This window comes from Xenorhabdus sp. KJ12.1 (assembly GCF_963876495.1).
Lineage (GTDB): Bacteria > Pseudomonadota > Gammaproteobacteria > Enterobacterales > Enterobacteriaceae > Xenorhabdus > Xenorhabdus stockiae.
The window spans coordinates 1-52837 of the sequence record NZ_CAWNQH010000073.1 but is presented as its reverse complement, the minus strand read 5'-3'; the positions used below and the strand labels follow the sequence as shown (position 1 = coordinate 52837).

Annotated in this window: 45 protein-coding genes, 1 tRNA gene and 1 pseudogene; 19 read left to right on the top strand and 28 right to left on the bottom strand. The window is 42.7% G+C overall.

What is annotated here, in order from left to right:
* Positions 1-150: 150 nt before the first annotated feature.
* Both AACS92_RS12885 and AACS92_RS12880 read right to left on the bottom strand, forming a co-directional pair.
* Entirely contained in the window at positions 151-3300 is a 3150-nt protein-coding gene (locus AACS92_RS12885) for an efflux RND transporter permease subunit (protein WP_099111371.1), read from the bottom strand.
* A gap of 15 nt (positions 3301-3315) precedes the next feature.
* The gene (locus AACS92_RS12880; protein ID WP_099111370.1) at positions 3316-4515 is read right to left on the bottom strand and encodes an efflux RND transporter periplasmic adaptor subunit; all 1200 of its coding nucleotides are present in this window, start codon (positions 4513-4515) and stop codon (positions 3316-3318) included.
* A 152-nt stretch (positions 4516-4667) separates the two neighbouring features.
* Here AACS92_RS12880 and acrR point away from each other — a divergent pair, with 152 nt between their 5' ends.
* Both acrR and mscK read left to right on the top strand, forming a co-directional pair.
* Positions 4668-5318 (top strand): multidrug efflux transporter transcriptional repressor AcrR, encoded by a 651-nt coding sequence (acrR, locus tag AACS92_RS12875; protein WP_099111369.1) that lies wholly within the window; start codon positions 4668-4670, stop codon positions 5316-5318.
* A 143-nt stretch (positions 5319-5461) separates the two neighbouring features.
* Positions 5462-8923 carry a mechanosensitive channel MscK gene (mscK, locus tag AACS92_RS12870; protein WP_099111368.1) on the top strand — a complete coding sequence of 1154 codons (3462 nt, stop codon included), beginning with the start codon at positions 5462-5464 and terminating at the stop codon, positions 8921-8923.
* Between the two features lie 178 nt (positions 8924-9101).
* Here mscK and rsmS read toward each other — a convergent pair whose 3' ends face one another.
* Positions 9102-9272 carry a pleiotropic regulatory protein RsmS gene (gene rsmS / locus AACS92_RS12865; protein WP_099111367.1) on the bottom strand — a complete coding sequence of 57 codons (171 nt, stop codon included), beginning with the start codon at positions 9270-9272 and terminating at the stop codon, positions 9102-9104.
* A gap of 24 nt (positions 9273-9296) precedes the next feature.
* Positions 9297-9839, bottom strand: coding sequence for a primosomal replication protein PriC (gene priC, locus AACS92_RS12860; protein ID WP_099111366.1), 543 nt, complete (start codon positions 9837-9839; stop codon positions 9297-9299).
* A 204-nt stretch (positions 9840-10043) separates the two neighbouring features.
* Between priC and apt the strand changes: the two genes are divergently transcribed.
* The 9 genes from apt to AACS92_RS12815 all read left to right on the top strand — a co-directional run bounded on the left by apt (position 10044) and on the right by AACS92_RS12815 (position 20745).
* Positions 10044-10595 (top strand): adenine phosphoribosyltransferase, encoded by a 552-nt coding sequence (gene apt, locus AACS92_RS12855; protein ID WP_099111365.1) that lies wholly within the window; start codon positions 10044-10046, stop codon positions 10593-10595.
* A gap of 118 nt (positions 10596-10713) precedes the next feature.
* Positions 10714-12717, top strand: a complete 2004-nt coding sequence (gene dnaX, locus AACS92_RS12850; protein ID WP_099111364.1) for a DNA polymerase III subunit gamma/tau — start codon at positions 10714-10716, stop codon at positions 12715-12717.
* 47 nt (positions 12718-12764) lie between these two features.
* Positions 12765-13094 carry a YbaB/EbfC family nucleoid-associated protein gene (locus tag AACS92_RS12845; RefSeq protein ID WP_099111363.1) on the top strand — a complete coding sequence of 110 codons (330 nt, stop codon included), beginning with the start codon at positions 12765-12767 and terminating at the stop codon, positions 13092-13094.
* On the top strand, positions 13094-13702 hold the full coding sequence (gene recR, locus AACS92_RS12840; protein ID WP_099111362.1) for a recombination mediator RecR: 609 nt from the start codon (positions 13094-13096) through the stop codon (positions 13700-13702). Before AACS92_RS12845 ends, recR begins: the two co-directional genes overlap by 1 nt.
* 222 nt (positions 13703-13924) lie before the next feature.
* Positions 13925-15814, top strand: a complete 1890-nt coding sequence (gene htpG, locus AACS92_RS12835; protein WP_169926580.1) for a molecular chaperone HtpG — start codon at positions 13925-13927, stop codon at positions 15812-15814.
* A 172-nt stretch (positions 15815-15986) separates the two neighbouring features.
* Positions 15987-16631, top strand: a complete 645-nt coding sequence (gene adk / locus AACS92_RS12830; protein WP_099111360.1) for an adenylate kinase — start codon at positions 15987-15989, stop codon at positions 16629-16631.
* A 337-nt stretch (positions 16632-16968) separates the two neighbouring features.
* Positions 16969-17934 carry a ferrochelatase gene (hemH, locus tag AACS92_RS12825; RefSeq protein ID WP_099111359.1) on the top strand — a complete coding sequence of 322 codons (966 nt, stop codon included), beginning with the start codon at positions 16969-16971 and terminating at the stop codon, positions 17932-17934.
* 214 nt (positions 17935-18148) lie between these two features.
* Entirely contained in the window at positions 18149-19261 is a 1113-nt protein-coding gene (wzz(fepE), locus tag AACS92_RS12820; RefSeq protein ID WP_099111358.1) for an LPS O-antigen length regulator Wzz(fepE), read from the top strand.
* 173 nt (positions 19262-19434) lie between these two features.
* Complete coding sequence (locus AACS92_RS12815; protein WP_099111357.1) at positions 19435-20745, top strand: inosine/guanosine kinase; 1311 nt, start codon at positions 19435-19437, stop codon at positions 20743-20745.
* A 60-nt stretch (positions 20746-20805) separates the two neighbouring features.
* Here AACS92_RS12815 and ybaL read toward each other — a convergent pair whose 3' ends face one another.
* Positions 20806-22518 carry a YbaL family putative K(+) efflux transporter gene (ybaL, locus tag AACS92_RS12810; RefSeq protein WP_099111356.1) on the bottom strand — a complete coding sequence of 571 codons (1713 nt, stop codon included), beginning with the start codon at positions 22516-22518 and terminating at the stop codon, positions 20806-20808.
* Positions 22519-22739: 221 nt separating this feature from the next.
* Positions 22740-23981, bottom strand: coding sequence for an MFS transporter (locus tag AACS92_RS12805; protein WP_099111355.1), 1242 nt, complete (start codon positions 23979-23981; stop codon positions 22740-22742).
* A 350-nt stretch (positions 23982-24331) separates the two neighbouring features.
* On the opposite strand from AACS92_RS12805, the gene ushA reads away from it, so the two are divergent.
* The gene (ushA, locus tag AACS92_RS12800; protein WP_099111354.1) at positions 24332-25990 is read left to right on the top strand and encodes a bifunctional UDP-sugar hydrolase/5'-nucleotidase UshA; all 1659 of its coding nucleotides are present in this window, start codon (positions 24332-24334) and stop codon (positions 25988-25990) included.
* 116 nt (positions 25991-26106) lie between these two features.
* Here the strand turns inward: ushA and AACS92_RS12795 are convergent, their stop codons facing one another.
* The 5 genes from AACS92_RS12795 to copA form a co-directional block, all read right to left on the bottom strand.
* Complete coding sequence (locus AACS92_RS12795; RefSeq protein WP_206602258.1) at positions 26107-26625, bottom strand: acetyltransferase; 519 nt, start codon at positions 26623-26625, stop codon at positions 26107-26109.
* 11 nt (positions 26626-26636) lie between these two features.
* On the bottom strand, positions 26637-26804 hold the full coding sequence (locus AACS92_RS12790; protein WP_193756981.1) for a hypothetical protein: 168 nt from the start codon (positions 26802-26804) through the stop codon (positions 26637-26639).
* Between the two features lie 159 nt (positions 26805-26963).
* Positions 26964-27440 (bottom strand): Cys-tRNA(Pro)/Cys-tRNA(Cys) deacylase YbaK, encoded by a 477-nt coding sequence (gene ybaK / locus AACS92_RS12785; protein ID WP_099111353.1) that lies wholly within the window; start codon positions 27438-27440, stop codon positions 26964-26966.
* A 42-nt stretch (positions 27441-27482) separates the two neighbouring features.
* On the bottom strand, positions 27483-28292 hold the full coding sequence (locus AACS92_RS12780) for a TraB/GumN family protein (RefSeq protein ID WP_099111352.1): 810 nt from the start codon (positions 28290-28292) through the stop codon (positions 27483-27485).
* A 145-nt stretch (positions 28293-28437) separates the two neighbouring features.
* Positions 28438-31197 carry a copper-exporting P-type ATPase CopA gene (gene copA / locus AACS92_RS12775; RefSeq protein ID WP_099111351.1) on the bottom strand — a complete coding sequence of 920 codons (2760 nt, stop codon included), beginning with the start codon at positions 31195-31197 and terminating at the stop codon, positions 28438-28440.
* A 140-nt stretch (positions 31198-31337) separates the two neighbouring features.
* Here copA and cueR point away from each other — a divergent pair, with 140 nt between their 5' ends.
* On the top strand, positions 31338-31742 hold the full coding sequence (gene cueR, locus AACS92_RS12770) for a Cu(I)-responsive transcriptional regulator (RefSeq protein ID WP_099111350.1): 405 nt from the start codon (positions 31338-31340) through the stop codon (positions 31740-31742).
* Positions 31743-31775: 33 nt separating this feature from the next.
* On the opposite strand, the gene AACS92_RS12765 is transcribed toward cueR, so the two are convergent.
* The 6 genes from AACS92_RS12765 to tesA form a co-directional block, all read right to left on the bottom strand.
* Positions 31776-33023: a patatin-like phospholipase family protein gene (locus AACS92_RS12765; protein ID WP_099111349.1), complete on the bottom strand. Its 1248-nt coding sequence runs from the start codon at positions 33021-33023 to the stop codon at positions 31776-31778.
* A gap of 472 nt (positions 33024-33495) precedes the next feature.
* Entirely contained in the window at positions 33496-33945 is a 450-nt protein-coding gene (locus tag AACS92_RS12760; RefSeq protein WP_099111348.1) for an NfeD family protein, read from the bottom strand.
* Between the two features lie 2 nt (positions 33946-33947).
* On the bottom strand, positions 33948-34877 hold the full coding sequence (locus tag AACS92_RS12755) for an SPFH domain-containing protein (RefSeq protein WP_099111347.1): 930 nt from the start codon (positions 34875-34877) through the stop codon (positions 33948-33950).
* Between the two features lie 46 nt (positions 34878-34923).
* Entirely contained in the window at positions 34924-35802 is an 879-nt protein-coding gene (locus tag AACS92_RS12750; protein WP_099111346.1) for a co-chaperone YbbN, read from the bottom strand.
* 73 nt (positions 35803-35875) lie between these two features.
* Complete coding sequence (locus AACS92_RS12745) at positions 35876-36649, bottom strand: SDR family oxidoreductase (RefSeq protein WP_099111345.1); 774 nt, start codon at positions 36647-36649, stop codon at positions 35876-35878.
* Positions 36650-36715: 66 nt separating this feature from the next.
* Positions 36716-37348: a multifunctional acyl-CoA thioesterase I/protease I/lysophospholipase L1 gene (tesA, locus tag AACS92_RS12740; RefSeq protein ID WP_193756980.1), complete on the bottom strand. Its 633-nt coding sequence runs from the start codon at positions 37346-37348 to the stop codon at positions 36716-36718.
* Here tesA and ybbA point away from each other — a divergent pair.
* Both ybbA and ybbP read left to right on the top strand, forming a co-directional pair.
* Positions 37319-38005 carry a putative ABC transporter ATP-binding protein YbbA gene (gene ybbA / locus AACS92_RS12735; protein ID WP_099111344.1) on the top strand — a complete coding sequence of 229 codons (687 nt, stop codon included), beginning with the start codon at positions 37319-37321 and terminating at the stop codon, positions 38003-38005. The two genes, tesA and ybbA, sit on opposite strands and share 30 nt — an antisense overlap.
* Positions 38002-40434 (top strand): putative ABC transporter permease subunit YbbP, encoded by a 2433-nt coding sequence (gene ybbP, locus AACS92_RS12730; protein WP_099111343.1) that lies wholly within the window; start codon positions 38002-38004, stop codon positions 40432-40434. Before ybbA ends, ybbP begins: the two co-directional genes overlap by 4 nt.
* A gap of 208 nt (positions 40435-40642) precedes the next feature.
* Here the strand turns inward: ybbP and AACS92_RS12725 are convergent, their stop codons facing one another.
* The gene (locus AACS92_RS12725; RefSeq protein ID WP_099111342.1) at positions 40643-41908 is read right to left on the bottom strand and encodes an MFS transporter; all 1266 of its coding nucleotides are present in this window, start codon (positions 41906-41908) and stop codon (positions 40643-40645) included.
* Between the two features lie 565 nt (positions 41909-42473).
* Positions 42474-42818: a hypothetical protein gene (locus AACS92_RS12720; protein WP_099111341.1), complete on the bottom strand. Its 345-nt coding sequence runs from the start codon at positions 42816-42818 to the stop codon at positions 42474-42476.
* A 536-nt stretch (positions 42819-43354) separates the two neighbouring features.
* Here AACS92_RS12720 and AACS92_RS12715 point away from each other — a divergent pair.
* Both AACS92_RS12715 and AACS92_RS12710 read left to right on the top strand, forming a co-directional pair.
* Positions 43355-44116: a trypsin-like serine protease gene (locus AACS92_RS12715; RefSeq protein WP_099111340.1), complete on the top strand. Its 762-nt coding sequence runs from the start codon at positions 43355-43357 to the stop codon at positions 44114-44116.
* A 383-nt stretch (positions 44117-44499) separates the two neighbouring features.
* Positions 44500-45111: a riboflavin synthase subunit alpha gene (locus AACS92_RS12710; RefSeq protein ID WP_099111339.1), complete on the top strand. Its 612-nt coding sequence runs from the start codon at positions 44500-44502 to the stop codon at positions 45109-45111.
* 179 nt (positions 45112-45290) lie between these two features.
* On the opposite strand, the gene AACS92_RS12705 is transcribed toward AACS92_RS12710, so the two are convergent.
* The 5 genes from AACS92_RS12705 to ppiB form a co-directional block, all read right to left on the bottom strand.
* Positions 45291-45776 carry a hypothetical protein gene (locus AACS92_RS12705; protein WP_099111338.1) on the bottom strand — a complete coding sequence of 162 codons (486 nt, stop codon included), beginning with the start codon at positions 45774-45776 and terminating at the stop codon, positions 45291-45293.
* 343 nt (positions 45777-46119) lie between these two features.
* Complete coding sequence (purK, locus tag AACS92_RS12700; RefSeq protein WP_099111337.1) at positions 46120-47187, bottom strand: 5-(carboxyamino)imidazole ribonucleotide synthase; 1068 nt, start codon at positions 47185-47187, stop codon at positions 46120-46122.
* Positions 47184-47738: a 5-(carboxyamino)imidazole ribonucleotide mutase gene (gene purE / locus AACS92_RS12695; protein WP_099111336.1), complete on the bottom strand. Its 555-nt coding sequence runs from the start codon at positions 47736-47738 to the stop codon at positions 47184-47186. The genes purK and purE overlap by 4 nt, the downstream gene beginning before the upstream one ends.
* Before the next feature lie 163 nt (positions 47739-47901).
* Positions 47902-48624, bottom strand: a complete 723-nt coding sequence (gene lpxH, locus AACS92_RS12690) for a UDP-2,3-diacylglucosamine diphosphatase (protein ID WP_099111335.1) — start codon at positions 48622-48624, stop codon at positions 47902-47904.
* A gap of 11 nt (positions 48625-48635) precedes the next feature.
* On the bottom strand, positions 48636-49130 hold the full coding sequence (gene ppiB, locus AACS92_RS12685; protein WP_099111334.1) for a peptidylprolyl isomerase B: 495 nt from the start codon (positions 49128-49130) through the stop codon (positions 48636-48638).
* A gap of 282 nt (positions 49131-49412) precedes the next feature.
* On the opposite strand from ppiB, the gene cysS reads away from it, so the two are divergent.
* Positions 49413-50795 (top strand): cysteine--tRNA ligase, encoded by a 1383-nt coding sequence (gene cysS / locus AACS92_RS12680; protein ID WP_099111333.1) that lies wholly within the window; start codon positions 49413-49415, stop codon positions 50793-50795.
* Between the two features lie 80 nt (positions 50796-50875).
* On the opposite strand, the gene sra is transcribed toward cysS, so the two are convergent.
* From sra to folD, 3 genes are all read right to left on the bottom strand, one after another.
* Positions 50876-51112 carry a stationary-phase-induced ribosome-associated protein gene (gene sra, locus AACS92_RS12675; RefSeq protein ID WP_099111332.1) on the bottom strand — a complete coding sequence of 79 codons (237 nt, stop codon included), beginning with the start codon at positions 51110-51112 and terminating at the stop codon, positions 50876-50878.
* Between the two features lie 220 nt (positions 51113-51332).
* The gene (gene ybcJ / locus AACS92_RS12670) at positions 51333-51545 is read right to left on the bottom strand and encodes a ribosome-associated protein YbcJ (RefSeq protein ID WP_099111331.1); all 213 of its coding nucleotides are present in this window, start codon (positions 51543-51545) and stop codon (positions 51333-51335) included.
* Entirely contained in the window at positions 51545-52420 is an 876-nt protein-coding gene (folD, locus tag AACS92_RS12665; protein WP_099111330.1) for a bifunctional methylenetetrahydrofolate dehydrogenase/methenyltetrahydrofolate cyclohydrolase FolD, read from the bottom strand. The genes ybcJ and folD overlap by 1 nt, the downstream gene beginning before the upstream one ends.
* A 193-nt stretch (positions 52421-52613) precedes the next feature.
* Here folD and AACS92_RS12660 point away from each other — a divergent pair.
* A tRNA-Arg gene (locus tag AACS92_RS12660) sits at positions 52614-52690 on the top strand.
* A 21-nt stretch (positions 52691-52711) separates the two neighbouring features.
* On the opposite strand, the pseudogene AACS92_RS12655 reads toward AACS92_RS12660, so the two are convergent.
* A pseudogene (locus AACS92_RS12655) lies at positions 52712-52837 on the bottom strand (integrase); the annotation flags it as partial.

Genomic DNA, 52837 nt, shown 5'->3' with positions numbered 1-52837 from the left:
TCGTAACGGAAAGGTGTTTTTCTTGGTATAACCTTTGAACTCCACCCGCAAAGCGGGTGGTTTTATGTTTAAGACGCTAACGCGACTTAAACTGGCTAAGGCCATAATATAAAAGGCCACCGGAGTGGCCTTTAAAGTTATTTATTGAATTTAATGAGGAGATGAAATGTGTTCAGGATCCTCATTTTTTTTACTAAAATGGCGTTTAATCACAACGAAGAAGACAGGGACGAAGTAAATTGCCAGAGATGTCGCTGCAATCATTCCTCCCAGTACGCCAGTTCCTACGGCATTTTGAGCACCAGAGCCTGCACCGTTGCTCAGTACCAGAGGCATGACACCTAACATGAAAGCGAGAGATGTCATCAGAATAGGGCGTAAGCGCATTCTGACTGCTTCCATTGTTGATTCAATAAGCCCCTTGCCGTCTTTTTCCATCAAGTCCTTGGCGAATTCAACGATAAGGATGGCATTTTTTGCAGACAGGCCGATTGTTGTCAGCAAACCAACTTTAAAGTAGACGTCATTATCCATACCTCGCATAAAGGTTGCCAGTAATGCACCAATAACACCTAGTGGAACAACCAACATTACAGAGAATGGTATGGACCAGCTTTCATACAGGGCTGCCAGACAGAGGAATACCACAAGCAGAGACAGGGCATATAGCGCCGGAGCCTGATTACCTGAAAGTCGTTCCTGATAAGACATTCCCGTCCAGTCATAGCCAATACCTGCCGGCAATTGTGACGCGAGTTTTTCCATCAAAGCTATTGCTTCACCAGTACTTTTTCCAAGTACAGCGTCACCAACAATTTCCATGGATGGTAATCCGTTATAACGTTCAAGGCGTGGAGGACCGTAGATCCACGGTTCTTTGGTCGTGTCCATGAATGTAGAAAATGGCACCATTTCACCGTAGAGGTTACGGACATATAATTTGGCAATATCTTTTGGCAGCATGCGGAAACGCGCATTAGCCTGAACGTAGACCTGCTTAATACGACCGCGATCAATAAAATCATTCACATAAGTACCCCCAAACATTGTACTGAGCGTGATATTAATGTCATTGATGGAGACACCCTGTGCTTCTGCTTTCTCCTGATCGATGTAGAAGCGGTATTGAGGAGTATCATTCTGACCAGTAGGGCGTACACCGGTCAGTATATCTGAATTCTGAGCCGCCATACCCAGTAATTGATTACGGGCACTTGTCAGTGCCTCATGTCCAAGGTTTCCTTTATCAATTAACTGGAAGTCAAAACCACTGGCAGAGCCTAATTCCACGATAGACGGAATGTTAAATGCTAATACCATCCCTTCTTTAATTTGTGAAAAACGAATATTAGCCCGGTTTACAATTGCCGGAACCTTATCTTTGTCTTTCTTGCGTTCATCCCAGTCTTTTAAGCTGATAAACGCCGATCCTACATTTTGTCCCTGACTGGAAAAATCAAAACCGTTTAAGGTAAATACAGACTGAACGACGTCATTTTCATTAGTCTGGAAGTAATCATTAATTTCATCCAGTATCTTCTGAGTCTGCTCCTGAGTTGAACCGGGAGGTAACTGAACTATTGCCAGCAGTACACCCTGATCTTCTTCTGGAAGGAAAGATGCAGGGATACGAATGAATAACAAAGCCGTTCCTGCGATGAGCACGATATAAATCAGCAGGTAACGCCCTGTACCGCGCAGCATGCGCCCGATACTGTCAGTATAATGGTGAGTGCTTTTTTCGAATAAACGGTTAAACCAGCCAAAGAAACCTGTCTGAATACCGTGGCTGCCTTTGGCAACCGGCTTAAGCATCGTTGCACAAAGCGCCGGCGTCAGGATCAGGGCAACAAATACAGACAAGATCATTGCCGAAACAATAGTGATGGAGAACTGGCGATAGATTGCCCCTGTTGCGCCACCAAAGAATGCCATCGGAACAAATACTGCGGAAAGAACCAGCGCGATACCGACCAGAGCACTTTGGATCTGACCCATTGATCTTTTTGTTGCTTCTTTTGGTGAAAGCCCTTCTTCCTGCATGACGCGCTCGACGTTTTCTACTACGACGATTGCGTCATCAACAAGCAGGCCGATTGCTAGTACCATAGCGAACATGGTTAATGTATTGATGGAATAACCAAATGCAGCCAGAACGGCAAATGTACCCAGCAATACGACCGGAACAGCAATGGTTGGGATCAGCGTTGCCCGGAAGTTTTGCAGAAACAGGTACATGACAACAAATACCAACAGGATTGCTTCTATCAGTGTTTTCACCACTTCGAAAATAGAAATCTTAACGAAAGGGGTGGTGTCATATGGATACACAACATTTAAGCCATGCGGGAAGTAAGGCTGCATCTCTGACAGTGCTTTCTTGACGGCTTTAGAAGTATCCAGCGCATTAGCACCTGTTGCTAATTTGATACCTATACCTGATGCTGGTTTACCATTAAATCGGGCAAGAAAACCATAGTGCTGGGCACCGAGTTCAACAGTGGCAACATCGCCCAGAGTGATTTTGGAACCATCAGGATTAACACGCAGCAGGATCCGACTAAACTCCTCAGGAGAGCTCAGGCGAGTCTGGGCAATGATAGAAACATTCAGGCGCTGACCGGGAACAGAAGGCGTTGCCCCTAATTGTCCGGCGGCAACCTGATTATTCTGTTCCTTGATGCTCTTCATGACATCCAGCGCGGTTATTTTATAGTTGAGCAGTTTATCGGGATCGAGCCAGATACGCATGGCATACTGTGTACCAAGCAGCATGGCTTCACCCACTCCACCCACGCGGCTCAGGGAATCTTTGACATTGGCTCCAATATAGTCGGAAATGTCCTCCTGAGACATGGTATTATTCTCAGAAATGAAACCCGCAACCATTAAAAATGAGCTGGTTGTCTTCTCAACGCTGACACCTTGCTGTTGAACTTCCTGAGGTAACAGAGGGAGTGCCTGCTGTAGTTTATTTTGTACCTGAACCTGAGCTGTATCAGCATTGGTTTCTGCTTCAAAAGTCAGAGTAATACTCGTACGGCCCGCAGAATCGCTACTGGAAGACATATACACAAGGTTATCGATGCCATTCATATTTTGCTCGATAACCTGAGTGACCGTATTCTGTAACGTTATTGCGTCAGCTCCCGGATAAGTAGCCGAAATAACAATCGATGGAGGAGCAATGGCAGGATATTGCTCCACAGGTAATTTCATTATCGCCAGCAGACCAGCGAGCATGGTGATAATTGCAATTACCCATGCAAAGATAGGTCGTTCTATAAAAAACTTAGGCATGAATCCCCAACTCCTTTATTGAGATTTTTTGGCTGATTCAGTTTTATTTGTTTCAGGTTTGGCATCCAGATCCACTTCTGTTGGCTGAACAGTAGCTCCCGGCGCGGCTTTAAACAAACCTGTGACAATCACTTTATCTCCGGCCTTCAACCCTTCAGTGACGAGCCACTTATTACCAATTGCCTGAGGAGCTTTGAGATAACGCAATTCTACTTTGTTATCTTTATCAACAATCAGTGCTGTTGCCTGCCCACGAGGCGTTCTGGAAATGGCTTGTTGTGGTACCAGAATCGCATTATGGCGAACACCTTCCTCCAGCTTGGTACGGACAAACATACCCGGAAGGAGTTCTTCATTCGGATTTGGGAAAACTGCGCGCATTGTGATGGTACCTGTTGTTTCTTCAACGGTAATATCAGAAAACTCAAGGTGGCCCGTCCGGCTGTATTCCATTCCTGTATCTGTGACTAAATGAATTTTGGGCTTGCCGTTTTCTCGCTGGATCGTACCTTTTGCGATTTCATTTTTAAGCCGCAGATAATCATCACTCGATTGGGTGATATCAACATAAATCGGATCCAATTGTTGAACACTCGCCAGTGCCGTTGTCTGGCCGGCAGAAACCAAAGCACCTTCGGAAACGGCTGATTTACCTATACGCCCGGAGATAGGCGCAGTGACTTTGGTATAGGCTAAATTGATACGGGCACTTTCCAGTGCTGCTTTAGCTGACTGAACATCTGCGACAGCCTGAGCGTAATCAGAGTTAGCTTTATCAAATTCCTGCTTACTGACATATTGTGTTCCCAGCAGTGGCTTATAGCGTTCAACAGTTAAATGGCCGACGTTTTCATTTGCTGTTGCTCTGGCTAAGTTTGCTTTGGCTTTATTGTAATCAGCCTGATAGCTTGCTGGATCAATTTGGTAGAGTGATTCTCCTGCGGTGATATCACTGCCTTCTTTGTAATTACGTTTCAGGATGATGCCACTGACTTGAGGACGGACCTCGGCAACTCGGTAAGCTGAAGTTCTGCCCGGCAATTCAGTGATGACTGTCAGAGGTTCAGCTTTGAGCGTCACGATACCGACTTCAGGAGCCTGCTCGCCAGCAGCCCTTTGCTGAGTATTTTGATTATCGTTACATCCTGAGAGAATGAAGCTGCCTGAAAGTACCAGTAATGTGGCCAGAGGCAAAACCCCTCTGTTTTTTAGCATAAGTAAACCTCAATTTTTCAATGTAAACTCTCGAGCTTTATGAGCGTTAACGAGTGAAATTATTACTTCATTAATGAGCGGTGCTATAGTACAAACATACATGAATGTATGTAAATCAGCCTTGAGTCAAAAACAAAGTTTATGGCATGAAAATGGCACGAAAAACTAAACAGCAAGCTAACGAAACCCGCCAACACATTATCGAAGCCGCGATAAAGGTCTTTTCTGAGCGTGGTGTGTCTGCAACATCATTGTCTGAAATCGCGGTTGCAGCGGGTGTAACGCGAGGTGCAATTTACTGGCACTTTAAAAATAAAACTGATTTGCTTTTTGCTGTGTGCAAAATGCCAGCAAACAAAATAGACGCGTTAGAGAAAGAGTATCAGGCAAAATATCCTAATAATCCACTCCTCGTATTGAGATATATATTAATTTTTCTACTAAAAGTCATGACGGCTGATTCTCAAAATCGTTTATTAATGGAAATATTTTTCCACAAATGTGAGTTTGTTGGAGAGATGTCTTCATTAGCTGAACAGATTAGAGAAGTCTGTATTTCTGATTATCAAAAAATAGAAGACATGTTGGTTATGTGTATTCAGTCAGGAGAGTTACCTTATAATCTTGATATAAGGCGTTCAGCCATCATGTTAAGGGCATTAATGACCGGGTTGCTTGAAAACTGGTTATTTGCACCAGAGAGTTTTAATATTCAGGCACAATCTGAGTCTCTGGTGGATGGCTTTATTGACACACTAAAATATAGTCGTCACTTGCGTCGCATTGAAGATGCATCGTACTGAGTAAGTGAAACCAATAAAAAGACAATTAAGCGGTAAAGGCTATGCATCTATACATTATGGTGATGGCTCTTTCTTAACGAGCAGAATTGCCGATACTTCAGTGCTATCATTCCATTATCTGTAAATGATGAGTAGATTAATTCATGGTTCTATTTAACCGCAGTTTGAGTGTCTTACTCAACAAAGCGGGTCTGTTATGCAATAAAAGGCCCGATATATTATATATTCGCCAGCTGGGCCTAATCAGCCTGCTTTTTTTTCTGCTGTTTTTTCTTCACCCGGCCTCGGCTGCATTCAGCAATGATGTACCAACACGTGATGATATCCAGAATCAGCTTAAGGTGTTAACGGACCGTAATGAGCATACTCTTGAAGAGAGAGCTTCGATCGCTGATTTGGAAAAAGCACTTTCTTTCTTTGATAAGATTGAGAAGATTCAGCAGGATTCTGAGCAGTTGGAAAAAAATTTACAGCAATTACCTCAGAAGTCACAACTACTCACCGCTGAGTTAGCGAGCCTGAAAAATAATTCTCAACAAAATGAGGATGAATATAAGAATAACCTGGCGACTCTATCGCTGAAACAACTTGAATCTAAACAGAGTGTTACACTTAACAGTTTACAAAAAGCGCAGGACAATCTCGCGAACTACAATAGTCAACTGATTGGGTTGCAAACACAGCCTGAACGGACACAAAATCTGCTGTTTAATAATGTCCAAAGATTACAGCAAATCCGTAATTTGCTTAATAATGCTGTTACGGAGCAATCGGACGTTCGCCATACTGAGATTGAATTATTACAGGTAGAGCAAGCTTTCCTGACGCAGCAAAAAGAATATCAAAAATCGGCTCTGCGCGCGAATACACAGCTGCAAACTCTTCTACAGCTACAGCGCGATTATACCTCCTTCCAGATTGAACAATTAGAACGGCATGTCCAGTTTATTCAGGATATGGTTAATGGAAAGCACTTAATTGATTCGGAGGAAACCGCGAAAGAAGCCCAGAATTCAAATGATACCAGTCCCCATATTCAATCTAATCCGCTGGTCAGAGAAGAAATTATGGTGAACCGTGAATTCAGTGAGCGTCTGGTAGCGGCAACACGGGATAATAATCAGCTGGTGAAGAAAAAAATTCAGGTGAAGAATTTTTTAGACAGAGCTATCCAGTCTGAACGTGATTTAAAAGAACAGGTTAAGGTGTTACGCGGTAGTTTATTGTTATCACGCATTTTGTTTCAGGAACAGCTACAGGTTCCTCAAACTGTCCTGACAAAGGATTTACCCACGAAGATTGCTGATTTACGGCTGGAGCAGTTTGAAATCTCACAACATCGTGATCAACTTTATTTAGTGGACGATTATATTAATCAACTGCTGAATCAACATGCCAATGATATAAAAAATGAATCTCAGGAAGCCGTTGGAGAAATCCGTAATGCGATAGGGCAATTGTTGGAAATTCGTCGAGAGCTGTTGAATCAATTGAATAACCAGTTGGGGCAGCAGATCACACAAGCGATTAATTTACAGATGGATCAACAGGAGTTGTTGAATGTGACACAATCGCTGGAACAGACGCTCGCCCAACAGATTTTCTGGGTTAACAGTAATAAGCCGATGAATTGGGTCTGGCTGAAATCATTGCCTATTTTAGCTCATGAAGAGCTGACTCACTTTAGTGTGCACTTTACTATCAGAGGGATTATTTCCGGGTTGCAGAACTCTGTCCATTTTGTCATTCCTCTATTACTGGTAGGTTTGTTTCTGCGTTGGCAGACAAAAAGTATTAACGCACACTTGAAGAAAATTTCAGCTGAAATAGGGCAGCTACGCAGGGATAGTCAGCTACATACTCCACTGGCTTTGGTTCTGACACTGATAAAAACGCTGCCACTGGCGTTTATTATTCTGGCTATAGGTTATTGGTATTCGAAGTCAGAGGATGAACTGGGAGGAATGATATGGGATTTCTCCAGTCATTTGGCTTTATTCTGGGTTGTCTATGGCTCCAGTTACCAAATTCTGGAAAGAGGCGGGATTGGAGAACAGCATTTTTCACTCGATAGAGAAGTTTGTTCCTTATTCCGCAAAAATCTGGTCAGATTATCAGTCGCTTTGCTGCCGATTTTGTTCTGGATAACTCTGGGAGTTAAGCATCCGCTTCGTTTGGCTGATGATGTGATCGGTCAATGTACAGTGTTGATTTGCCTGCTCTTCGTTTTTATCTTTGTTTTTCCGTTCTGTCGTCAGGTATGGCGTGAAAAAAGTTCGCATATGATCCGCACGATCGTGGTGACAATGTTGACTTTTTCACCACTGATTCTGATAGTACTGATGGTGTCAGGTTATTTTTACACGACGTTACGCTTGTCTGAACGCTGGCTTTACAGCGCTTATTTGCTGCTTCTCTGGCATATTTGCTATCAATCTTGTCTACGTGGATTAAGCCTTGCTGCCCGTCGTATCGCATATCGCCGTGCAATGTCTCGCCGTCAGGCACAGTCAAAAGAAGGTGCGGAAGGTGAAGTCATCGAAGAACCGCCAATGGCCTTGGAGCTGATTAATCAGCAATCATTACGTCTAACGACCATGGTGCTGTTTTTGATCTTTTTTATGGCGTTTTACTGGATTTGGTCTGATTTGGTGACGGTCTTTTCTTACCTTGATGGAATAAACCTGTGGCAATACAGCACGACAACCGATCAGGGAAATATTCTGCAACACGTTACCCTGAAAGATTTGGCACTCTCAGTCGCAATGCTGGTTATTTCATGGGTGATGATGCGAAATTTGCCGGGGTTATTGGAAGTATTAGTGCTGTCCCGCTTACAGCTACAACAAGGTTCTTCTTATGCCATTAAGACAACGCTGACTTATTTAATTATCGGTGTCGGCGGAATTAGTGCATTGGGCACATTGGGAGTTTCGTGGAATAAATTACAATGGCTGGCAGCGGCCCTTTCGGTTGGTTTGGGATTTGGGTTACAGGAAATCTTTGCCAACTTTGTTTCGGGCTTAATTATTTTATTTGAGCGCCCTGTTCGTATCGGGGATACCGTAACAATAGGGACTTATTCCGGTTCAGTCAGTAAAATCCGTATTCGGGCTACAACAATCACTGATTTTGACCGCAAAGAAGTCATTATTCCTAACCGGGCTTTTGTGACAGAACGCCTGATCAACTGGACCCTTTCTGACACTATCACACGCATTATTATTAAAGTTGGTGTCGCCTATGGCTCCGATCTCGATAAGGTGAAAGAAGTCATGTTGCAGGCGGCGAAAAGTAATCATCGTGTAATGAATGAACCGGAACCACAGGTTTATTTTATGAGTTTCGGTGCCAGTACGCTGGATCATGAATTGAGGCTTTATGTAAGGGAGCTGGGAGATCGCAGTCGTACAGTCGATGAGGTAAACCGCAGTATAGATAAATTATGTCGGGAAAATGATATTAATATTGCCTTCAATCAACTGGAAGTCTATTTGCATAACGGTCAGGGCAATAGCTTGCAAGAGGTTAAAAGGTCGATAAGTGGTGCTCAGTACCAGACTGGTGAACCTCCAACGCCTGATGATAAGCCGTTCTTACCTTAAATAATCATAATATACCCAATGAATTTCAAATTGCTTCGCGGCGGTAAGGGAGTGAGTCCCCGGGAGCATAGGTAACCGTATGTTTATAAAAACGGTGACTGGGGTGAGCGAGTGCAGCCAACAAAGAGGCAGTTTGAAAAACGACGGGTATAAAAGGGGAACATTCCGGGTTGTACAATCAGGAGTGTTCCTCAGATTGTTGAGGTAATTGTTTTAATTTTCCCTGTAGATCTTGTCTGACGATATCTAATGCTGCCAAAGCCGTTTCTGGGGAAATATCATTACATTCGAGCAGGTAAATGAGATCAACTGCAAGCTTGACCTCTGGCGGTGCATTTTCGAGTGACATAATGGGGTATTCCTCTAATAATCATTAATCAGAATGTTCCTGCTTTTCTATCGTTCTTTCTATGCGCATTAACGCTTGACGACAACGAGCCAGTCTGCCTGCCAGAGCAGCGATCTCTTTTTGCAGTTTATATTTATCGACTGCCTCAGCTTTCTGAGCCAGTTGTAATTCTCGGTCATCAATCATTGCCATTAATCGGCGTTCATAATCCTGATGTTCGGCCAGACGATGATAAAGATCCTGCTCTTGTGACTGACGCCCGAATTTATCTTCCTGTTTGCGGAGAACCTGCGTGGATAATTCCCGTTTCAAAGCTTCTATTTGCATCACTAAACGTTCAGAGAGAAATTTAACCTGTACAGTGCGATTATCCCGGACGCAGCTTTTCAGTTGATCCATATTCTGATTAATTTCCAGCATATAGCCACTGAGTTTATTCGTATGGCAGTGGAATAACGCCTGATCAAAACGAGCAATTGAAAATGGTATATCTGGCAGGGAAGATAATTCGGCTGCTAGCATACTGATTTGTTTTTCAAGCACATCTAATAAATTTTGTATACCCATCAGTATCCCGTTATAGTCGATAATCTTTTGGTTGAATGCTATTTCATCTGACCCGCGCTGTGTTTAACGATACGCAGGGATCAGCTGAGGATAAGCTTGATACATATCAACAAAAATTAAGCTACAACTTGCTTTGTTGTTGCTTTTTCCCGGTAGTTTGCATAGATTTTAGCGTTTTCATTTTTTAACTGGCTGGCATTGATTATGACCGCTAACGCACAAAAACTGCAATTTATTAAAGATAGTATCGAAACAATACCTGATTATCCGAAAGCAGGCATACTTTTCCGCGATATTACCACGTTATTGGATAATCCTGTTGCATATCAGGCGACGATCGATTTATTGGTAGCTCATTTTCAAGGCAAAGGTATTACCAAAATTGTCGGTACTGAAGCTCGTGGTTTCTTGTTCGGGGCACCAGTGGCACTGCGTCTGGGGGTAGGTTTTGTTCCCGTCCGTAAAAAAGGTAAACTACCCAGAGAGACGTTAAGTGAAACTTATGATCTGGAATACGGTACTGATACATTAGAAATTCATAAAGATAGCATCAAAGCCGGAGATAAAGTCCTCGTTGTTGACGACCTGCTTGCAACCGGTGGCACGATTGAAGCAACTGTGAGCTTAATCCGCCGTCTTGGTGGTGAGGTTTCAGAAGCGGCCTTTATTATTGGTCTTCCTGATTTGGGAGGCACAGAACGCCTGAAAAATCAGGGTATTGATAGCTACACCCTTGTTGAATTTCCAGGCCACTGATCGCTCTTGTCTTTGCATTGATTGCTCTGATTTTTGCATAATTGATACATCAGCCTCGCCGACTATGGTGAGGCTGTGCTAGCATGATAGGCAGTCGTGTTCAATTTCCCCGGTATTCATGAGCTATCAGGTACTTGCCCGTAAGTGGCGCCCACAAATATTTTCTGATGTGATTGGTCAGCAACATGTGTTGACTGCATTGGCTAATGGTCTTGAACACCAGCGCCTCCATCATGCTTATCTTTTTTCCGGCACACGTGGTGTTGGGAAGACTACTATTGCCCGCCTGTTGGCAAAGGGCCTGAATTGTGAAATAGGTATCACAAAAAACCCTTGTGGACAGTGTGTTAACTGCCTTGAAATTGAGCAGGGGCGGTTTGTCGATCTGATTGAAATCGATGCTGCGTCACGAACAAAAGTAGAAGATACCCGTGAACTACTGGATAACGTGCAGTATGCCCCAGCCAGAGGGCGTTTCAAAGTTTACCTTATTGACGAAGTTCACATGCTGTCCCGCCATAGTTTTAATGCATTACTCAAGACATTAGAAGAGCCGCCGGAGCATGTGAAATTTTTGCTGGCGACGACAGATCCACAGAAATTACCCGTAACCATTCTTTCGCGCTGTCTACAATTCCATCTGAAAGCACTTGATGTCAGCCAGATTTCAAGCCAGCTGGAACATGTGCTTAATGCGGAACAAATAGAGAGTGAAGCTCGAGCTCGTCAGCTATTGGCCCGTGCAGCGGACGGCAGTATGCGTGATGCTCTGAGTCTGGCTGATCAGGCGATTGCTCTTGGTGGCGGAATACTGACAGCAGATATTGTCAGCCAGATGTTGGGAACGCTGGATGATGAACAGCCTTTGGAAATGGTTGAAGCTCTGGTTCGTGCGGATGGGCAGAAACTGCTGACTTTAGTGGAACAGGTCGCAGCCCGTGGTATGGACTGGGAAAACCTACTGGTCGAAATGTTATCGTTGCTGCATCGTGTTGCGATGATTCAGTTGCTGCCTCAGCAACCAGAGATTGAGCCTTCTTCAACAGAAGGGCGCTTGCGGTTGTTGGCGAGATCAATGCCACCCAGCGATTTACAACTTTATTATCAGGCGTTGTTAACTGGCCGTAAAGATCTCCCCTATGCCCCAGAGCGTAGGATGGGGGTTGAAATGGCATTATTACGTGCTCTGGCATTTCATCCAAAAACGATAATTGAAGAAGTGCCAGCCTCTAATAACGCAGATATACCGGTCTCACAGGGTACAGCATTCATGCCTACGCAGCCGCCAGTGTCTGATAATTTTGGTTCTGTCAGCCCTGAATCTGGTATGACAGATAAACAACCCTCTGCCCAGAAACAAAAAATGGCCCCAAGGGAGGGGTTAGAACCAGTTGCTGACAGCCCGACTGCAAAATTACTACAGGCAAAAAATCTGCTTTCGCGGCAGGAAGGCACTTCCTCAAAAGGAAGTGCTCCTCCAAAAAAGGCTGAGCCGGCAGCGTCTGTTAAGGCGAAGCCGGCGAGTTCGGCACTGGAGCGATTGGTTGCAGTGGCCGAACAACGGCCTCAGTCTTTTGTTCCCAAGACACGTGAAGTTAAACCGGTAAAGCAAGAAGCTTATCGGTGGCGTGCGAAAAATATTGAAGAAAAGAAGGTTGTTACAACACCAAAAGCTATCAAATCAGCACTTGAATATGAAAAAACACCTGAATTGGTGAAAAAGCTGGCTATTGAATCCAGACAGCGGGATCAATGGGCGGCTGAAATTGATAATCTGAATATTCCTAAACTGGTTCAGCAGGTAGCCTTGAATGCATTTAAAGAGCAGATTAATGAAAATCAGTTCTGTCTTCATCTACGTTCAAAGCAACGTCACCTAAATTCGGCATCGGCACAGAGATCTTTATCGGAAGCGTTGACGGAATTGCATGGAAAACCTATTGAACTCAGCATTATTGAAGATGATAATCCAGCAGTAAAAACACCGCTGGAGTGGCGACAAGCCATCTATGAAGAAAAATTGGCACAAGCGCGCCAATCCATTATTTCGGATAAAACGATCCAAACACTTCAACAATTGTTTGATGCTGAAGTGGATGAAGAAAGTATCCGGCCTGTTTAACCCCGCAGTGTGTATTGATACTGTGTCTACAGCAAAGAGAGAAAATTATGTTTGGTAAAGGTGGTTTGGGCAATTTGATGAAACAGGCCCAGCAGATGCAAGATAAGATGCAGAAAATGCAGGAAGAAATTGCAAATCTGGAAGTGACTGGTGAATCTGGTGCAGGTCTGGTGAAAGTCACCATTAATGGTGCACATAACTGCCGTCGTGTCGAAATCGATCCAAGCCTGATGGAAGATGATAAAGATATGCTGGAAGATTTGATTGCTGCGGCATTCAATGATGCAGCCCGTCGTATTGAAGAAACTCAAAAAGAAAAAATGGCTAGTGTTTCCAGCGGAATGCAGTTACCACCCGGCTTTAAGATGCCTTTCTGATGCAAACCAGCCCTCTTCTTGAATCCCTGATGGAATCATTGCGTTGCTTGCCGGGAGTCGGTCCCAAGTCAGCACAACGGATGGCGTTTCATCTTTTACAACGGGATCGCAGTGGTGGTATGCGGCTTGCTCAGGCATTGACACGTGCTATGTCTGAGATTGGACATTGTCAGGACTGTCGAACGTTTACAGAACAGGAACAGTGCACGATTTGTACCAATCCCCGCCGTCAGCAAAACGGTCAGATCTGCGTGGTTGAAAGCCCGGCGGATATCCACGCTATTGAACAGACGGGTCAGTTTGCGGGGCGCTATTTTGTCCTTATGGGGCATTTATCGCCGCTGGATGGCATCGGTCCTATGGATATCGGCTTGGATCGTTTGGAAGAACGTTTATCTTCTGAAACGCTGTCGGAAATTATTCTGGCAACTAATCCGACTGTCGAAGGAGAGGCAACTGCGAACTATATTGCTGAAATGTGTTCGCAATATGGTGTGACTGCCAGTCGTATAGCACACGGTGTTCCTGTTGGAGGGGAGCTTGAAATGGTAGACGGAACAACGCTGTCCCATTCCCTTGCCGGCCGCCATAGAATTACTGATTTGTGATCATACCTCCATTTTTTAATGGAAAATTCCAATGGATGGTGTTGTGAAACCCGCCGCCATCCATAATTATTTGTATAACTGATTGTTTTTAAAAGTCTAAATAATTAATTTCACATTCTTCTTATTCTCTGAACTTGAAACTCTTCAGTTTTATCCCCATCTGATTACCATCGTCCGATTTTACATATCTGAACTGGATTTAGATTGAGGTAATAAATGAGCATGAAAGATCAGGAAACCCGTGGATTTCAATCAGAAGTCAAACAACTGTTACAGTTGATGATCCATTCTCTCTATTCCAATAAAGAAATTTTCCTCCGTGAGCTGATTTCAAACGCATCAGATGCGGCGGATAAATTACGTTTCCGTGCATTATCAGCGCCAGAGCTGTACGAAAATGATGGTGAACTGCGTGTTCGTCTGGCTTTCGATAAAGAGAATAAAACAATTACCATTAGTGATAATGGTATTGGTATGACCCGTGATGAAGTGATCGATAACCTGGGAACGATTGCAAAATCTGGTACTAAGGCATTTCTTGAATCTATCGGCTCTGACCAGGCTAAAGACAGCCAATTGATTGGTCAGTTCGGTGTTGGTTTTTATTCCTCCTTTATTGTTGCTGATAAAGTGACTGTACGTACCCGTGCAGCAGGTGCGGCGACGGAACAGGGCGTATTCTGGGAATCAACCGGTGAAGGTGATTACACTGTTGCTGATATCGAAAAAGCAGAACGTGGAACAGAAATTACCCTGCATTTACGTGAAGGGGAAGATGAATTTTTGAATGACTGGCGTTTGCGTTCTGTCATCGGCAAATATTCTGATCACATCGCCTTACCTGTTGAAATTGAAACCCAGACTAAAAATGAAGAAGATGATTCAGTTACTGTAGCATGGGAAAAAATCAACAAGGCACAGGCATTGTGGACTCGTGGTAAAGCTGAAATCAGCGATGATGAATATAAAGAATTTTATAAACACATCTCCCACGATTTCGCTGATCCTCTGAGCTGGAGCCATAACCGTGTTGAAGGAAAGCAGGAATATACCAGTCTGTTGTATATCCCTTCCCAGGCACCATGGGATTTGTGGAACCGTGAACATAAACACGGGCTGAAACTGTATGTACAGCGTGTCTTCATCATGGATGAAGCTGAGCAGTTCATGCCAAATTATCTGCGTTTTATTCGTGGGCTGATTGATTCCAATGACCTGCCACTGAACGTTTCCCGTGAAATTCTACAGGACAGTTCAATCACTCGTAACCTGCGCAGCGCACTGACTAAGCGCGTATTACAAATGCTGGATAAGCTGGCAAAAGATGATGCAGAGCAATACCAGTCTTTCTGGCAGCAGTTTGGTCTGGTTCTGAAAGAAGGTCCAGCCGAAGATGGCGGAAATAAAGAAGCTATTGCCAAGTTGCTGCGTTTTGCGACTACGCATAATGACAGTGCTTCACAAACTGTTTCTCTGGAAGAATACGTCAGCCGCATGACCGAAGGTCAGGAGAAGATTTACTACATTACCGCAGATAGTTACGCTGCTGCGAAAAATAGCCCACATCTGGAACTGTTCCGTAAGAAAGGCATTGAAGTTCTGCTGTTATCTGACCGTATCGATGAGTGGATGATGAGCTATCTGACAGAATTCGACGGAAAATCATTCCAGTCAGTCAGCAAAGCTGATGAATCTCTCGATAAACTGGCGGATGAAAACAAAGCAGATCAGGAAGAAGAAGATAAAAAACTGGAACCATTCGTTGAGCGTGTGAAGACACTGCTTGGCGAACGTGTGAAAGAAGTCAAGCTGACCCATCGACTGACTGATACACCGGCGATAGTGACCACTGATGCTAACGGAATGACCACTCAAATGGCGAAACTGTTTGCAGCGGCAGGACAGTCAGCACCGGAAGTCAGCTATAACTTTGAACTGAACCCGGATCATAATCTGGTTAAAAAGGCAGCTGAAATTCAGGATGACAGCCAATTTGCTGACTGGATTGAGTTGTTACTGGAGCAGGCTCTGTTTGCTGAACGTGGAACGCTGGATGATCCAAACCAGTTTATCCGCCGTATGAATCAATTATTATTAGCTGAAAGCGCGTAATATCGTTTAAATTATGCCAATAAACCACGCTTCAACGGAAAATGAGGCGTGGTTTGTTTTTTGATAAGCGCGAAAACGTTTACCTGTTTTCTTGAGCGACTACCATTCCAGTGGTATGGTGGTTCGTTTTCTTTAAAAAATACGAAAAGCAAATAGCAAGGGGATTTACGCGATGCGTATTATTCTGCTGGGCGCGCCAGGCGCCGGTAAGGGGACTCAGGCGCAATTTATCATGGAGAAATATGGGATCCCTCAAATTTCGACAGGTGACATGTTGCGTGCCGCAGTAAAAGCAGGCAGCGAGCTGGGTTTAAAAGCAAAAGAACTGATGGATAATGGCAAACTGGTAACTGATGAGCTGGTTATTGCTTTGGTTAAAGAGCGTATCAAACAAGATGACTGCCGTAACGGATTCTTGTTGGATGGGTTCCCACGTACCATTCCTCAGGCTGATGCTATGAAAGAAGCGGGTGTCAGTGTTGATTATGTACTGGAATTCGATGTGCCGGATGAAATTATCGTTGATCGTATTATCGGCCGCCGTGTACATGCCCCATCAGGTCGTGTTTACCATATCAAATTCAATCCACCAAAAGTGGAAAATCGTGACGATATTACAGGCGAAGAACTGACTGTTCGTAAAGACGATCAGGAAGATACTGTCCGTAAACGTCTGGTTGAATACCACGCTCAGACTGCACCTCTGGTTTCTTACTATCAGCAAGAAGCACAGGCAGGTAATACAAGCTACTTTAAACTTGATGGGACACGTCAGGTTGCTGAAGTTAGTGAAGAGCTAGCCCGCATTCTGGGTTAAGACTCTGGGGTATTAGTGCCCTGAGGTATTAGTATCCCGAATAGTTGCGCGACAGATTTCAGATTAATTTGATCCTGAAGCATAGAGCAGGCGGTGTGAATACCGCCTGACTTTCACCTTTCCGTATCAGATCCCCCCCATAAAATGTATTATACCCTTCGTCTTTCAAGTTGCCTCTTTGTTGGCTGTGTTCACTCACCCCGGTCACATAGTTATCTATGCTCCCGGGGATGCGTTCCCTTGCCGCCGCAACGCACCTTGAAATCCATTGTGTATGTGACTATCACCGAGTTTTATCCTGAATTATCCGTCACTTTAATGGGTGGAGTGTTGAATAATGAGTAATCGTAATTATGGTGTGCTATTAGTTAATCTTGGTACACCAGACGCGCCGACACCTGCTGCAATAAGGCGTTATCTGGCACAGTTTTTAAGTGATCGGCGAGTCGTGGATATTCCACCATTGATTTGGAAGCCTCTGTTGTATGGCATTATACTTCCTTTCCGTTCTTTCCGTGTAGCCAGGCTGTATCAGGAAATCTGGACAGATGAAGGCTCGCCTTTATTGGTTTACAGCAAACGTCAGAAACAGCGATTAAGTGAAAAACTGGGTAATATACCTGTTGAGCTGGGAATGACTTATGGTTCACCTTCATTAACTCAGGCAGTAGATAAATTACTACAGCAGGGTGTTGAATATCTCATCGTACTTCCTTTGTATCCTCAGTATTCAAGTACAACATCAGCGGCAGTATTTGATAGTCTCAGCAAAATATTACAGGGATATCGTACTATCCCACATTTAAAATTTATCCGCAGTTACGCACGGCACCCGGCATATATCGCCGCATTAAAGGAAACTGTAGAACAGAGCTTTGAAAAGCATGGTCAACCTGACCGCCTGATTCTTTCCTACCACGGTATCCCTGAGCGTTTGGCTGAAATGGGTGATATCTATCCACAGAACTGTCTGGCGACAACTAAATTGCTAACGGAATTGTTGGACTATCCGGCAGACAGAATTATGATGACATACCAATCGCGTTTTGGGCGTTTACCGTGGTTAGCACCCTATACGGATAAAACAATAGCTCTGTTGCCGGAGCAGGATGTGGAGCATATTCAGGTACTGTGTCCGGGATTCGCATCCGATTGTCTGGAGACGTTGGAAGAAATTAAGCAGCAGAATAAAGCTATTTTTTTAGATGCGGGCGGGAAAAAGTTTGAATATATACCAGCACTTAACGATAATGAGGCGCATATTTCACTATTCATGCAATTAATCAATGATGCCATGAGATAACGAATAACTGGTAGTTATGGATTATGGCAGGGTTTCATACCGGAAGTACATTGGCAGATATGGATATTTTTGCTTATAGTTAGACGGTGTATATTCTGTCAATTGTGTGATTTTTTTAGAGTATTTGCTTCAAAATCAATATATAACGTAAGCTGGAAATTAATCTGGCAGGGAATAACGAGAAGCAAAATTATTTGGATTGGACATAGAGATAATGAGTAATAAACCAGTTAAGCATACAGACTTTTATGAGGAATATGCAGACTATTATCATCCAAAGCAAGATGACGAAATTGATCTGTTTGAATTGTTCTCCGTAATATTTCAGTCAAAATATTTGATTATTGCAGTATCCTTTATTTTTGCAGTGATTGGCTTTGGTGTTGCGTCATTTTTACCACAAAAATGGACCAGTACGGCGGCAGTGGTACAACCTGAGCTGGAACAGTTTCAGCCATTAAAAAACGTCTTAACAGAACTGAATGTTCTTAGTCTTGATCCAAAGATTACAGAGTATTCACTATTTAAGCGTTTTGTTGAAAACTATAACTCCCGTGTACTGCGTGAAGAATATCTGGTAGACACCGATTACTTCAGAACACTGCTTGCCAGTAAAGAAGATATTACGGCACAGGCTAAAAGAAGTCTGATTGAACAGATTGTAAATAAAAATATCTCTTCAACTGTACCCAATAAAAAAGATAAAGATGATGAATTTTATGAAACAACGCTTTCTTTCAGTGCGGGAACAGCAGAAGATTCATACAAGTTATTGTCTGGTTACATCAAATTTATCTCCTCTGTTGTGCGTGACCAGATAAAAGATGAACTGAATGATGCAGTGAGTCAGAAACTGGCTTACTCGAAAAGAATGTATGATATTGATTTGGGCCGCATCACCAACATGCGTGTTACCGATATTGAACGACTGAAGTATGCAATTTCTATTGCCAATTCAGCGGGTATAAAAAAACCAGTCTCCAGTGGTGGCGCAGTTGTTAAGGATGACCCTGATTATTCAATCGCTTTGGGTTCTGATGCCTTGCAACGTAAATTGCAGATCACTGAAGGCATTACTGATGCAACAACGATAGATCCTGACTTACGTAACCGTCTTCTTTATATCAAAAATCTGGAATCGGTAAATATTGATAAGCTTGATTTCCAGCCATTCAAATATATGCAGGAGCCATACGAGCCAACGGCGAAAGATTCACCTAAGCGTCTGTTAATCCTGATTGGTGCTGGCTTTATCGGTTTTATTCTGTCGGTAATGTTTGTCCTGATGCGCCATATGATGCGTAGCCGTCAGAAGCAAGTAGCCTGAAGATTATGAGCTACATTTAATCATCAGTAGCTTATAATCAGCGAAATTTGGCAGCCAGTGTGTGTTATCGCATTGGCTGTTTCTTTTCATCAATACTGAATACTGTGCTTTTTGTTTCATAGTGGGATTATGCTAATATGGCGCATGTTTTGGCTCCATAGCAACAATCAATTATGAAATTCCCCGGAAAACGCAAATCTAAACACTATTTTCCTGTCAGTCTGAGAGACCCTCTGCTTCAGCCCATCAAAGAGATGATGGATACTGAAAATAATCGAGCATATATTGTTGGTATTGACCAGATATTGGTAGATATTGAAGCTAAGGTTGATGAAAGTTTTATCCAACGTTATAACCTGAGTCAGGGGCATTCATTAGTTATTGAAGATGATGTTGCTGAAGCGCTCTACAATGAACTGGCAGATAATAACCTCATCAGCCATGAATTTGCGGGTGGAACGATTGGTAATACTCTGCATAACTATTCTGTGCTGGCTGACGACAAATCTGTGTTGCTTGGCACCATGTGCAATAACATTCAAATCGGTAGCTATGCCTATTGCTATCTTTGTAATACTTCCAGCCGGATGGATTTGAATCATCTTCAGGGTGTCGATGGCCCAATTGGCCGCTGTTTTACTCTGATCACTGAAAATGGTGAAAGAACATTTGCCATCAGTCCGGGGTTAATGAATCAGCTTAAACCGGAAAGTATTCCTGAGCATATTATTGCAGAAGCATCAGCACTGGTAATCACGGCCTATCTGGTACGCTGTAAATCAGGTGAACCAATGCCGGAAGCAACCATGAAAGCCATTGAGTACGCGAAGAAACATAATGTGCCAGTTGTTCTGACACTGGGTACAAAATACGTTATTGCGGACGATCCTCAGTGGTGGCGCGATTTTCTGGCAGAGAATGTTTCTGTGGTAGCCATGAATGAAGATGAAGCTCTGGAACTGACCGGATTTAGTGATCCTCTGCTGGCTGCAGATATGGCACTAAATTGGGTTGACCTCGTATTATGTACTGCTGGCCCGGCAGGGTTGTATATGGCCGGTTATACAGAAGAAGAGTCCAAGCGTCAGACATCACACCCATTATTGCCGGGAGCGATTGCTGAATTCAATCGTTTTGAATTCAGTCGTGCCATGCGTCAGGATGATTGTCAGAATCCTATGCGGGTCTATTCTCATATTGAGCCATATATGGGAGGACCTGAAAAAATTATGAATACGAATGGTGCCGGAGATGGCGCACTGTCTGCCTTACTGCATGATATTACAGCTAATAGCTATCATCGTATGAACGTCCCTAATTCGAGTAAACATATGCGCTCTTGCCTGACGTATTCTTCTCTGGCTCAGGTGTGTAAGTATGCGAACAGAGTGAGCTATCAGGTATTGAGTCAACATGCTCCACGTCTGACACGCGGTTTACCAGAAAGGGAAGATAGTCTGGAAGAGTCTTACTGGGAACGTTAATTTCTGATTCAGGAGTATCCCCCTTTGAAATTATTGGGATACTCCCTATTAATCAATTCATTATGCTGCTGATGAATTAGTTGGTGAAAATGCCGATGGTAGTGCTATCGGGCAGTCAGGCGTGGATTCAGGGAGTGAATCAGCCATCGCTCTGGCGATTTCATGTTCGCCAATAATAATATGATCAGCGCCACGTGCCGTAAGGTAAGTGACTTCATCATCGTAATGAGCGCGAACGATAATATTGATATCTGGCCTGATTGCTCTTGCACTCTCGATAATTTTGCCGGCTTCATAACCATTCGGGATAGTCAGGAATAGCGCACAAGCACAATCCAATCTTGCTAATGCCATGATATCTTCTCTGGCAGCATTCCCCATCACAGCACTAATCCCCATTTCTCCCAACTCTTCAAATCGGGCACGGGTATCCTCAATTGCAACCAGTGGAAAAGGTTTTTCCTGCAAACGCTGGCAAAGCAGGCGACCGACCCTACCATATCCCACAACAATCGCATGGCCGCAAATATTGACAGGGATTTGAGTTTCTTCCTCTAATGTTTCTTCCAGTATCTGTTCTTCTATCGTTTCTGTTTTTTCCAGATAGCGATCCAACAGGCTGAATAAAATCGGATTCAACATAATGGAAATAATAGCCCCAGCGAGTATTAGGTTACGTGCATCACCATTCAACACGCCTAAAGTGACACCTAATCCAGCCAGAATAAAGGCAAACTCACCAATTTGGGCAAGACTGACAGAAATAGTCAGTGCGGTACGTCGTGAGTGGCCGAAAAGCCTGACCAGCAACAGTGCTGCGACAGATTTACCGATAATAATAATGGCCAGCGTTCCTAAAATGGCAATGGGCTGCTGGATCAAGATTATTGGATCAAACAACATACCGACCGAAACAAAAAACAGCACAGCAAAAGCATCTCTGAGTGGTAAAGTATCCTGTGCGGCTCTATGACTCAGCTCTGATTCATTCAGTACCATCCCGGCAAAAAATGCTCCCAGTGCAAATGAGGCATCAAACAGCTCGACTGCACCATAGGCGACCCCTAAAGCGATAGTGAGGACAGCCAGGGTAAATAACTCGCGCGAGCCTGTACTGGCTGTTTTTGCCAGCAGCCAGGGGATCAGACGGCGGCCGACAAAAATCATCAATAAAATAAATGCGACAACTTTGCCGACGGTAATGGCAAGTTCAAGAAGTAATTGGCCGATATCAGTATTATGGTTATCTAAAATACCCGCAGAAGCAGGCAGTAATACCAAAGCCAGCACCATTGCCAGATCTTCGACAATCAGCCATCCAATAGCAATTTTCCCTCGCTGGCTGTCAATGAGTTGGCGTTCTTCCAGTGCTCTGAGCAGTACTACGGTACTGGCGGTGGACAGGCAGAGGCCAAAGACAATTCCGCTGAATAAACCCCAGCCCAGTAATTTTGACAGGCCGGCTCCTAATAGCGTTGCCACGGCAATTTGGGCAATCGCTCCCGGGATTGCAATTGATTTTACGGCTAATAAATCTTTGAGTGAAAAATGCAGACCGACACCAAACATCAGTAAGATCACGCCAATTTCTGAAAGTTCAGGCGCCAGAGAAGTATCGGCAACAAAACCTGGTGTAAAAGGCCCGGCAAGCACACCGGCCATAAGATAACCTACCAAAGGTGAGATTTTCAGACGCTGTGCAAGCATGCCAAGCAGATAGGCGAGGAGAAAACCGCCAACAATAGTCGTGATGAGAGGTGTCGAATGCTCCATCAAGTCTCCTTCTGAGTTGGATAAATTTAATAGGATGTATTATCAGATTGGGTAATTATTAATTTTACAAATAATTTGAAATTTTTGCTTGAAAAATATACTTTTTTGAGAAAATGAGGGTGATCTACATAAAGAGCATTGTAATGGTATTTTATGTAGATCTTTTTATTATTTACTCATGTTTACAAAGATAAATGATAGTAAATAATGAATATTTTTTATTATTTAGTGCTGATTTTATTATGTTTATTTCCTATGTTTGGTAAAAATAGAGTGAAAATGCCAAGAAATGGTAAAAAAGCACATATTTTATAAACTAATTCTATACTGGTTTTATCTGCTATATATCCGAGAGCGGCTGCTCCGACACCTCCCATACCGAATGCTAATCCAAAGAATAATCCCGCTATCATCCCTGTGTTGCCGGGAAGTAGCTCCTGTGCATAGACGAGAATGGCGGAAAATGCAGATGCCAGTATCAGGCCGATAATAACGGTGAGTATGCCTGTCCAGAATAGTGATGCATAAGGCAAGAGAAGAGTGAAGGGGGCAACACCCAGCATCGAACCCCAGATGACATACTTACGGCCGATTTTATCTCCGATAGGGCCACCAATCATGGTGCCTGCGGCGACAGCAAACAAAAAGACGAAAAGATGAATCTGTGCATTTTGAACAGAAACACCAAATTTTTGGATCAGATAAAAGGTATAGTAGCTGCTGATGCTGGTCAGATAGAAATACTTTGAAAAGATCAGTATTAGTAGAATGATGAATGAACGGACAATGATTTTTCTGGGGAAAACAGGCTCAAAGCTTGTATTGGAGGCGTGGCGTGAAGTCGTGCGATACTGCATTTTGTACCATTGACTGACTTGTAACAGAATGATGATAGCCAGCAGAGCTGCCAGAGAAAACCACCCTATATTTCCCTTACCGTAAGGCGCGATGAAAATAGCGGCTAACAGTGGGCCAAGTGAACTTCCCAGATTTCCGCCTACCTGAAATAAAGATTGCGCTAATCCAAGACGCCCACCCGAAGCCATTCGGGCAACTCTGGATGATTCTGGGTGAAAGACCGATGAACCTGTACCGACCAGTGCTGCAGCCAGCAGTATCATAGGAAAACTTTCGGCATAAGCCAGCAAAAGCAATCCGGAAAGGGTAAAACCCATCCCAATGGGTAGCGAATAAGGTTTAGGATGTTTATCTGTATATAAGCCAATGAGGGGCTGTAGTAAAGACGCCGTGACCTGATATGTCAGAGTTATCATTCCAATCTGTATAAAACTGAGCGTAAATTCAGATTGTAATAGTGGATAAATCGCCAGAATCAGCGATTGGATCATATCGTTCAAAAGATGAGACAGGCTAATTGCGCCAAGAATAGAGAAAACCGTTTTCTGTGTTCTTTTTTGTGAGCCTGATTGTGGAATTGTACTATTTTGCTTATTTATGTTCATTTCTTCACCAATGTCACCTGTGTTGTATGGTGTTGAACGGTTATTTAATTGTTACACCTTAATGCATATTCACTTTCCAATAAAACCTTTGCTCATCTTGGTATAATTTGATGCCTATCGCAAAAAAATGGAACAACACTCTATTTAATAGCTTATTTATGTAATCTTGATCGAAAAAATACGGCATTAAGTGCTGTTCCGCTAGTCTGTTCTGTTGTTGAATATATGCCTGTGCCAGCCATGTTTCTTGTCATAAAAAATCACACTCTTTGAAATGAGGCAGGTTTTAACATCATTGAAAAACAATAACAGTCATGCAGTCAATTTATTTAGGAGCATGGAGATATCCGATGAAATTTTCATTTAAAGCGTCAGTATGTACCCTTGTTGTTTCTCTGGCTTTGTCACCGATGGTGGCTTCGGCCTGGGAAAAAGATAAAACGTACGATATTACGATCTTGCATACCAATGATCATCATGGTCACTTTTGGCAGAATGATCATGGAGAGTACGGATTGGCTGCTCAGAAAACGGTAGTAGATTCCATACGACAGGAAGTGGCTAAAAAAGGTGGCAGCGTATTACTGCTATCGGGTGGAGACATCAATACGGGTGTACCTGAATCGGATATGCAGGATGCCGAGCCGGATTTTAAGGGAATGAATCTGGTGGGTTATGATGCGATGACACTGGGAAATCACGAATTTGATAAACCTTTGAATGTTCTTTATCAACAGGAGAAATGGGCTAACTTCCCATTTTTGTCAGCGAATATCTACCAGTCCAGTACCAATAAGCGTTTATTTAAGCCCTATGTGATATTTGATAAGCAAGGGGTGAAAATTGCTGTTATTGGCTTAACCACTGACGATACCGCGAAAATAGGTAATCCGGCTAATTTCCCGGATGTGGAATTCCGTGTACCTGCGAAAGAAGCGAAAAAAGTCATTGATGAACTGAAGAAGAATGAAAAACCGGATGTCATTATTGCTGCAACGCATATGGGGCACTATGACGATGGTCACCATGGTACAAATGCTCCCGGAGATGTGGAAATGGCGCATAGTTTACCTGCTGGCTATCTAGATATGATTGTAGGGGGGCATTCACAAGATCCGGTCTGTATGTCTGCGGAAAATAAAAATTATAAACAAGTGGATTATGTACCGGGAACACCTTGCTCTCCGGATCGCCAAAATGGAACGTGGATTGTTCAGGCCCATGAATGGGGCAAATATGTCGGTCGGGCAGATTTTCAATTCCGTAATGGTGAGTTTAAGTTAATGCACTATCAGTTAATTCCCATCAATTTAAATAAAAGAGTCAAACAAGAAGATGGGAGTACTGAGAGAGTTTATTACACTCAACAAATTCCCCAGAACGCAGAAATGCTGAAATTGTTGACCCCTTATCAGGATAAAGGCAATCAGAAACTGAGTGTCAAAATTGGGTCAGTTGACGACAAATTAGAAGGTGATCGTAGTAAGGTTCGTTTTATACAGACCAATATGGCTCATCTTGTGCTGGCAGCTCAGATGGAACGGGCCAATGCTGATTTTGCTGTGATGAGTGGTGGCGGTATCCGTGATTCTATTGAAGCAGGGGATATTACGTATAAGGATGTATTAAAAGTTCATCCATTCGGTAATCAGCTAATTTATGTTGACTTCAAAGGCAGTGAAGTTCTGCCTTATCTGACCGCTGCTGCTAATATGGAAGCAGATTCAGGTGCTTATGGTCAGTTCTATAATGTCAGTTTTGTGAAAGAGGGTAAGAGCATCAGCGACGTAAAAATTGCTGGGAAGCCTTTAGATCTGAATAAAACTTATCGTATGGCAACATTGAATTTCAACGCTATCGGTGGTGACGGTTATCCACGAATTGATAATTTGCCGGGATACGTAAATACCGGTTTTGTCGATGCGGAAGTATTGAAAGGATATATTGAAAAACACTCTCCACTGAAAGCCGCTGACTATGATCCTAAAGGCGAAATAGTTTTCAAGTGATAATAAGTCAAAGCTGATTTTTGCTAAAAAAGACCATCTTTAAGACAGATGGTCTTTTATTTATCAGTTGAAGTGGTAATAAATAATCTGAAGTAGGTATGATTGAAGGAAAATAATTAATTGTTTAATATCATAGTTATTAGCGTGTTTTTCTCTCCTTCCCTTTTGTGTGGTATTATTTTAAAACCGTGGCTTTGATATAATTTAACGATTTTATTTTCATTTTTGCATTCTAGAATAATTGTTCGTCCTCCTATTAGATATTGCGCTTTTTCGATAATAACTTCTATCGGAATTAGGATGTCCTTAAGTTTTATTGGGTTTCCTTGTAAGGAGAAATTTTTAGCTATCTGTCCAATTAAATAAACTTTCAGTGATGTTGCACGATTGCTGATGCCATCAAGTTTCTTTATTTTTGATTTTGAAAGAATAAAGTCATGTATTGGTAGTTCTTTAAAGGTCAGAGAAAAGTAAGCCAAAATCATTCCAGTCATATCTAAAACCAAGTAGGTTCTTGTTGCATCAACTTTTTCAAATCTAATGGCTCTTGAATGTAAAAATGATTCTACATCTTGGTTTGATGGACAAGAAAATGAATGCAAATATTCCATTGTTTTATCAGCACCAAGTGTCATTAATACCTTTCTTAAAGCGAGAATTTTCGTTTTAATATTTCTATCGCCTCATTTTGTTGTGCTTCTATATCTATATGGTCATATTTATTTTTTCTTTGTTTCTTATTAGCCTTGCGTAACATCTTAATTGCCTTAGGGTCAGTAATCACAATTTGCCGGAAAATTGACGAGGTAGCCATTTTATCTCCTTTTATTTAAATATATTAAGTTACTTAAAATAGTAAATGATATTATTTTTGCCATAAGGAAAGTATATCGATATTAGAAAATTGAACAAGACTCTGTTTTTGGGAAAACAGAGCTGGCTCGAAAAATTTATAAGTAATTACAATTGATTTTCAAATTCTGGCGATATCAGCAAATGAACCATTTAATAGTTGGCATAAATCAGCAGGAGCCAGTTCAATATCCAGACCTCGTTTACCGCCGGAAATAAACAGAGTAGATAAAGACTCTGCCTGGCTATCAATAACAGTAGGGAGACGTTTCTTCTGGCCTAATGGACTGATTCCTCCTACCAGATAGCCCGTAATCTTTTGTGCCAGTTGAGGGTCTGCCATATCGGCTTTTTTGGCTTTAAATGCCTTGGCGACTTTTTTCAAATCCAGTTGTCCTGCAACAGGGGTGACAGCGACAACAAGATTTTTAGGATCACCATTTAGTGAAACCAAAAGGGTTTTAAAAACTTTTGTTGCATCTAAACCCAGTTTTTTGACTACTTCATCACCAAAGTTATGTTCATTGGCATCGTGTTCGTAAGGATGAATCTTAAAATTAATTTTTTGTTTTTCCAGCAGAATGATGGCGGGGGTCATATGTTATGTCCTATATATGCTCTCAATTATTTAAAATGTTTTTTATTCTTGTTGCTGCAACAACTGTAGCAAATTGTTTTCACCATGAAGGTGTAATGCACCGACCGCCACTACATATTTTCCCGCAGGTAAGGCATGTAACTGTGTGCTCCATTGGTAGTTACGTTCAGTCATCAGAGTTTGGTAAATAGCGTCGCAGAAAGTTTGTGGCAATACCGGGTTTTTTTGGTCTGATTTGTAATTCATCCACCAGCCAATCATAGTTTGTAAAGCTCGGGCATTAGTATGCCAGTGAACAAGCGTATCTTCTAATAGAGAAAGGCCACCATTTGGCAACTCGGTAAGCAAATTGATCTGCTTATCTGTTCCTTCCAGCTCGATGATATCTTTATCAATGGCTTTTGCGCTGTTCAGTAATTGGTAATCAATCCCATATTGAGGACTCATTCCCAAGTATTTAGCCTGAGCAGCCTGAAGGATCAGGGCAACCTGCCAGGAAGGCAGCCGATCCAGCAATTCTATCGGCTGATGGATCTCATGGCAGTATTGCTGTAGAAACGAAAAGTGTTCAGATGATAAACGTTGTGACAGCCCGGCCAGCTCAGGGAGTATTTGCTGAAATGGCGACCCTGACGGGGTAATATCTGCTTCAACAATTAAAGAATTGCATTGTTCCAGTTGTTCCAGCAATACTTCAGAAAGTGGATACATATTTTCTGTACCCATATGGATACTGCCAACAATATGTAATTGTCTGTCCTCAGGCAGAATGACATCATAAGCAGGATAGGGGTAATTTCGTTGGGAATTTAGTCCTAATACATTACTGAGATAGGTCATGAGTTTTCCCATTTCACAACTCCGTTAATGGACGTAAGTTGATATGCTAATGTATTAAAGGTTAACAGGAAAGTGTGAAAAAGTGCGAAATTCATAGGGTATGTATGATAAGTAGAAAGCTAAACTTCCTTGTTTAGCTTTTCGAATCTTAAATCACTTAACCTTTCGTTTTAAAACGTAATAATCGGTTAGCGTTACTGACTACGGTAATGGAAGAGAGAGCCATGGCGGCACTAGCAATCACCGGGTTTAATAATGTGTCGGTGAAAGGGTAGAGGATACCGGCTGCAATCGGGATACCCAGTGTATTATAAATAAACGCCCCGAACAGGTTCTGCTTCATATTACGCAATGTTCCTTTAGATAATTCAACGGCATCGGCAACTCCATGCAGGCTGTGGCGCATCAGGGTAATTGATGCTGTTTCAATAGCAATATCACTACCGCTTCCCATTGCAATACCTACATCGGCTTGTGCTAATGCCGGAGCATCATTAATTCCGTCACCAATCATCGCTACTTTTCTTCCCTCAGATTGTAAGGTCTGAATAGTTGCTGCCTTACCATCAGGTAAGACACCAGCAATAACCTGATCAATGCCCGCTTCTTTGGCGATAGCATTAGCCGTTGCCGGATGATCTCCCGTCAGCATTACTAAATGATACCCCTGATTATGCAGACGTTGCAGGGCCGAGATTGTATCCTGCCGGAGTGGATCACGTATTGAAAACAGGGCTGCTATTTTACCGTCAACAGCCAGAAGAACAGGGGTAATACCTTTTTCCGCCTGTTGTGCCACTTGCTGTTTTAATGTGGTTGTTTCAACCTGATTTTGTTCAAGTAGGCTCAGATTACCTAACAGCAGTGTCGTGTTACCGATATTGCCGCTAATCCCTGTGCCTGCCAGAGTGCGAAACTGCGTGACGTCAGGTAATTGTTTACTCTCTATTTTTCTGTTTTCAGCTTTCAGGAGAATTGCTTTTGCTAAAGGATGGTTTGAACCGCTTTCCAGCGCACCTGCCCACAGTAATACCTGTTCTTCCGTGTAGCCGTTGAAAGTATGAATTTCCGTAACCTGTGGCATGCCTTCTGTCAGGGTTCCGGTTTTATCAAAAACAAGGATATCGAGTTGACTGGCCTGTTGCAGGGCATCAGCATCGCGTATTAATACGCCTAATTCAGCAGCCCTTCCGACTCCTGAAATAATAGACATTGGTGTTGCCAGACCAAGCGCACAAGGGCAGGCAATAATCAGTACCGTAGTGATAATGACCAGTGCATACATGATTTGCGGAGCCGGGCCGGCAAAATACCAGATAGCTCCGGCAACCAATGCAATAACAACGACGACAGGAACAAATATTGAGGATATTTTATCCACCAGTTGGCCGATTTCCGGTTTACTGCTTTGTGCCTGACGCACCAGATTGATAATTCTGGCTAAAGTAGTTTGGCTGCCTACGGCTGAAGCTTTGAACAGCACCGTTCCATCCTGAACGACTGTCCCGGCATGAACTGTATCACCGATTGTTTTTTGCTGAGGAATAGCTTCTCCCGTCAGCATCGCTTCATCCAGCCAGACAGTGCCCTGAGTGATCTCTCCATCAACGGGAACCCGATCACCTGTTACCAGCCGCAATGTCATATCGGGTTCAACATCAGCCAGCGGTAATGACACTTCGCCTTCTGATGTGATGACTCGGGCCGTTGGAGGCGTTAAATCCAACAGTCGCTCAAGTGCTTGTGAAGAACGCTGGCGTGCTCGCTGTTCTAAGGCATGACCAAGATTAATTAAGCCAATAATGATAGCGCTGGCTTCATAATAAATATGACGCGCCTGAGCTGGAAAAATACCTGGCCATAAGTTGACGCTGATGGAATACAGCCATGCTGCTCCTGTTCCCAGTGCAACTAATGTATCCATTGTCGCGCTGCCGTTTTTCAGGCTTTGCCAGGCGTTGCGATAGAAATGCCCGCCAGCAAATACCATGACGGCAAGAGTCACCAGACCAATGCTCAGCCAGATGGTATGATTTTCCGGTGTGAGCATCATATTGTCGCCTATCATGCCCCAAATCATAACCGGAACACCGACAATCAGAGCGAGGGCTGATTGCCAGCGGAAACGGCGCATATTGGCTTGTGCAATCTGTTGCTGTCGTTCCCGGCGTTCAGTTTCATCCAGAATGATTTCAGCTCCATAACCGGCTTTGATAACTGCATCGACCAAAGCCTCGGAGGAGGCGGAGCCTGTGACCAGAGCACTTCTTTCCGCCAGATTGACTCTGGCATTTTTAACACCTTCAACAGATTGCAGAGCTTTTTGTACTTTACTGACGCAACTTGCGCAGCTCATGCCATCCAGCAGAAGCTGAATGCTGTGGTCGCTGTTATGAGGAGCATCAGAGCCAGTTTTTTTATCAGATTTTGCGATCGGAATAGAGGTGGGATCTGTTGCCGCTGGCAAAAATTCTGGTTCAGGTGTTGTCAGCGGCTCATTTTTTGGGAGATGCGCACTCATGGCTGATTCAGCATGATAGCCAGCTTGTTTCACCGCATTAACTAAGGCATTTTCTTCAGCCTTGCCGTAAATTCTGGCTGATTGCTTATCGACTTCAGCAGCAACGACACCTTCCACTGACTCCAGAGTTTTTTGGGTTTTGCCGACACACTTCATACAGCTTAATCCGGAAAGTTGTAACTCAACATCGGGGCGATCTGCGATTGAAGCCTGATAACCAGCATCACGGATAGCCGCTATCAAGGCATCAGGTGTTACGTTACTGATAACTTTAGCGTATTCAGTAGTGACCTCAGCCTGTTCAACTCCGGGTAGATGCTCCAACGCTTTTTTGACCCTGTTGACACAGTGCATACAGGTTAAGCCCTGAAGTGCAAGAATGGTTGTTGTAGACATAGTAAAATCTCCTGAAACAGAGTGATATACCCCGCGATGCAACTTAAAATTCATTGGGATATACTTACTATTATTATTGGGGATAGCTCGTTATCTGTTTAGGCTAAACCTTCCTGCAAGGGGAAGGTCAAGGGGGAATGATGAATATCAGTGAAATTGCCCAGAAAACGGGCTTAACCAGCAAAGCTATCAGGTTCTATGAAGAAAAAGATTTGATTACAGCGCCGGGGCGGGAAGAGAATGGCTACCGTTTTTATCAACAGAAGCATATTGATGAATTAATCCTTTTACGGCAGGCGAGAGAGGTGGGGTTTACTCTGGAAGAGTGCAGGGAACTATTACGATTATTTCACAACCCTAATCGCCATAGTATTGATGTCAAGGCTGCAACATTGCAAAAAGTGGCTGAAATAGAAAAAACGATTGCAGAATTGCAGAATATCAGGAAAAAGTTATTAACACTGGCGGCTGAATGTCCGGGAAATGATGGCGCTGAATGCCCCATCATTGAACAACTATCTGGTATTTGTGCAAAACATGGTTGATGATATCAGCTTAATTGTCAGGGGCCTGTGTATTTATATCCAGAGTCGCTTAACCTGATTGCATATGCGCTCCCAGTCAGGTGTTTGCAAATATTTATCCACTTCAGCTTCAAGGATTTCGATATGTTTCCAATCGTCTATATCGAACGGTTTACTGAGCGTAAAATTTGCGCGTAAGTAGTTTTTTCCAAGAATTTTTGCGGTCTGAAGTTCTGCCATTTTAGCCGTCGTTTCAAATATGAGCATCAACAGAGCTGCTGGTGGTATCTCATCTTTGTTCCCCCACCGCAGAGGCCACAACCAGCAATTTACTCCCCAGCTTAACGGTGGTGCACAGTAGTCGAAATTGATCGAACTCACTCCGTTAGACATATCTCCGGTACCTACGGATAGCATGCGGATATCAGTTGGGCCAGAAATTCCCTTCAGTGATAATGCTTCGGTAAGTGCTGTCATGGACGGATTATTGGCAAAAACCCCACCATCTACGAAATAGCCAAAATCTGTGCTATTCACCTGAATACGGTATGGCGGGAAGTACGTTGGAGCCGCGGATGTTGCCATTGCTGCATCAACCATGGAGATATTACGAAAGGGATTTTCTGGTAGATTGGAAAATGTGCACGGTAGCCAGGATTGATTGTTTTCGTTCCAAAGCTGGGCCGCATTAATCGCTATAAAGCATCTTGAACTGGATAGTTGTGCATCAGAAAAGAGTTTCTGTAGAATTGTTTTCAGGTTACTGCTGTAATATCTTGCGCCCATAAGACCCGGTCTTCCAAGAGGTTCATCATTTTGAGCGGAAAACCCTCTAGCCCTGCTTATATTTTGTAGTGATATCTCATTCGAGCCAAAATGCTGAATGCCATCATTTCTGTAGCGGCCAACCATTTTCGAAAGAGTGATATCTTGTGATGATATCCCTTCTGTGGATATCCCCGCAATCCTACTGGTTTTTTTAGTAATTTGAATTTGAAATTGTCTATCGAGCTCTTGGGTAAGTTTGGGGACCGGAAAATCACAAATTCCAGTCTTGTATTTATTCTGTAATAAACTATGGACTTTGAAAATATTAGCCCCCTCCTTTTTGTATAAATCAACTATTTTTGAGATAGGGACACCGTGTGCCATGCCCAGAGCTAATAAGCCTCCTGTGGATGTTCCGGCAAATCCATTGGTTCTTTTAATAATATGAAATTTCTTATCGAGATCTTCGATAAGTTTGGCTGTTAGCAAACCACGAATTCCGCCGCCATCGCAGCAAATGATTTTAAAAGTCATGATTAAATCCCTATTCGTTTTTCTCAGAACTGGGTATTCGATTAATTTTAACTTTCGCTACATTGAGATATTTTTATCTTGACTATTCGTTCGAAATGGATCTGTCATTTCTGCTGTTCTTTTCAGAAGAAACGTACATCCTGTCAGAGCTTAGGTGTGCTTGTTTGCTAGGGTTATGTGGTATTGATAAGTTTTGATATAACGATAAATGAATGATAATTCAGTTACCTGTAACATATTGTAAACAGAAATTACTAAACTCCAGTCAATGGCCGTTTTCAACGTTTTCCACTGGATTCATCGTTTGGTTTCATGAAAGGTTAAATATGGCTGGCATAGCCAGCCTGTATTAGGGAGTGTCGTTGATGAATGAGGGCAATTTATATCAAAATTAAAGGTTGCTGGATGGCTAACTGCATTAACTGACAATAAGGGTTTAATATTTTCTGTGTCGGTTTGTTGCCACCCTGTATTATACCGGCTTAACCTTCAGTGTGATCCCGTCGACGGCGATGATTTCAACTTCTGTATTGGCAGTGAGTTCATGGTCACAGTGAATGCGCCAGCTACCATCAGCCAGTCTGATTCGCCCATAGCCATTTTCAGTATCTGTCGTTAAGCGGGCGTGCTGCCCGATTAATTGCTGATTTTTCTGATTGAGCCTCTCATCACTACTCTTTTGCGGGTGGCGGCGCAACCAGGCCCGCCACGTGATAGCAGAGAGTAATGTTAATAAAGCAAACAGTATGCCTTGTAGCTCCCAGCTCATTGAGGGAAAAATCCATGTGATCAGGGCGACAATGACCGCTGCAATCCCTGTCCACAGCAAATATCCCCCCGTACCCAGCAATTCAGCAATTAACAGTAATCCACCAAAACAGAGCCAGAACCAGACCGGTTGAGTGGCTATCTGTTCAATCATAGTTAGTTATCCTGTCTATCCTTCTTACTTTCGTTAATCAGCTCAGCAATACCTCCGATAGCACCCATCAGATTGCTGGCATCCAGCGGCATCATAATGACTTTGCTATTATCTGCTGCACCGATACTGGTAAGAGCATCCGTATATTTCTGGGCGACGAAGTAGTTAATCGCCTGCATATTGCCGTCAGCAATCGCGTCAGAAACCATTTTTGTTGCTCTTGCTTCAGCTTCTGCGGCACGTTCACGGGCTTCTGCCTGTAAGAATGCTGACTGGCGTTCACCTTCTGCTTTCAGGATCTGAGACTGCTTTTCCCCTTCGGCTTTCAGAATAGCGGCCTGACGAACCCCTTCAGCTTCCAGAATATCTGCACGTTTAGTACGTTCAGCTTTCATCTGGGCATTCATTGCTGAGATCAATTCCTTCGGTGGACGTACATCACGGATCTCGATACGGGTAATTTTCACCCCCCACGGGTTAGTCGCTTCATCGACGATGGTCAGCAGGCGGCTGTTAATTAAATCGCGCTGTGACAGCATTTCGTCCAGTTCCATTGAACCCAGAACAGTACGGAAGTTAGTCATCGTCAGGTTGATAATAGACAGCTCAAGGTTACTGACTTCATAGGCAGCACGTACCGGATCGACAACCTGAATAAAGCAGACGGCATCAATAGTGACATTGGCGTTATCGCGGGAAATCACCTCTTGCGATGGAATATCCAGTACTTGTTCCATCATATTGATTCTACGACCCACGCGATCAATAAACGGGACCAGAATATGCAATCCTGGCGTTAAGGTGCGTGTATAGCGGCCGAAACGTTCTACTGTCCACTGATATCCTTGTGGGACGGTCTTAACACAGGTAAAAACGATAACGACTGCAATAATAATCAGAATGGGCACAGCCCCGAGAGAAAGTAAATCCATAACAATTCCTTTATTAGTTAATCATGGAATACATAAATGCTCTTAATCAATAGAGTAAAGAGTATACATGACGACGATATCTGGATGCCAGCGCATCTCCGGTACCGAGCGCGGTGATAATATCCATTAGTGTTTTTTTCACTTCACCATTGGCAGCAGAGAGATCTTTTTTCAGAAAACCGAACAATAATTCAAGCGCTTCTTCATTACGTCCGACTTCATGTAATTTAGACGCCAATTGAAGCGCAAGTTCCGCATTTTCCGGCTGAGATGCCATTTCCAGCAAAAGCTGCCTGATTTCAGGAGAATCCGCTGCTTGTTTGTGTGATTCAATGGTGGCCAGTAAATCATGATAACGTTGGTCTTGCTCTTCTGATGGAATAGTTTCCAGTACTTTTTCCGCTTCTTCCAGATGATTGAATGAAATATGAACTTCAGCCAAAAATAAGCTGAGTTCCATATCCTGCGGATCTTCCTGATGAGCTTCTTTCAGTAAAGACAGCGCTTCCTGATTTTTTCCTTCAGCAAGTAATTCACTTGCCTGTTCCAGCGGGGACTTTCCTGACAGTGGCAGAATTTGGGCAAACATCTTTCTGATATTCTCGTCGGTTTGCATCCCTTCAAAGCCGTGGAAAGGGCGGGCTTCACGCACAAAAAGTACGGTTGGTACAGTCCGCACACCAAATTGTGCCGAAATATGGCCCAGTTGGTCACAATCAACTTTAGCCAGAATAAATTGACCGGCATATTCATGGGCGAGTTTATCGAGGGTGGACTCTAATTCATGACAATGCAGATCCTGAGGGGACCAGAAATAGAATACAACAAGTGTGGTTAGAGACTGTTGAACAACCTGAGCGATATTTGCTTCATTAATGCGAACAATCTGAGCAGTGTTGCTGTTAGTATTCATTGTTGGTTCCATGGGTTCTCTCTCGTTATAAGGGCATTCATTAAAGTATACATAGGGCTGGCCTGCCGGTTTTTCAATCTTATGGCTAATGCGAAGATACGATTTTATCGATTAATCTTGCTGGCAGCAGGCGACGCAGAACAGTAACAGCATGAGATATTAGCGTCACAGGATAGCGTAACTTAGGATTAGGGCTTTCCAGTGCATGAATTAATTTTTCCACAACATCTTCAGGCGTCATCGTTAAACGGCGAGCCATTGCCGAGTTTTCGACGGGGTTATCAATCTCGGTCTGAGCAACATTTTCAGTGAAACGAGTTTTAATCGGCCCCGGCTGTATCAGACTGACTTTTATTCCACTTCCAGCTAATTCCATTCTCAGGGCATCAGACCAGGCTTCAAGCGCATATTTACTGGCAGAATATGCACCACGGCCCGGAGTGGAAATTAACCCCAGCACAGAGCTGGTCTGGATAATCCGTCCTTCACCATTCGCCCGAATTGCTGGCAGTAGCAGAGACGTCAGTTGATGGGTGCCAAAGAAATTCGTGGAAAATTGTTTTTCCATCTGTTCACGGGAAATACTCGCCAACGGGCCATAAACGCCAAAGCCACCATTATTGAATAATCCGAATAGACGACCATTTGTTAACTCAATAACTTGCTCAGCGGCTTTCTTAACACTTTCCTGATCATCCAAATCCAGTTCGATGGGTTCTAAACCTAATTCGCGCATATGTGCTAAATCAGCAGGTTTACGGCAAGCAGCCAAAACACGATAGCCACGTTGATGAAGCGTTTTGGCGGCGGCTAATCCGATACCACTGGAGCATCCGGTAATAAGAATGGCTTTTTGCATAACTTTACCTGTCAATTTACAACAATTTACTGGCATAAATGATTTACTATTAATAAGTGAACATTTTTACTTATGGGTAATATATGCCGATAGTTTTCTGGACATCCAATCTGCAATAAAGGGTTGTGGGGCCTGATTGGGGTGCAACCCGTCATCTTGCATCCATTCCGGTTTGATAGCAACTTGCTCCATAAAAAAGGGCAATAAAGGGATATCATTATTTTTTGATAAAGCAGGGTAAATTCCGGCAAAAGATTCGGTGTAACGTTTCCCATAATTGGGCGGAATGCGGATTTGCATTAAGAGCGGCTGAGCTTTGCTCTGTTTGACTAATGAAATGACTTTTTGCAGATCCTGTTCTATTTGCCGAACGGGAAAACCACGTAGCCCATCGTTCGCTCCGAGTTCGATTAAAACCCATTTGGGCTTGTGTTGTTTCAGTAATTCAGGCAGGCGTTCAAAACCTTGTACTGCGGTATTCGCGCTGATACTACCATTAATGATATTCACTTTATTACCGGATTGATGCCATTGGTTTGCCATAAGAACAGGCCACGATTGCTCAACCGGCAGGCGATAACCTGCACTGAGGCTGTCTCCTAATATAAGCAGAGTATCAGCCGCCATTGCTCTGGCGCTGCATAGCATTAACAATAAAAGGAAAAATACATGGCTGTAGAGTGTGCTCTTGAAGTTCATAATCTCATTAAATATGTAGGTGAAGGGGAACAGGTAATTAATATATTGCAAGGTGTTGAGCTGCTTGTCGAGCGAGCGCAGACAATTGCATTAATTGGTGAATCAGGTTCAGGGAAATCGACCCTTTTGGGTATTATTGCTGGCTTGGATGACGGTAGCTCAGGGGAAGTTCATTTGCTGGGGCAGAATATCAGCCATATGAATGAGGAACAGCGGGCACAGCTACGGGCAGAAAACATCGGTTTTGTTTTCCAGTCGTTTATGTTGATCCCTACTTTGAATGCACTGGAGAATGTCCAGCTTCCCGCACTTCTGCGCGGAGAATCAGAAAGTCAGAGTCGTCAGCAGGCTATCGAATTACTGGAGCAGCTAGGTTTGGGCAAGCGCTTGAAACACATGCCAGCCCAGCTTTCAGGTGGAGAGCAGCAGCGTGTTGCATTAGCCAGAGCGTTCAGTACCCGCCCTAAAATTTTGTTCGCAGATGAACCGACAGGTAACCTTGATCGCCAGACAGGTGAGCGTATTGCGGATCTCCTGTTTTCACTCAACCATGATTATGCAACCACACTGATTTTGGTCACTCATGATAGCCAGCTTGCTGCCCGCTGCCAGCGGCGCTTACGTCTGGTAGACGGAAAATTGCAGGAGGAAGCATGATCTGGCGCTGGTTCTGGCGTGAGTGGCGTACTCCATCGCTGTTGATTGTCTGGTTATCGCTGACGCTGGCTGTGGCTTGTGTTTTGGCGCTAGGGCGTATAGGTGATCGAATTGATCAGAGTGTTCATTATCAGAGCCGCGATTTCCTGGCTGGCGATCTGGTATTACGGGCATCATATCCTGTTGATCCATCATGGCTGCAGCTGGCACAGAAAAAGGGGCTGACACTCAGCCGCCAGATCTCATTTTCAACGATGGCTTATGCGGGAGACGTTCCACAACTTACGGATGTAAAAGCCGCAGATAAACACTATCCGTTGTATGGTGAACTGGAAACTAGCCCCCCGGGGCTGAAACCGGAAAAAGGTTCAGTTCTGGTTGCCCCGCGTTTGCTGGCGTTATTGCATATCAAAGTGGGAGATAGCCTTGACGTTGGTGATACCACACTGAAGATTAGTGGAGAACTTTTGCAGGAGCCCGATAGCGGTTTTAATCCGTTCCAACTCTCTCCCCGGGTTTTAATCAATATCGATGATGCGCAAGCGACAGGCGCTATTCAGCCGGGCAGCCGTCTGACTTATCGTTATATGTTTGCAGGTTCACCAGATGCGATTCAGTCATTCCAACAATTAATTGATCCTGAATTAAAAGCGGATCAACGCTGGTTAACATTAAAACAGGATAATGGTGCGCTGGCAAAATCCATCGAACGCGCCCAACAATTCCTGTTGTTATCGGCCTTGCTGACATTATTGCTGGCTGTCGCTGCCGTAGCGGTTTCTATGACGCATTATTGCGGTAGTCGCCATAATCTGGTTGCGATACTGAAAACGCTGGGAGCAGGGCGCTGGGCATTGCGTCGATGGATTATCGGGCAGTGGTTGGTGATATTACTTGCAGCAACTGTCGTCGGTTCTATTCTGGGGCTGGCTTTTGAAGCTGCCCTGATCCGGGTACTGGCTGCGATGTTACCTAAAATGTTACCGGCAGCAGGGATGTGGCCGTGGGTGTGGGCGATTGGTGCTCTGTTCAGTATTGCTCTGCTGGTGGGGAGCCGTCCTTACCACCAGTTGATGGCAACTCAGCCCTCCAGAGTATTGAGAAGTGGTGTTTCTGCCAGTGTCTGGCCACTACGCTATTATTTGCCTGTAGTTGCTCTGATTATTGCAGGAGGATTAATACTGTTGGCAGGGACTGAACCACTATTATGGTCATTACTGGCGGGAATCCCTGTTGTAGCACTTTTACTAGGTGGATTAGGCTGGAGCGGCCTGTGGTTACTGCGCCGTATCACATTTCGCCAGCTGAGCCTGCGTCTGGCTGTGAGCAGGCTGTTATGCCGGCCATTCCAGACAATGACTCAGTTGGCCGCGTTTTCACTTTCTTTCATGCTACTGGCATTGCTGGTGATGGTGAGAGGAGATTTACTGAACCAGTGGCAGCAACAGTTACCGCCGGATAGCCCGAATTATTTCCTGATCAATATGACTCAACCACAACTCACACCAGTGGATGAGCTGTTGGCACAATATGATGTAAAGCCAACGGAATTTTATCCGGTGGTGCTGGCGCGTCTGACAGAAATTAATGGGCAGTCTGCAATTGAATGGGCTGACAAAGTACATCCTAAGAGCACGACAGTACGGCGTGAGCTTAACTTGACATGGAAAAAAGAATTGCCGCCGTTCAATACCCTTGTTGAAGGTAACTGGCCGCCGCAATCAAAGGAAGTTTCTCTTGAGCAGGGGGTTGCGGATCGGTTGCAGATCAAAATCGGCGATAAACTGACTTTTACCGGTGACACCAGAACTTTTGACGTTACAGTCAGCAGTATTCGCAAAGTAGATTGGGAAAGCCTGCATCCGAACTTTTTCTTTATTTTTGATAAAGAAACACTGGCACAACAGCCTCAGACGTGGCTGACCAGCTTCCATTATGTCGGAAACGGGAAATTACTGACAGAAATTAATCGTCATTTCCCGACGATCAGCATGCTGGATATTGGTTCTATGGTTAAGCAGATCCAAGGTATCTTGCAGCAGGTTAGTCGGGTACTGGAAATCATGGTTGTGCTGGTAATGATATGTGGAGGGTTACTCTTATTGGCACAAATTCAGGTCGGTATGAGCCAGAGACAGCTTGAGCTGGTGGTTTATCGCACACTGGGAGCCAGTAAGAAACTATTGCGGCGTACATTATGGAGTGAATTCGCCTTGCTTGGTTTTATGGCGGGTCTGGCGGCGGCATTTGGGGCTGAAATCGCTCTTTGGCTGTTACAGACAAAAGTCTTTGAGTTTCCGTGGCAACCACAGTGGCTGATGTGGCTCTTGTTGCCAGTTATCAGCAGCCTGTTACTTTCACTTTGCGGGGGTTGGCTGGGAGTGCGGCTGTTGCGCAGGCAGGCGCAATACCGGCGTCTACCGGAATAAATAAAACGTTTCTGTTCTATTCACTTTTGACACATTACCGATCATGGGAAGCTTTGGCTTCCCATGCTTCAGAACAGTAAATTTCCGGGCGACACTCGCCAAATCAGAGCAGCTAGATTCAGCTTTGCATGAACCTGGCCCGATATGTCACTTCAGCAATGCCTGCCATCACTAGTTCCTTATTTGTGCTTCAATCGATGCGGCAATCCTATTCAGTTTTAACTGAAGTGCCTCTTATTTTATGGCTGGGTGGTTTCATCATCATTGTTACGGTTAACACAGCGAAAACAGGGAAAGCAATGATGAGGAAAGCCCAGGTAAAACTACCGGAATAATCTTTAATAGCTCCAGCGAAGAAAGGAGCCAAACAAGCTAATGTAGAAATCAGATTCATGATCGAAAAGAGTTCCAGATAAGGCTTACGACCAAAATAATTGGCGAGCAACACACTGGAAGCGAGAAAAGTCATGCCGTATCCCATACCGACGAACAGCGTAAATGCAATCAAGAATGGCCATGAAGAGGCAATACTCAGGGCGATTAAGCCAAGAATAATGATAGTCAGGCTACCAAGCAGTAATTTTTTCGGCTCAAGCCATTCCCCGACAGCACCTCCGGCCAGTCTTGAGAATGCATTGATAAAAGCCATGGAGCTTAGTAATCCTGCGGCAATGGCTTCATTAAAACCATTTTCAATAATATGGGCTACAGCGAAACTATTAACCGTAATACCACACCACAAAAATGCTGTGTAGGTGGCCGCAATAACATAAAACTGCCATGTCCGTAGTGCCTGATGGGCTGTCCAGAACTGTTGTGTACGATATATACTGGATGAGTTTTCCCTATTATTTTTTTGGCTGACTGCCTTAGCGTGGGCAATTTCCTTTTCCCCTTCCCGAAGGGTGAAAATAGTCACGATAACAAAAACAGTGAGCACTATAGCGGAGATCATCCAGTGCATTCGCCAAGTTCCCCAGACCCGGGTTGCCAGAAAATAGATCCACGGGCCAATCACGCCGCCTAGCCCGCCAATTGTAAAATAGAACCCGAAAGCCAGAGACTGTTTTTCATATAATCGTGAAATAACATAGGTGCCGGGTACAGTGGCCAGAAAGGTAAAACCGACACCAATTAAAGCCGTTCCAATGAAATATGATGCAATGGCATGAGTATGATAGAGGTTGTAGAAGCCAGCCAGAAAAATCAGTAACCCAATAAAGAGTGTGAACCGAACACCGGCCCTGCGAATAAACACGGTTGGCAGGAAACTGGACAGCCCGCAGGTCAGGCCAAGCAGTGTGAATCCTAAACCGGCATCAGTCCAGCTCCAGCCCAGTTCATTAATCATACTGGGTAGGACAACACCCAATGACGTAAAGGTTGTTGCTGTGGATAGAAAATAGACCATGCCTAAAAGTATCAGCAAAAACCACTGATAAGTACGCCCGAATTTGTCGTATTGAGTGGACATTATGACCCCATCAAGGATATGAACCGTTAAAAACAGCACTATTTTAAGTGGTTATCAGGAAAAACTGTATCGAATAAACACACCATAGCTCAATTGGTTAGTACGAAAATAAGATGTATCCTTGATTTTGTATTTATTTTTGACTGGGTTGAGAAAAAAATGCCTATAGATGACTGGTCTGATACTCTAGTTGTTTTCCAAGTGATAATGCAATTTTGGTTGAAAGTTAAACACTTTTGAAGTAAAGACTGGTATCAATTGATGGAAAATTGACGAAATTAACGAATTACACTTAACTTTTTTCATTATCTTACGGAAAATTACATAATTTTCTCTGTCATCAATTAAATTAACGTTACAATCAAAAAAAGTGCTAGTGTTAAAACCAGCACTTTTATAAGGAGAAATGAATGGAAGAGGAAATATAGTATTTTTATTATTTAAAATCTGATTTTTATTTCATGGAAGAATTAGTATTTCCTACCATCATTACATAATAGATAATATATTAACTTGTGATTTATTGCAGAATAATCTAGCTACGTCGTCATCATGATTTTGGGTTCTATTTGTTTTCTGGATCATTATTATCCTCTAAAATTAGAGTGGATACGTTCAGATCTGTGCATGTTACGGTAATTTTATTAAAATTAAATTTTGCTAATATAAGGAGGTCAGAAATATTTTTTCCTCTAGGTGTATTAATCCCTACTTCTTTTGATAGACTCATAATAGAATCTGGATAATTACTTAAAGTAAATGTGGGATATTCATAATTATTTTTATAAATGATTTTACCAACATATCCAGTATAGGTTCCATTCTTGCCATTAGGACATCCAGCATAAGCTGAACTAATTGACCAAGTTATTAAAAAAACAATAATCATGAGTGGATTTGTGTATTTCATGATGTTACCTCTATCTTTTGTATTTAAATTATTATGCAATTTAAATTAATTCGGTTTTTTTATAAATATTATTTAATAATATAGAGAGAGAAAAAATTTCCAGTCTGATTCTGAATGCGGTTTTTCCACAAAGCTCAGAGAATATTATGATAACCACTTTATGTGCTTTTAATTATAGCACCTATATCATGAAGTCAATGTTACTAGAGAAAAATACCTTTTAATACTGAATGTGATTTTCTTTTTTAAGAAACTTATCTTTTTAATAAATTAGATGTTTATTTATGTGATTATTTTTAATTTGTTAATAACGGTTTAAATAAAATAATAAAAATTAAATTTATGGTTTGCTTTAAGTTTTTATTTGTTTCCATATAATGAATATATGATTTCTAAAAAATATTTTTACTGGTTAATTCATCATGAAAATTGAATGGGCGGCTATAATTCAATAAGGATGACTGCATTTTCATTCTGTAGCTATCTCTAATTATAATAAGGTATTGAAATGTTATAACTTCATGAGGGAGTAAAAAATGAAAATTTGGATTAATATATTCATTGCAATTTTTTGTATGGGAATTTTCATAACAGAAAAGGGATTCGCAATAGCTGATGATCCACCGAATCCTAAATATGTTGGATCATATGTTAAGCTTTTATTTTCCTTTGACAATATACACCAGCGTGGTTCATATGAATGTGGCGGAGTAATTATTGGGAGTGACTTGGTGCTTACTGCTTCTCATTGTTTTGATGATAATTGGTTAAATGCCAAAAAAAGAGATGTGGAAGTCAGCTATGGGAAAATATATAGCAAAATGTTTGGTCGGAGTGCACACCTCTATTCGGGGAAAAGTTTAGTCAGGTTTATGCCGTCAGTTGATATAGCTATTTTCAAGGTAGATACCGATATGACTTCTATTGGAAAAGGTGCTGAGATAGCAAAACTACCTGAATCATGCTCAAAAGGAGGCCCAGGAGTGGTATATCCCTTTGAGGGGATTGCATATCAACTAATGGGGGATGATGGGATTATATTACCACATACGATTTATCAGACAACGACAACACTAATTGAAAAGTTCAGTAAAATAGAGGCAATAAATGGTTATGAACTGAGAACACATATTACAGGAATAAAGGGAGATTCAGGAAGTCCTATTTTTTCAAAAGACGGTATTTTACTTGGTATATTTTCACGTTTTTCTTTTTCCTATCAGTATTCTTACTTTCCTGCAATTTGTTATTATAGGCATCGGATTGAGGCTATAAAAGAAAAATTACATGGAAGTTGATGATGTTTTTTGATTTTCTTATTTATAATAAAAGTGAAGTAACATTATTTCATGTGGAGAGAGTTATTTTGCAAACCGAATTAGAAAATAATAAGGCGTTTATTTTAATGTTAATGCCTAATTTTATTGTGGCAATGTATATTGTAATCGATTGAGTTTCTGATATTTTATAAGGAAGTTTACTCTTGAAGTTTAATTATATTGGATAACTATGGATATGCTATAAAAGCACCAACTTTAGGATTTTTATACTTATCATGCTATATTAAATTCCTCTTTGATTTATATAAAAAATCATGATGTGACAACGTAGTAAATGTAACCATACGTGTTTAATGTATATTTTTTTAAAAATTAATGAGTTAACTTCTGGAGTGAACGTCATGTATACAGGAATTGTTCAGGGTAAAGAGAAGGTATTATCACTCAATAAAAATAATGGTTTCAGTACAATAACAATTAGCAACAATAACCGTCTTTTTGATGATGTTGCCATTGGTGCTAGCGTAGCGGTTGATGGCACTTGTCTGACAGTGACTCAATTCAATGAAGACAAAGTCTTTTTTGATATTTCTGATTTTACCGCTGATACCACAACACTAAAATTTATTTCCATTGGTGATCAGGTCAATATAGAGCGTTCACATCAGATGAATAAAGAGAATGGCGGTCATAGTCTTTATGGGCATATAGAGGGTATAGCCGAGGTGGTTGAGTTTACTGAGATAGGCGAAACTTATCGGCTGGTTATCCGAATTCCTCAGGATAATATTAAATACTTTTTCCTGAAAGGTTTTATCGGGCTACACGGGTGTAGTTTAACTGTCAATCATATTGATGAGGAAAATAAAACCATTACTTTAAATCTTATTCCAGAAACACTGAGGATAACGAATCTTAATAAGATTAAAGTAGGCGATATTCTTAATTATGAAGTAGACCAAACAACAAGGACAATAGTAGATACTCTGTCCAGAGCATTATCAAGAAAATAATTCTTGGTAAGAAAAAGTACAGAACTATGTTTTGGAGGGGGGTGTTAACTTACCGCGGTATAGTGGTATAACTGCTGAGGTGGCAGGGATATAACAGCAGTACACCACCGCGGGGTTAATATTCCTCCCTATATATTTTTGTGGTTTAGATGACATAATTTTCTATTTTCTTTCTGTCTTTAGTTGATTATCATGGTTAACTGTTGTTTGTGCCTCGTGGTTAACCCATTCTGACAAGCCTGTTCACTACCATCACAGGTAAACTTAACTGGAAATTGACATTCATCGTATGTTTCAAAAAAGGTTCTCCAGACGTTATCTATATCATCGTTACTATGATCCATTATTATCTTGCAGTTGGCTGTATCAGAACCGTGAGAATAATTAACAGACCATAAAATATATTTTGTTTTATCATGGCAATGGCTAAATATATTATTACTGTCTTCTATGTCAAAAGATATATTTTCTTTGGAGGATAGTTTTATGGGAGATGGTCCAGTATTATACATACAGTTGTAATCTTCACGAGTGATAGTGACTTTTGCAGTGTTACTATTGTTTATAAAATTCATATGATAATACGCAGAAGAAAAAGCATTATTTGAAAAAAATATCATGATCAAAAATAAACTATATGCTGTGTGTTTTTTAAGTGATTTCATTCCATTTTTCTCCATATTAATAATAACATGAGTAGCAAAGCTGAAAGTTTAAAAATGGTTACATACACCATGTACCTCAAAATTAATCGCTGCCCATTTCAATGTAATTTGAAAGACGATGGGAATATTCATCTCTGGTACTGTAAGTATAGCAGGAATAAATAGAAGTGAATTTTGAGTTTGTTTTTTTAATTGGAAAATATAATATTTATATTGTTTAATAATTTTTATATTTAGTTGCTGTTGATGGTATTTGTCTGACTATTAATCAGTTTATGACAAGATTGAAATGGAAAATGGTAGCTTATTTTAATCACTACCACTTTCTTTAGCTGCTACTTGATCAACTTAATTTATTTTGTGCCCATTTAAGGCTACTTTGATATTCTGTTGGCAATAGTAAGGCCAACGTTTTCAACATGTTTTTTAATGTTTCTTTGTCCGCATGTGTCACATTTAAGTGCCCCACTTTACGTCCCGGGCGAACTTCCTTGCCATACCAATGTAAATGAACCAACGGTAAACTGAGCCATTCTGGGTTTATTTCAGTACCAATCAGATTGACCATCACAGAAGGGGAAACAATTTCCGGTTGAGGCATAGGTAAATTCAGAATTGCCCGTAGGTGAAGTTCAAACTGACTAATAGAGGCACCATTTTGTGTCCAATGGCCACTGTTATGTACCCGTGGTGCCAGCTCATTGATCAGTAACTCATCACCGACAATAAAACACTCCATCGCCATAACACCGATGTAATTCAGGTGCTCCATAATGCGGGACAACATTTCTTCTGCTTGCTGTTGTAATTGACGATTAGCACTAGTAAAGGCAACACTTGTACGTAGAATTCCTTCCTGATGAAGATTATGGGTCAGCGGATAGAACACTGATTTTCCGTCGGCATTACGCGCCCCCACCAGAGAAACCTCCCCCGAGAAAGGGATCCCTTGTTCTACAATGCATTCACCATAAATTTCAGTGGGTAAATCCGTTTCTTTACCCGGCCGGATACGCCATTGTCCACGACCGTCATAACCACCGACCCGACGTTTTACGATGGTGAAATCACCCAGTTCACTGAAAATTTGCGGCCATTGGCTAGGATCAGATAATAATTTCCACGGTGCTGTTGCCAGCCCAAGCGTGTTTAAAAGCTGTTTCTGTGGCAAGCGATCAGCAAGTAACGGGAAAATATCACGATTAATAAATGCTTTATGATGGGAAAGCTCGCGGGTTAAAGCCGTTTCAGGCCAGCGTTCAATTTCAGCTGTAATAATGCTGCTTTGATAGGGAACAGATTCGGGTTCAGCATCCAACCCAATCGGATAGACGGCTATCCCTAATGGTTCGCCCGCCTGACGTAACATCCTGCCTAATTGGCCATTACCCAATACACAAACAGGCCTCATGCATCCTCCCGGGGATCCGGATTTTCCAGAACATCCTGAGTTTGAGTCTGACGCCAGTTTGCCAGTCGCTGAAATAGAGTCTCATCATGTAATGCCAGAACCTGAGCTGCAAGCAAGGCTGCATTTGCTGCGCCTGCCTTACCGATAGCTAACGTACCCACAGGGATCCCTTTAGGCATTTGGACGATAGAATAAAGGCTATCCACACCACTCAGGGCTGCACTTTGTACCGGAACACCAAACACAGGGACTAATGTCTTGGCCGCCAGCATCCCCGGCAGATGAGCAGCGCCTCCCGCACCGGCAATAATCACCTCAAAACCATTTGCTTTTGCTTGTTCAGCAAAATGAAAAAGTTTATCGGGTGTTCGATGCGCTGAAACAATTTCGACATGAAAAGGAAGATCAAGGGAAGCCAGAATATCAGCTGCGTGTTGCATTGTTGCCCAATCACTTTTTGAACCCATGACAATAGCAATTTTGGCATGATGCTGTATTTCGGTTGTTGCTGCCGTGGAGATAGTTTGTGAGGGATCAGGGCTTGCCGTCATAAATCAGATGCTCCTGTATTGGATGTCCACCAGAACAAAGTTCAAAATAATGTTGTCTTGAAATCCATTATGGATAAGGTGGTGGATAATATCACGCGAATTGCAGAAGGAAAACGTTTGCGTTGGTTGCTTTTTTTATTTTTACAGAAAAAACTCACTATCTTCAAAAAGGAAAAGATACCAATTCAATAGATGTTTCTGTCACTTTGAACATTGATCCTTGATGATGCCAGGCACCCAATACACCACGATGTAATATTTTATCGCCGATGCGGATATCATGGATAGCCGGGCGATGCGTGTGCCCGTGGATCATCCAATCCACTTGATATTTATTAAAATGTTCAATAACTGTTTGTTGATTGACATCCATGATCGACTCAGATTTCTGGCTATTGGCGTACTGGCTGCCTGCCCGCATTCTGGCTGCAATTTTCAGCCGGATAAACAAAGGAAGAAGTAAAAACAGCCGTTGGACCCACGGAGTATGTACCCGCTTACGATATTGCTGATAACCCGTATCATCGGTGCAAAGAGTATCACCGTGCAGGATAAGAATGCGCTTACCGTAGAGTTCCAGAACTTTTTCCTGTGGCAGAAGAATCAGCCCACTCTCTTTGGCAAACCGGGAACTTAATAAAAAATCACGGTTACCATGAATGAAATAACAGGAAACGCCTTTTTGTTTCAGAGAATTAAGTGCTTGTGCGATTTCCGCATGTAAAGGGTTGGGATCATCGTCACCAATCCAGTAATCAAAAAAATCACCGAGGATATACAGGCTTTCCGCATGAATTGCGTCTTCACGTAAAAAACGTAGAAAACCGGCAGTAATTGCCGGTTCCTGCTCACTGAGATGCAAATCAGCAATAAACAGTGTACTCATGTAACGACTAATTATTCGCTGACAGTAACACGTTCAACGATAACATCTTCATGTGGTACATCCTGATGCATACCGCTGCGACCAGTTGAAACACCTTTAATCTTATCAACGACGTCCATGCCTTCTACAACTTCAGCAAATACGCAGTAACCCCAGCCGTCAGGGCGTTCTGAGCGGAAGTTCAGGAAATCATTATCAACAACATTGATAAAGAACTGAGCTGTTGCAGAGTGTGGATCATTGGTACGAGCCATTGCCAGAGTGCCACGGCTGTTTTGCAGACCATTATTAGCTTCGTTCTGGATAGGAGACTTAGTCGTTTTCTGCTTCATACCAGGCTCAAAACCACCACCCTGAATCATGAAGCCATTAATGACACGGTGAAAAATAGTGTTATCGTAGAAGCCTTCGCGGCAGTAATTCAAGAAATTTTCAACAGTTACAGGCGCTTTTTCAGCGAAAGTATTAATCACGATATCGCCGAAATTGGTATGAAAAGTCACCATAATAGAAATCCTAATAATATTTTTGACTGACTCTAATATTCTAGAGTGTGCGAAACAACGGCTTTTATACCATATCTGTGATTTTGAGTCAGTACTCAGCCATTCCACGGGAATAAAGCTGATCACAATGCTTGCAAAGTGCCGCGTATCAGGGTGAAATATCTAATCTGGCTTTTCTATTATAGTTTATTTATCTAGCTGATAAGGAAGCCTAAAATCAGCGGATTTGTCCGCTTTTGTTTTTTTATTACACGTACATCAATTTTTACGGAAAACCCACTGATGCTAAAAATTTTCAATACTCTCAGTCGCCAAAAAGAAGAATTTAAGCCGATCCATGAAGGGAAAGTGGGCATGTACGTGTGTGGCATCACCATTTATGATTTGTGTCACATTGGCCACGGTAGAACATTTGTCGCATTTGACATTATTGCCCGTTATCTGCGTTATTCGGGCTATGAATTAACCTATGTCCGTAATATTACTGATATAGATGATAAAATCATCAAACGCGCGATTGAAAATAATGAAAGCTGTGATGTCTTGACTACCCGTATGGTGAATGAGATGCACAGCGATTTTGATGCGCTGAATATTATGCGTCCGGATTCAGAACCGCGTGCGATGCAACATATCCCTGAAATTATTGAGCTTACTGAACTGCTGATTAAACGTGGGCACGCATACGTTGCTGATAATGGTGACGTGATGTTCTCTATCGATAGTAATCCTAATTATGGTCTGCTGTCCCGTCAGGATCTGGAGCAGTTACAGGCCGGTGCTCGTGTTGAAATTGCGGATGTTAAACGTAATCCAATGGATTTCGTGTTGTGGAAAATGTCCAAGCCGGGTGAGCCAAGCTGGGAATCTCCGTGGGGAGCAGGGCGTCCGGGTTGGCATATTGAATGTTCCGCTATGAACGCTAAACAGTTGGGGCATCATTTTGATATTCATGGTGGTGGTTCAGATTTAATGTTCCCGCATCATGAAAATGAAATTGCACAATCTACCTGTGCTCACGATGGCCCTTATGTGAATTACTGGATGCATTCCGGTATGGTAATGGTGGATAAAGAGAAGATGTCGAAGTCTCTCAACAATTTCTTTACTATCCGTGATGTGCTGGCATATTACGATGCTGAGACAGTGCGTTATTTCCTGACGTCCGGTCACTATCGCAGTCAGTTAAATTATACGGAAGAGAACCTTAAACAGGCTCGTACTGCGCTTGAGCGCCTGTATACCTCTCTGCGTGGTACAGATAAATCCGTCCAGCCTGTTGGTGGTGAAGCCTTTGAAGCCCGTTTTGTTGAAGCTATGAACGATGACTTCAATACCCCAGAAGCTTATTCCGTACTGTTTGATATGGCACGTGAAATTAATCGCCTAAAAACTGACGATATGGCTGCGGCAAACGGGCTGGCTGCTGAGCTGCGTAAGTTGGCGGGAGTGCTGGGGCTTCTGGAGCAAGAGCCTGAACAGTTCCTGCAAGGTGGTGCTGATGACGATGGTGACGTTGCCCAAATCGAGGCACTGATTAAACAGCGTAATGATGCTCGTAAAAACAGAGATTGGGCTTTGGCCGATTCTGCGCGTGACCAGCTTAATGCAATGGGTATTGAACTGGAAGACGGCCCACAGGGCACAACATGGCGCCGTAAATAACCGATTTTATACGGCTTGAAAAACACCAAAACCGCCTCGCTGTAGGCGGTTTATTCTATGATATCTATCAGATTGATATTTTATTGATTTTTATTCAGATGGTTAGGATAAAAAGCATTTCCAGAGTGATAACTGATTTTTCCTGAAGAAGCGTCTCTTTTTTTGGAAATAAAAGACGAATGGTTCAGATGTTCAGGTATTTGATGTTTATCAGTATCGGCGTTGAGATTCAAAAGAGAAATAGTCACTCTACGTTTAGAATTGCTTAACTTATACGGCATGCCCAACAACCTTCTTGCAGCTCTATTACTTAACATAATCAACTCCTTTTCAGTTGTAAGTGAGCTTCTCAGTATAGCAACTAATAAAAAAACCAAAACATTTAAGGCGTGATTGTTTAATAAGCATCGCTGATGTCACAGATCTGTGTTGAACATATCCATCACATAGAGCGGTATGCAATAAAAAAACGGCACCTTAAATGCGTAACGCATAATAAAGTGCCGTTTCTTTGACGGGGATTAGCGAAGAGCTAAATTATTCTTTAACGCGAACAGAATCGCCGTTGAAAGTAATAACTTTTCCTGCAACAATTTTGCAGCGTTTGCGAGTTTCCACCTGAGAATCAACTTCAACCAAACCCTCTGCGATAGCAGCCTTTGCTGCCGCACCGCTTTCACTCCATCCTTGAAGCTTCAGTAAATCACACAGTTCTACATAAGGGTGGCCATCTAAATAAAAAATTTCCATCACTGTCCTTCAGTTTTGTTTACATCATGATATTCCTCGCAAGCTTGCAAGGTATTTTGAATCAGCGTCGCGACGGTCATCGGGCCGACACCACCCGGTACAGGGGAAATCCAGCTTGCGTGCTCAGATGCTTTATCAAAGTCAACATCCCCGATAACTTTCCCATTTTCCAGACGATTGATACCCACATCAATCACTATTGCGCCGGGTTTAACCCACTCACCGGGGATAAAGTTTGGTTTACCGACCGCGACGATCAATAAATCAGCCTGCTCTACATGCTGGCGTAGATCCGTAGTGAAGCGATGAGTGACTGTTGTGGTACATCCAGCCAGCAGCAACTCAAGACTCATCGGACGGCCGACAATATTGGAGGCCCCAATAATAACCGCATTTAGTCCATAAGTATTGATATTACAACGCTCGAGCAGAGTCACGATACCTCGTGGCGTACAAGGGCGTAATCTTGGAGCACGCTGGCACAGGCGACCGATATTGTAGGGGTGAAAACCATCCACATCCTTATCAGGGTGAATGCGTTCCAGAACTTTGACATTATCAATACCGGCAGGGAGGGGAAGTTGAACTAAAATACCGTCGATTTCGGGATCATTGTTCAAGTTATCTATCAGGGAGAGTAATTCGGCTTCGCTGGTGGTGTCTGGCATGTCATAAGAGCGTGAAGTAAAACCAACCTCCTCACAGGCGCGGCGTTTACTCGCGACATAAATTTGGGAAGCGGGATTTTCTCCTACTAAAACGACGGCAAGCCCGGGGGCTCGTTTTCCGGCAGCAACACGCTGCCTGACTTTTTCTGCAACTTCACTTCTGATTGTCTGCGCAATCGTTTTCCCATCAATAATTTTTGCTGACATGTATTTAAGATTCCATCATCAATTATAGGAATGGGAGCTATTTTGTCAGAACATGGACGGCCTGTCAGTTTTAATGATAATCATAAAATGAGCATCTGAACGAAAAGGCCATTGACTCAATCCATTATGCCCGTATAATCCACGTCAGCATCAACGCATTGCATTAATGATGTTTCTTATTTCACATCTCAATGCGCCCTTAGCTCAGCTGGATAGAGCAACGGCCTTCTAAGCCGTAGGTCACAGGTTCGAATCCTGTAGGGCGTACCATTTAAAATCAATGGCTTATCTCTATTTTGTAACCACCATTTTTCCTGATTGGGACGAATTTGGGACACCTCCGCCAAAAAGCAGGTCAATTTGTCGCGCATGTTCGGTCAGATGATTCGGTGCTAAGTGTGCATATCTTCTAACCAT

Excerpts from the sequence above, each read along its gene's own strand:
- AACS92_RS12885 (WP_099111371.1), bottom strand. The coding sequence starts at position 3,300 with ATGCCTAAGTTTTTTATAGAACGACCTATCTTTGCATGGGTAATTGCA.
- AACS92_RS12880 (WP_099111370.1), bottom strand. The coding sequence starts at position 4,515 with ATGCTAAAAAACAGAGGGGTTTTGCCTCTGGCCACATTACTGGTACTT.
- acrR (WP_099111369.1), top strand. The coding sequence starts at position 4,668 with ATGGCACGAAAAACTAAACAGCAAGCTAACGAAACCCGCCAACACATT.
- mscK (WP_099111368.1), top strand. The coding sequence starts at position 5,462 with ATGGTTCTATTTAACCGCAGTTTGAGTGTCTTACTCAACAAAGCGGGT.
- rsmS (WP_099111367.1), bottom strand. The coding sequence starts at position 9,272 with ATGTCACTCGAAAATGCACCGCCAGAGGTCAAGCTTGCAGTTGATCTC.
- priC (WP_099111366.1), bottom strand. The coding sequence starts at position 9,839 with ATGGGTATACAAAATTTATTAGATGTGCTTGAAAAACAAATCAGTATG.
- apt (WP_099111365.1), top strand. The coding sequence starts at position 10,044 with ATGACCGCTAACGCACAAAAACTGCAATTTATTAAAGATAGTATCGAA.
- dnaX (WP_099111364.1), top strand. The coding sequence starts at position 10,714 with ATGAGCTATCAGGTACTTGCCCGTAAGTGGCGCCCACAAATATTTTCT.
- AACS92_RS12845 (WP_099111363.1), top strand. The coding sequence starts at position 12,765 with ATGTTTGGTAAAGGTGGTTTGGGCAATTTGATGAAACAGGCCCAGCAG.
- recR (WP_099111362.1), top strand. The coding sequence starts at position 13,094 with ATGCAAACCAGCCCTCTTCTTGAATCCCTGATGGAATCATTGCGTTGC.
- htpG (WP_169926580.1), top strand. The coding sequence starts at position 13,925 with ATGAAAGATCAGGAAACCCGTGGATTTCAATCAGAAGTCAAACAACTG.
- adk (WP_099111360.1), top strand. The coding sequence starts at position 15,987 with ATGCGTATTATTCTGCTGGGCGCGCCAGGCGCCGGTAAGGGGACTCAG.
- hemH (WP_099111359.1), top strand. The coding sequence starts at position 16,969 with ATGAGTAATCGTAATTATGGTGTGCTATTAGTTAATCTTGGTACACCA.
- AACS92_RS12815 (WP_099111357.1), top strand. The coding sequence starts at position 19,435 with ATGAAATTCCCCGGAAAACGCAAATCTAAACACTATTTTCCTGTCAGT.
- ybaL (WP_099111356.1), bottom strand. The coding sequence starts at position 22,518 with ATGGAGCATTCGACACCTCTCATCACGACTATTGTTGGCGGTTTTCTC.
- AACS92_RS12805 (WP_099111355.1), bottom strand. The coding sequence starts at position 23,981 with ATGAACATAAATAAGCAAAATAGTACAATTCCACAATCAGGCTCACAA.
- ushA (WP_099111354.1), top strand. The coding sequence starts at position 24,332 with ATGAAATTTTCATTTAAAGCGTCAGTATGTACCCTTGTTGTTTCTCTG.
- AACS92_RS12795 (WP_206602258.1), bottom strand. The coding sequence starts at position 26,625 with ATGACACTTGGTGCTGATAAAACAATGGAATATTTGCATTCATTTTCT.
- AACS92_RS12790 (WP_193756981.1), bottom strand. The coding sequence starts at position 26,804 with ATGGCTACCTCGTCAATTTTCCGGCAAATTGTGATTACTGACCCTAAG.
- ybaK (WP_099111353.1), bottom strand. The coding sequence starts at position 27,440 with ATGACCCCCGCCATCATTCTGCTGGAAAAACAAAAAATTAATTTTAAG.
- AACS92_RS12780 (WP_099111352.1), bottom strand. The coding sequence starts at position 28,292 with ATGGGAAAACTCATGACCTATCTCAGTAATGTATTAGGACTAAATTCC.
- copA (WP_099111351.1), bottom strand. The coding sequence starts at position 31,197 with ATGTCTACAACAACCATTCTTGCACTTCAGGGCTTAACCTGTATGCAC.
- cueR (WP_099111350.1), top strand. The coding sequence starts at position 31,338 with ATGAATATCAGTGAAATTGCCCAGAAAACGGGCTTAACCAGCAAAGCT.
- AACS92_RS12765 (WP_099111349.1), bottom strand. The coding sequence starts at position 33,023 with ATGACTTTTAAAATCATTTGCTGCGATGGCGGCGGAATTCGTGGTTTG.
- AACS92_RS12760 (WP_099111348.1), bottom strand. The coding sequence starts at position 33,945 with ATGATTGAACAGATAGCCACTCAACCGGTCTGGTTCTGGCTCTGTTTT.
- AACS92_RS12755 (WP_099111347.1), bottom strand. The coding sequence starts at position 34,877 with ATGGATTTACTTTCTCTCGGGGCTGTGCCCATTCTGATTATTATTGCA.
- AACS92_RS12750 (WP_099111346.1), bottom strand. The coding sequence starts at position 35,802 with ATGGAACCAACAATGAATACTAACAGCAACACTGCTCAGATTGTTCGC.
- AACS92_RS12745 (WP_099111345.1), bottom strand. The coding sequence starts at position 36,649 with ATGCAAAAAGCCATTCTTATTACCGGATGCTCCAGTGGTATCGGATTA.
- ybbA (WP_099111344.1), top strand. The coding sequence starts at position 37,319 with ATGGCTGTAGAGTGTGCTCTTGAAGTTCATAATCTCATTAAATATGTA.
- tesA (WP_193756980.1), bottom strand. The coding sequence starts at position 37,348 with ATGAACTTCAAGAGCACACTCTACAGCCATGTATTTTTCCTTTTATTG.
- ybbP (WP_099111343.1), top strand. The coding sequence starts at position 38,002 with ATGATCTGGCGCTGGTTCTGGCGTGAGTGGCGTACTCCATCGCTGTTG.
- AACS92_RS12725 (WP_099111342.1), bottom strand. The coding sequence starts at position 41,908 with ATGTCCACTCAATACGACAAATTCGGGCGTACTTATCAGTGGTTTTTG.
- AACS92_RS12720 (WP_099111341.1), bottom strand. The coding sequence starts at position 42,818 with ATGAAATACACAAATCCACTCATGATTATTGTTTTTTTAATAACTTGG.
- AACS92_RS12715 (WP_099111340.1), top strand. The coding sequence starts at position 43,355 with ATGAAAATTTGGATTAATATATTCATTGCAATTTTTTGTATGGGAATT.
- AACS92_RS12710 (WP_099111339.1), top strand. The coding sequence starts at position 44,500 with ATGTATACAGGAATTGTTCAGGGTAAAGAGAAGGTATTATCACTCAAT.
- AACS92_RS12705 (WP_099111338.1), bottom strand. The coding sequence starts at position 45,776 with ATGAAATCACTTAAAAAACACACAGCATATAGTTTATTTTTGATCATG.
- purK (WP_099111337.1), bottom strand. The coding sequence starts at position 47,187 with ATGAGGCCTGTTTGTGTATTGGGTAATGGCCAATTAGGCAGGATGTTA.
- purE (WP_099111336.1), bottom strand. The coding sequence starts at position 47,738 with ATGACGGCAAGCCCTGATCCCTCACAAACTATCTCCACGGCAGCAACA.
- lpxH (WP_099111335.1), bottom strand. The coding sequence starts at position 48,624 with ATGAGTACACTGTTTATTGCTGATTTGCATCTCAGTGAGCAGGAACCG.
- ppiB (WP_099111334.1), bottom strand. The coding sequence starts at position 49,130 with ATGGTGACTTTTCATACCAATTTCGGCGATATCGTGATTAATACTTTC.
- cysS (WP_099111333.1), top strand. The coding sequence starts at position 49,413 with ATGCTAAAAATTTTCAATACTCTCAGTCGCCAAAAAGAAGAATTTAAG.
- sra (WP_099111332.1), bottom strand. The coding sequence starts at position 51,112 with ATGTTAAGTAATAGAGCTGCAAGAAGGTTGTTGGGCATGCCGTATAAG.
- ybcJ (WP_099111331.1), bottom strand. The coding sequence starts at position 51,545 with ATGGAAATTTTTTATTTAGATGGCCACCCTTATGTAGAACTGTGTGAT.
- folD (WP_099111330.1), bottom strand. The coding sequence starts at position 52,420 with ATGTCAGCAAAAATTATTGATGGGAAAACGATTGCGCAGACAATCAGA.